Consider the following 56,685-nt stretch of genomic DNA (forward strand, 5'->3'; position numbering starts at 1 on the left):
CGGCGGCCCGGCCGCACCGATCCGCGACGGCGCGGTCATCGGCCAGGACCGCAGCCGTACGGCCGTCGAGCTGGAACGGGTCCTCGACCAGGCGCTGCCCCTGCTGCAGGCGGTGCGGCCCGACCAGCTTGCCGCGACGCTCGGCGCCATCGCCACCGCGCTGGAGGGACGCGGCGAGCAGCTCGGCGCGAACGTCGAGCGGCTCGACGCATACCTCAAGCAGCTCAACCCGGCCATGCCGACCATCGCGGAGGACATCCGGAAACTGGCGGTCGTGCTGGACAGCTACGACGCCGCGCTGCCCGACCTGCTCGCCCTGCTGCGCGACGTGACCGTCACCTCCCGCACCGTCACCGACCAGCGTGAACAGCTGGCGGCGTTCCTCATCGAGACCACCGACACGGCGGACCTCACGCGCGGCTTCCTGGACCGCCACGGCGACCAGCTCATCTCCCTCGGCCAGGTCAGCCGACCGGTGCTGCAACTGCTTGCCACGTACTCCCCGGAGTACGCGTGCATGATGAGCGGCCTGGTCGCCCTGCAACCCCGCGTCGAGGAGGTCTTCGCCGGCGGGCGGATGCACATCACCCTCGAGGTCACCCGCGACGGCGGCAAGTACGAGAAGGGCCGCGACGAGCCGGTCTACGGCGCGCACGACGGCCCGCACTGTCGGGGCGTGCCCGACCCGGGGAAGCCGGCGCCCGAGGTGCCCATCAACGACGGTTACGACTACCGGGGCGAGCGCCCTCGTACGCCGCTGCCGGTCGGCCTGCCGGGGACCTCGCCGGCCGGCGGGTCCCCGGGCATGGGCCGGGCCGGCACCGCTGAGGAGCGTGCCCTGGTCAATCCTCTCGTCGGTGCCGTCACCGGCACCCCGCCGGCGGAGGTTCCCGACATCGCGGTCCTGCTCTGGGGGCCGTTGCTACGCGGAGGGGTGGTGAACGCCCGATGACGAGCAAGACCATGGCGCCCCTGCTGAAGCTGGTGGTCTTCGCCGCGGTGACCCTGCTGCTGACCGCGCTGCTCGCGCAGACCCTCGGTGCCTTCCCGCCCGGCGGCATCACCTACCGGGCCCGGTTCACCGACGTCACCGGGCTGCTCCCCGGGGACGACGTACGCGTCGCGGGGGTGAAGGTCGGCCAGGTCAGCCGGATCAAGGTGGTCGACAGCACCGTCGCGGAGGTGGCCTTCAACGTCACCCGCGACGTCCCGGTGGCTACCAGCGTTCGCGCCAAGATCCGCTACCGCAACCTGGTGGGTCAGCGATACCTGGCGCTCAGCGAGGGGCCGGGGGAGGGGCGGCCGCTGCGGGCCGACGGCCTCATCCCGCTCGGCCAGACCACGCCGGCGTTGGACCTCACCGTCCTGTTCAACGGGTTCCGGCCGTTGTTCACGGCCCTCGATCCCGACGACGTCAACAAGCTCGCCTACGAGATCATCCAGGTGCTGCAGGGCGAGGGCGGCACGGTGAGCAGCCTGCTGCAACGCACCGCGTCGCTGACCAACACCCTCGCCGACCGGGACGCCGTCATCGGACGGGTCGTCACCAACCTCAACGGCGTCCTGGCCACGCTGGCCGAACGGGACCGCAACCTCGACCAGAGCATCAGCCAGCTGCAGCAGTTCGTCTCCGGGCTCTCCGCCGACCGCAAGGCCATCGGCGAGTCGCTGGTCAGCATCGGTGAGCTCACCACCGCCACGTCCGCGCTGATCGACGAGGTACGACCACCGCTCGCCGCGGACATCCGAGCCCTGGACGAACTCAGTGGCAACCTCAACCGCAACGCGGCCGTCATCGACGGCACCCTCGGCCGGCTCCCGGAGCGGTACGCGTCCCTGACCCGCGTCGCCTCCTACGGCTCCTGGTTCAACTTCTACCTCTGCGACTTCGACGGCAACGTGGCGGTGGCCGGCCGGGCGCCGATCGACGTGCCCACGTTCAGCGCCCCGGCCGCCCGATGCGCGGGAGGCAGCCAGTGAGACCGTTCCGGGAACGCAACCCCGTCGTCGTCGGCACGGTCGGGCTGGCGCTGATCGTCGCCGCGCTGCTGGGCGCCTTTCAGCTCGACCGGCTGGCCGACCTGACCGGACGCGCCTACCAGGCGGCCTTCCACGACGCCAGCGGCCTCAGCACCGGCAACGAGGTGCGGGTCGCCGGGGTGCGGGTGGGCAAGGTGACCGCGGTGGAGCTCGCCCGAGACGGTGCGCCCTACGTCCGGGTCCGGTTCCGGCTGGACGACGACAGCGTCCGCCTCGGCAGCGACACCAGCGCCATGATCAGGATCAAGACGGTGCTCGGCCAGAAGTACCTGGCGCTGATACCGGCCGGGCCCGGGCGGCTGCGCGAGGGCGGGCAGATCCCCCTCGCCCGGACCGCAGCACCGTTCGACGTGGTGCAGGCGGTCACCGGACTCGCCGACACCCTCGACAAGATCGACACCGAACAGCTCGCAGCGGCCTTCACCACCCTGTCCGAGACCTTCGCCGACACGCCCGACAGCGTGAGCGCCTCCCTGGTCGGACTCTCCCGGCTCTCCCGCACGGTCGCCGACCGCGACGCCGAACTGCGGACCCTGCTCTCCCGCGCCCGCTCGGTCACCACGGTGCTGGCCAGCCGGGACGAGGAGTTCCGCAAGCTGGTCGCCGACGGCGAGGCGCTGCTGGCCGAGGTGAGCCGGCGTCGGGACGCCATCCACAAGCTGCTCGTCGGCACCGACGAACTCGCCACTCAGCTCTCCGGACTGGTCACCGACAACCGCGCCCGGATCGAGCCCGCGTTGCGCAAGCTGCGCGAGGTGGTAGCCATCCTGCAGCGCAACAAGGAAGACCTGGAGAAGACCATCCAGCGGATGGGCCCCTTCGTGTCGACGTTCGCCAACGTGGTCGGCAACGGCCGCTGGTTCGACTCGTACGTGGCCGGTCTGCTCCAGCCGTACCAACCGACGAGGGGAGGCCGCTGATGCCCGGTCCCATCCAGCGCTGGCGACGACCGGTCGCCGTCGCCACCGCCCTGCTGGTGGCCGTCGCCGCCGGCGTGGTCGTGCTCCGTGACAGCACACCCGACCGGCGGGTGGTCGCCTACTTCTCGCGTGCCGTCGGGGTATACCCGGGATCGGACGTGCGGGTGCTGGGCGTTCGCGTCGGCGAGGTGCTCGCGGTCACCCCGCAGGGCCGCAGTGTCAAGGTCACCATGTCGTACGACCCGGGGATCGACGTCCCCGCCGAGGCGCAGGCGCTCATCGTTCCGCCCAGCGTGGTCAGCGACCGGTACGTGCAGCTCACCCCCGCCTACGCCGGTGGCGCCAGGCTCACCGACGGGGCGGAGATCCCGCTGGAGCGGACCGCCGCGCCGATGGAAATCGACGATGTCTACCAGGCGCTCGACGACTTCAACCGCACCCTCGGCCCGGAGGGGGCCAACCGCGACGGCGCCCTGTCCGACCTCGTCGCGACCGGCCGGGCCAACCTGGAGGGCAACGGGCAGAACCTGCACGACACCCTCGACGGCCTGTCCCGGGCGCTGACCACCCTCTCCGACGGCCGGCAGGACCTCTTCGGCTCCGTCGCGAACCTGCAACGCTTCACCACCGCGCTGGCCCGCAGCGACCGGGAGGTGCGCGCCTTCAACCGGCAACTCGCCGACGTCGCCGAACAGCTGGCCGGCCAACGCGACGAGCTGGCCGCCGCGCTGCGCAACCTCGCCACCGCGCTGGCCGACGTCACCGCGTTCGTCAAGCAGAACCGCGCCGCGTTGACCTCCAACGTCGCCGCGCTGACGGAGATCACCGGCGTGCTGGTCGGCCAGCAAAAGGCGGTCATCGAGATCCTCGACGTCGCCCCGCTCGCCGTGAACAACCTCGCCCTCTCGTACAACCCACGCTCCGGGACCCTGGACACCCGCAACAACGCGATGGGCCCGTACGACCCAGCCAGCTTCGCCTGCTCCCTGCTGGTCGACCAGCTTCCCGCCGCTGAGGTGCCCGCGAAGTGCATGGCCCTCGCGCAGACCCTGCACCAGCGCGGGCTGCCCATGACCGACCAGCTGCGCAAGCTGCTCAAGCTGCCGCCCGGCGCCCCGGCGACCGGCGGGTCCTCACCGGGACCTCCCATCAGCTCCCCCGGTGCGCCGATCCCCGACCAGGCGCCGGGCGGCTCCGGCATCACCAGCGACCCCACCCTCGGCGGCATCCTGCGGGGCACCCCGTGACCGCCCGGGCGCTGCGCGCCCTGGCCGGCGCGGTCCTGGTGGCGCTGCTCCCGGCCGGGTGCGTCGCCGACCTGCCGCTGCCCGGCGGCGCCCCGAGGGGCGCGGGGTACACCGTCACCGCCGAGTTCAGCGACGTGCTCGACCTGGTGCCGCAGGCCGCCGTCAAGGTCGACGACGTGACCGTCGGAAGCGTGGAGAAGATCTCCCTCGCCGGCTGGACCGCGCGGGTCACCCTGCGTATCGGCACCGACGTGCGCCTGCCGTCCAACGCCACTGCCGCGGTCCGGCAGAGCAGCCTGCTGGGCGAGAAGTACGTGACCGTCGCGGCGCCGATCACCGGAGCCTCGACCGGCCGTCTCGCCGACGGCGACGTCATCCCGCTGTCCCGCACCAACCGCGGCGCCGAGGTCGAAGAGGTCCTCGCCGCCCTCGGCCTGCTGCTCAACGGTGGCGGGTTGGCTCAACTGCGGACCATCAACCAGGAACTCGGCACCGCACTCGCCGGACGGGAACCCGCCGTCCGGGACGCGCTGGGCCAGCTCGACGAGTTCATCGGCGGGCTGGACAAGCAGAAGGCCGACCTGGTCCGCGCCCTCGACGCCCTCGATCGGCTGACCGGCCGGCTCAACCGGCAGAAGCAGGTGCTCGGCGACGCGGTGGACTCCCTCGCCCCCGGCCTGACCGTGCTGGCGCGCCAGCGCGCCCAACTGACCAGCGCGCTGACCGCCCTGGACAAACTCGGCGACGTCGGCACCCGGGTCGTCAACCGCAGCCGCGACGACACCGTGGCCAACCTCCGGGCGTTGCAACCGATCCTGGAGGAGCTGGTACGCGCCGGTGACGACCTGCCGAAGTCCCTGGACTTCATGCTGTCGTACCCGTTCCCGCCGAACATCACCGGCGCGATCGTCGGCGACTTCGTCAACCTGTCCGTCACCGCCGACCTCGACTCGGCCTCGATCCTGGCGAACCTGGCCGCCGCGGCCCCCGCGCCGGCAGGCCCGGCGGCGCCGCCGAGAACGGCCACTCCGGCCAGGCCGCCCGCCGCCGGCGGGCCGTCGCCCGCCGTCCCGCTGCCCGGCACCGGTCCGTTGCCTGGCCTGCCGATCCTTGAGTGCCTGCCCGACCCGGACAGGTTCCCCGCCACCTGGACGCCGCCGAAGGACTGTCTGCTGCCGGAGGGCTGCGTCCTGCTCAAGCCCGGCTCGACGGTGCCCGTCGGCGGACTGATCCTGCCCAAGGGCGTCGTGCCACCGGGCACCGCCTTCCCCGCCGGGACCGAACTGCCCCCGGGCACCGTCATGTCGGCGCAGTGCGTGCTGCCGGTGACCGGCGCGGTGACCGGACAGATCGGCGGCCTGCCGGACATCCTCGGAGGGGGACTGAAGCCATGATCGGACGTACCGCGAGACTCCAGGTTCTGGCGTTCGTGCTGGTGAGCGTCCTCGGCGTCGGCTACGTCGCCGTCCGCTACGTCGGTGTCGGCGACCGGCTGCTCGGCGGAAGCTACGTCGTCCACATGGACCTCACCCGAGCCGGTGGGATCTTCCCCAACGCCCCGGTCACCTATCGCGGGGTGCCGGTCGGCCAGGTCACCGCGGTCGCCCTGCACGGCAACGGGGTCCGCGCCGACCTGCGGTTGCAGCGCGACGTCCGGGTGCCCGACGATCTGCGGGCCGTGGTGGCGCAGCGCTCCGCCGTCGGCGAGCAGTACGTGGACCTGCGCCCGGACCGCGACGGCGGGCCGTACCTCGCCGACGGGGCGGTGATTCCGGCGGACCGGACCGGCGTCCCGCTCGCCCCGGAGGTCCTGCTGACCAACCTCGACGCCCTGGTCCGCTCGGTCGACCCGGACGACCTCACCGTCCTGATCACCGAACTCGGCACCGCGTTCGAGGGCAACGAGACGGCGCTGGCCAGCATCCTCGACGCCGGGGATGCGCTGCTGACCGAGGCGGACGCCCGGCTGCCGGAGACGCTCGCGCTGATCGACGACGGACGTACGGTGCTCACCACCCAGGCGGAGTCGGCCGAGGCGCTGCGCCGGTGGGCGGCCGGCCTGGCCCAGCTGGCGGCCACCCTCCGCGAGGCCGACCCGGACCTGCGGCGGCTGCTCGCCGCTGGACCTCCCGCCGGGCGTGAACTGTCCGCGCTGCTGCGGGGACTGGAACCGACGGTCGGCACCCTGCTCGGCAATCTGGTGACCGTCAACGGCATCGCCGCCCGGCGGCTGCCCGGCATCGAGCAGATGCTGGTGGTGTACCCGATCGCCGTCGCCGGCGGTTTCACCGTCACGCCGGGCGACGGCACCGTGCACCTCGGTCTGGTGGTCAATGCCAACGACCCGCCGTCCTGCGTGTACGGGGGTGGCAACGCGAAGTGCGACGCCGGGGAGCGGGCGGCCGGCGCCAGCGTGCGCGGCAACGCCAACGCGCCCCGACCGGGGGGCCGGGAACCGGCGGCCGGCCCGGCGTCGTCCGGCGCCGAGCCGAGGGCCGGAACCACCACCGGTGGGTACGACCCGGCGACCGGCCTGGTGCTCGGCGCCGACGGTCGACCGTTGCAGTTCGGCGGGACCGGTGGTCAGTCCCGGATGGCCGGGGACCAGTCGTGGAAGCAGTTGCTGCTCGCCGGGGTGACCCCGTGACCGGCGCGAAGAAGGAGGTGGCGATGCAGGCACGCAGGAACCACACGCTGAAAGTCATCAAGGGGGCGAAGCCTGGAGTGCCGGGCCGGGTGGCGCAACGCCGGATGGTCCCCCGTCAGCTTTCCCAGCCGGAGGAGCCGATCGAGGACCTGCTGAAGCGGCTCGACCAGGAACCGGTCGAGGACCCGGCGGAGTCGGCTGATCCGGCGGATCCGGTGGCCGGTGACGACCCGGCGGATGCGGACGCTCCTCCGGAGGAGGCCGCCGGGGGCCGCCCCGCGGAGAAGCGGGCAACCCCGGCGCCGACGCGACGGCGGCGCCCGCTGATCGTCCTGCTCGTGGTGGTGCTCGCCGCGGCCCTCGCCGCCGCCGGCATGGCCGGTCACCGGTGGTACGTCGACCGGGCGACGGACCAGGCCCGGCAGGAGGCGATCGCCGCCGCCAAGCAGGCCAGCGTCAACTTCGTCTCGGTCAGCGCGGCCAGCGTGGACCGGGACATCCAGCGGATCACGGCCGGGGCCACCGGTGACTTCAAGGACGAGTTCAGCCGGGGGCAGTCCCAGGTCCGGGCCGCGGTGGTGGAGAACAAGGTCGACTCGCGCGGGTCGGTGCTGCGGGCCGGGCTGGTCTCCGGCGACCGCAGCCGGGCGGTCGTGCTGGTGGCGGTCGACGCCACCGTCAAGAACGTCAAGTCGCCCGAGGGGCGGCCGTCGCACTACCGGATCCAGATGGACCTGGTCCACGACAAGGACTCCGGCCGGTGGCTGGTGTCCCGCCTGCAGTTCGTCGGATGAGAGAGGGAGGACCCGTGCGTACCCTGGTCGACTTCGCGCGACGGCCGCGCGTGCTCCGGCGGCCCGCCGCCCGGATCGGGCTCGTCCCGGCTCTGGTCGTGGCGATCGTGGTCGCGACCGCCGTCGCCGGTCTGGCGTGGTGGGGCGATCACCGCGCCGAGCAGCGGGACACCGCCGTACGTCAGGCGCTGGCCACCGCGCCCGCCGCCGCCAAGGCGATCTTCTCCTACGACTACCGCACCTTCGACGACAGCGTCGCCAACGGCCGCAGCTTCGCCACCGGCTCCTTCGGCAAGGAGTACGAGCAGACCACGGCGGCGTTGAAGCAGACCGCCGCGAAGCAGCAGGCGGTCGTGGCTGCGGAGGTGTCCGCGACGGGCGTGGTGACCGCGACCACCGACCGGGTCGAGCTGCTGGTGTACCTCAACCAGTTCCGGCGCAACGTGAACACCGCCGGGGAGAAGGTCGACCAGAACCGCGTGGTGCTCACGCTGGTCCCGGTCGACGGCGAGTGGAAGGTGGCCAAGGCCACGGCCATCTGAGGTGCTCGTAGGCGGCTCTCCCGGACGGCATCGCCACCCCTTCTGCCCGACGGCGGCGATCCGGACCGACGGGCGCCGGCGGCGTACCGCTGGTCAGGAGCGGTGGCGGGTGACCGCCGTCGCCTGCAGCGTCGGACGGCGCACCACGGCTATCCGGTCGCCGCGGGCGCGGATCGACGTGCGGCCGCCGCGCCGGCGGCGGACGGTGAGGTCGACGGTGGCCCGACCGATCTGTACGCCCTCCAGCGTCAGGTCGGGCAGCCACTCCGGCAGGTGCGGGTCCACGAAGATCGTCCGCAGCGGTGCGGCCGGGCGCAGCGCCAGCAGCGCCTGGACCAGCGCGACCACGGAGCTGGCGGACCACGCCTGGGGCGAGCAGGAGTCGGGATAGACGCCGGGATGCGGATGGGCGTCGTCGCGGGGCAGGCCGCTGAGCACCTCGGGCAGGCGGTGCTCGTCGAAGAGCGCCGTCGCGGCGAACATCCCCTCGGCCAGCCGGTGCAGCTGCGCCCAGCAGCCGTACCGGGCCAGGCCGAGACCGATCGTGCCCGCCTCCACCGGCCACACGCTGCCCCGGTGGTAGCTGAACGGGTTGTACGCCGGATGCGCCGCCGACAGGGTCCGCACCCCCCAGCCGCTGAACATGTCGGGTGCCAGCAGCCGGCGGGCGACCAGGCCGGCGACCCGGGTCGGCACGATGCCGGTGGTCAGCAGGTGGCCGTCGTTGGAGTTGACCGACCGCACCTGCCGACCGTCCGGCCCGAGCGCCATCGCGTAGCAGCCCTGATCGGGCATCCAGTAGGCCCGGTGGAAGCGGCGACGCAACGCGCGGGCCCGGGCCACCAGCTTCGCGCCGAGGGCGGGCCGGCCCGTCGCGGCGAACACCACGGCGGCGTGCCGCAGCGCGGCGTACCAGTACGCCTGGAGTTCGCTGCTCGCGATCGGGTTCGGCACCACCTGCCCGTGCTCGTCGACGACGGCGGTGTCCGAGTCCTTCCACCCCTGGTTCTTCAGGCCGGACCGGGCGCGGCAGTGGTACTCCAGGAAGCCGTCCCGGTCCAGGTCGCCGTACCGGTCGAGCCAGTCCAGGGCGCGGTGCGCCGTCGGCAGCAGTTCCCGCACCGTGTCCAGGTCCCCCGTCCAGGCCAGGTACTGCCCGAGGAAGACCAGGAAGTCCGGCGCCGTGGACCAGTCGCCGTGGTAGTGGGTGAACGGGTCGAGCCCGAGCACCGACACCGGGCCCAGGCGGGCCTCGTGCAGCGGTTTTCCCGGCTCCTCGTCGCGCCGGTCGTCGACGCGCTGCCCGACGTGGCGGGCGTTGAGCCGCAGGCTGTCCGCCAGCATCGTCGGCCCGGCCAGCAACGCCTGCCACGACGCGGTCATCGTGTCCCGGCCGAAGATCTCCTGGTAGATCGGCAGCCCGGCCATCGGCGCCGTCGGCCCGGCCGGCTCGCCGAGCGGCAGCACGGTCAGGTCGTCGACCGCGCACCGCCAGGCCGCCGTGACGTCGAAGTTGCTGCTGCTCAGCCGGGTGAACTCGCGGGCGAGGCGGGCGCCGGCGGCCGTGGCGGCGTCGGTGGGGCCGGTGAACGTCGGCGGCGGAGCGACCAGCCGCTCGCCGTCGAAGACCGGCTCGACGAGGAGATCCACCCGGCTGCTGCCACCCGGCGGCACCGTGACCTCGACGGCGAGCGCGCCGTCGACGTACCGGACGGGGGCGTCGGCGCGTATCCGGAACGCCACCGCCCGGTCCAGGTCGTCGCGCAGGTAGGTCAGGAGCAGCTCCCGCTCCGCCGGGTCCCACGCCCGGTCGACGTCGCCGAACTGCCGGCGGCGTCCCGTCTCGGCCTCGCTGGTGTCCGCGAAGTCGGCGGCGAGGTCGATCCGCACCGGCAGGGTGCGTGGCCGGGCGGCGTAGCTGACCACGGTCAGCCGGGTGCACAGCCCGTCGCCGACGAACCGTTCCGTCAGCAGGTAGACCGCCTGCGCGGGCAGCGCCTCGCCGTCGCCGAGTTCGGCGTACGACAGTTGCGCGTGACCCCGTACGTTCGCGGTGCTGAACGCGACCGGTTCCCGGCCGTCGATGGTGACCCGCTCGGCGCTGAGCACGCGGGTGTTGCGCGCGAAGAAGCCCTGCGGGTCGGTGCCGGTGATCCGGCCGCGCACGTCGGTGACCAGGGTGCTCCACCCGCTCGCCACGTACAGCAGGTCGGGGCGGACGCGCAGGTTCCGGACCCGGCTCATCGGCGGTGCGGCGGCGGGCGGCGCGGGCCGGGTCGGACGCGGTGACCAGGTGACGCCTGCGCAACCGGCATCGCTCCCACCCCCCTGATCCGCGACTCAAGCCCGGCCGCGGCGCAGCCGGTCGGCCGGCCCTGCCTACCCGCTCCCGCCGCCGGTACACCCCGCCGCCTCCCGGCGCCCTCTTTCAGAGAAGGAGTGGCCATTCCAGCTTCCAAGGCCACTCATTCTCCGAAAGTGCACCCGCACGCGCGTCGGCGCTCGGCGGGGCCGGCCCGGGTCGGGTCGAACCCTGCCGGCCGGGTCACCGGCGGCGGCGCCGTCACCGGGCGCCGGCCGATCCCCACAAGTCGATGGCCGCCAGGCGGCGGACGTCGAGCCCGCGAGCCATGCCCGGTGTGCTGCCCCCGCCGCTCCCGCCCACCGTCCCGCCGCGACGCGGACGCCGGTGGCCCGCCCGGCTGCCGCGGCTCCGCCCGGCAGCGGCCCCGCGGGTGAGGTTTCGCCCCGACCGCGGCGGGTAGCCGTCGCCGGACAGATCCGCCACCGACGGGAGACGGCCGTGGGGTACCAGGCGCGGCAAGGAAAGCAGCCGGTCGATCCGGAGCACGCCGAGGACGAGGCCGGCCAGGCCCGCCTCGTCCAGGTGGAGGCGGACACCGAGGTCCCCGCCCCGGACGACACGGACGTACGCCCGGACCTGGTCACCGAGGACGACGGGTCGGGCGTGGCCGGTGGCTCCTCGGGTGGCAGCAGCGGCGGCTCCGGCATGCGGGGGCACCCGGACGCCGCCCGCTGACCCGTCCACCGGTTGACAGCGGTACGCGACCAGCCCGGCGTTCACACCCCTGCACTCGACGGCAGCGAACAGCAGTCCCGGCGGTCCACGTCGCCTGGTTAGCGGACCGTGATGAATCGATGGTTAACGGGTCGGATGCGATGCTTCACACCCTTTGGGGCTCTTCGCTCGTTTAGCGGGCTTACCCGACGGTAGCTATTGGGGCATGAAGAACCTGATGAATGCGCCGCGGTTGGCCGCGGGCGCGCTGACCCTGTCGTTGACCGTCGTCGCCGTCCCCGGCGCCCCCGCTTGGGGCAGCGCGGTAACCCGGCCGCCGGGGAGGTTCGAAGTGGACAGCACCTCCGACGCTCCTGATCCGACGCCCGGGGACGGGCGGTGCCGCACCGCCGACGGCGTCTGCACGCTGCGCGCTGCGGTGATGGAGGCCAACGCACAGTCGGACTCGACCATCGTGGTCCCCGCCGGGCGGTACACCCTGCGCATCCGCCCGCTGGCCGGCCGCGCCTTCACCGACTACACCCTCGCCGACACCGCGCACGGCAACCTGAAGATCTTCAAGCCCACCACCATCGTGGGTGCCGGCCGGGACCGTACGGTCATCGACGGCGGTCGGCTCGACCGGGTCTTCACCGTCCTGCGACCGGCCACCATCTCGGACCTCACCATTACCGGCGGCGTGTCGGCCCCGGTCGCCTCGGTCTACAACTACTACGGCGGGGGCGCCGCGCTGAACGCATCCGACCTCACGATGGAGCGGGTCCGGCTCACCGGCAACAGCGCCCGCTTCGGCGGCGCGGTCCAGAGCATCCCGTTCACCTCCTTCACCCTGCGCGACAGCCTGGTGGACGACAACGAGGCAGGTGAGGCCGGCGGGCTGCGGTTCGACTCGGTCGGCCTGGTCGAGCGGTCGACGATCACCCGCAACCGGGTCAGCAATCCGCACGACCCCACCCGCCCGGGGGAACTGGCCGGGCTGGGCGGTGGCATTGACGTCCGCGGCGTACGTACCGTCACCGTGGTCGACTCCGAGGTGACCGAGAACTACGCCGAGGACGGCGGGGGCGGTATCAACATCTCCCTGGCCTACCTGCCGGGGAGCACCGAGGACCGGTCCGGACCCGGCGCGGTGGAGCTGAAGGATTCCGTGATCAGCGGAAACACGAGCCGAAGTGGTCCAGGCAACTGCCGGGCCGTCCGGGCGCGCATCGTCGACCTCGGCGGCACCACCGACTCCGACGGCAGCTGCGCGACCACCCGGTAGCCCACCGGGCGGCCTCGCGCGGGTTGACCGGATCTGCTGGCGCCGCCCACTGGCGCCCGGTTTCATGCCGAATGCCGGGGTTTACTGACCGTGACGGCTACAGGATCGACTCAAGAGTCGACGTGATCTAGGTACGTCCTGCCGAATCAGGTACCGTCGCCTGTCACACCGTCTTTGCACCAACACTGGCTGCCTGTCACACGGGCGCCGAACCGGAGGGACACAGCGTGACTTTCCACAGCGCAGTCCGTAAGGCTGGCCTGATCGTGGCGATCGCCGCCCTCGCGGTGAGCGCGGGATGCGCCAAGAAGGATGACAGTGAGGTCCAGGCCAGCGGGGTCAAGCTCGTCGAGAAGGGCAAGCTGACCGTCTGCACCCACCTGCCGTACGCGCCGTTCCAGTCCAAGGATCCCAGCGGCAAGGTGATCGGGTTCGACGTCGACGTGATGGACCTGGTCGCCAAGGAACTGGGCGTGGAACAGAAGATCGTCGATACACCGTTCGAGGGGATCAAGTCCGGCCAGGACCTGAACACCGGCAAGTGCGACGCGGCTGCCGCCGGCATGACGATCACCGAGGAACGGCAGAAGGTGATGAACTTCTCCGACCCGTACTTCGACGCGACGCAGGCGATGTTGGTCAAGACCGGCAAGCCGCTCAAGTCGCTGGACGACCTCAAGGGGAAGAAGCTGGGCGTCCAGGCGGCGACCACGGGCCGTGACTACGCCCGGAAGTTCGAGAAGGAGAAGGGCCTGCAACTCGTCGAGTTCGAGGATCTCGCCGCCCTGCAGCAGGCCCTCGCCAACGGCCAGGTGGAGGCCGCCATCAACGACCTGCCGGTCTGGACCGAGTACATCAAGGAGCACCCCGGCGGCTTCGAGGTGGCGGCCGAGTTCGACACCGGCGAGCAGTACGGGTTCTCGGTGAAGAAGGACAGCAACCCGGAACTGCTCAAGAAGATCAACGAGGTGCTGGCCAAGGCCAAGCAGGACGGCAGGTACGACGCCGTCTACGAGAAGTGGATCGGCAAGCGGCCGAACGCCTGATCGAACCCCACGACGGAGGGTGCGCGCCTGTCGCGCGCCCTCCGCGTATTCAACCTGCGCGTAGCAAGGAGCATCGAACAGTGAAGCTGCGACGCCGCCAGCGAGAGCGGCTGTTCCTTTGGCTCCAGTACCTGGCCTTCATCGCCTTCATCGCCGCGGTGATCTTCGCCGCGGACTGGGACAGGCTCAGCGAGGCGTTCTTCCGCGTCGACATCATCAAGTCGATGTTCCCGACGATCATCACCGTCGCGCTGCGCAATACGATCCTCTACACGCTGGGTGCGTTCGCCTTCGGCCTCGTGTTCGGCACCATCCTCGCGCTGATGCGGCTGTCCCGGGTGGCGCCGTACCGCTGGGTCGCAACCGCGTACATCGAGCTGTTCCGGGGTCTGCCCGCGCTGCTGGTGCTCTTCCTCGTCGGGTACGGCATTCCGATCGCCTTCCCGGAGCGCGAGATTCCGGGCGGCGTGTTCGGTTCGATCGCGATCGGTCTCGGGTTGACCGCCGCGGCGTACATGGCCGAGACCATCCGGGCGGGCATCCAGGCCGTGCCGAAGGGGCAGATGGAGGCGGCGCGCACCCTCGGCATGTCGCACTTCACCGCGATGCGCACCATTGTCATCCCGCAGGCGTTCCGGGTCGTGATCCCGCCGCTGACGAACGAACTCATCCTGCTCACCAAGGACTCGTCGCTCGCGTACGTGCTCGGCGTGACCGCGCAGACCATCGAGGTCACCAAGTTCGGTCGGGACACGCTGAACGACCGGGTGAACGCCACCCCGCTGCTGGTGGCCGGGTTCGCCTACCTGGTCATCACGCTGCCCCTCTCCCAGGTGGTACGACGTCTCGAACTCCGCTACGCCAAGGCTCGGTGACGAACATGACGCCCACCCAACCCCGCCCCGCCGTCGAGATCCGCGACCTGCACAAGTCCTTCGGTCCGCTCGAAGTGCTCAAGGGCATCGACTTCGAGGTCGGCCACGGCGAGGTGGTCTGCGTCATCGGGCCGTCCGGATCCGGCAAGTCGACGCTGCTGCGGTGCGTCAACCTGCTGGAGGAGCCGACCGCCGGCAAGATCTGGGTGAACGGGGTCGAGATGACCGACCCGGATGTCGAGATCGACTCCGTACGTCGCGGCATCGGGATGGTCTTCCAGTCGTTCAACCTCTTCCCGCACCTGACCGTGCTGAACAACCTCACCATCGCCCAGCGCCGGGTGCTCCGGCGCGGTCGCGCCGAGGCAGAGCGGATCGCGCGCAACAACCTGGAGCGGGTCGGGCTGACCGACAAGGCCGACGCGTTCCCGGCGCAACTCTCCGGCGGGCAGCAGCAGCGGGTGGCGATCGCCCGGTCGCTGTCGATGGAGCCCAAGCTGATGCTCTTCGACGAGCCGACCTCCGCGCTCGATCCGGAACTGGTCGGTGACGTGCTCACCGTTATGCGCAACCTGGCTGAGGACGGCATGACGATGATGGTGGTCACCCACGAGATGGCGTTCGCCAGGGACGTGGCCGACCGGGTCGTGTTCATGGATGGCGGCGTGGTGGTCGAGCAGGGGCCGCCGCAGGAGGTGCTCGGTGCGCCGCGGCACGAACGGACCCGCTCGTTCCTCTCTCGGGTCCTCGATCCGACCCAGGTCGCGCAGCTTGGTCAGCCCGACCAGTCGCCCGAGCCGCCGGAACCGCCTCGCCTGCCGGCCGACGGCCGCCACAATCTGTGACAGCCGCTCATCGTGACCTGCCGTGCCGGAACCGTACCGGAGGGCGGGCATAGGACGCCGCTGTATTGACCCGTCCCGCGTCAGCTTCTCCTGAACGCCGCTTCGCTGTGTCGATCCCCGTGGTGGCGGATGCGATGTTCCTACCGCGGTGAGCGCGGCTGTGCGGACTGCCGCCGTCGCCGGCGTGGCGGATGCGGTGTGGCCGTGTCCTGTCCTGATGGATGCGGACGTTCGATGCGGGTGGGGTTGCCCCGTACGAGCTCGTCGTGGATGCGCCATCGGGCGGTGGTGGCGGCGCGCCGCGCTGTCTCGTCGCCGTGCTCGATGCGCTGGCGCAGCAACTGGATGGCGATGCGGCGGTTGAGGCTGAACTGCCGCTCGGTGTCGACCACGACGACGAGGCCGGAGGGACGGTGGGTCGCCCGTACCGCCGTGCTGGCCTTGTTGCGGTGCTGACCGCCGGGGCCGCCGGTACGGCAGGCGACGATGTCGACATCCGCTTCCGTAAAGGTCGTGACCGGGCTGTCGACCCGGCACGGTCGGACGGTGACGTACCAGTTCTTTCGGCCGGCGTCCGCGCGGTAGGGGCTGGGGGCCTGCCAGCACAGGGTTCCGCTCCACGAGGCGGCGAACGCCTCGGCGCCGGCGCCGGAGATCTCGACCAGTGCCGACCGGTAGGTGCCGGGCCGGTCCCCGGGTACGGTCTGGACCCGATGGGTCACGAGGTTCTGCCGGGTGGCGTCGGTCGCCAGACGGCCCAGCAGCTGGGCCAGCGCCCAGGCGCACTCCTGCGGGCCACGCCCGGCGGACATGAGCAGGTGGACGTTCATGGCCGGCCCCGCTCACGGCGGTGGTTCCGGCGGTCCGGTCGGGGCGTGGACCCGATGTCGGGCGTCTTGTAGGTGACAAGGGGGACCGTGGTGGCCACGGGGGTGGCCAGGTCGTGGTCGACGAGGTCGCTGATCACCTGCTCGATGCGTTTGTAGGCAGTGGGTGCCTCCTCGAAGAGCAGTTGACGGTCCCCGCACACCACCAGCGACCCCACCGGGGTACGGCGCAGTTCCTCGACGGTGTGCTTGGCCCGGCCCCGGCGCAGGGCGTCCGCCCGGGACATCTTGCGGCCCGCGCCGTGGGCGACGGAGTGGTTGGCATCCGGGCCGGCGTGGGCGGCCACGAGGTAGGAGGGAGTGCCGCGCGTACCGGCGATGAGCACGTCGCGGCCGTCACCCGGGGCCGCGCCCTTGCGGTGCAGGTAGACCCCGTCGCGGACCTCGACCAGGTTGTGGCACTGATCGACGATCGGCTCGGTGGGTTCCGCTCCCAGGGCGTGGGCGACCCGGGCGGCCATCAGCCGCCGGTTGAGCGAACCCCAGCGTACGGCGTCGTCATGCATCGCCAGGTAGGCGGCGGCATCAGGGGTGCGGCCCGCGCCGTGGACCTCGGTGTGCGCCCGCAGGATCCGCTCGCCCAGCCCTCGGGAACCGCTGTGGACGATGAGAACGAGGTCGCCGGCGGCGAGCCCGAGACGGCTCGCGTGGCCCGGCTCGACGACGCTGGCGATCCGCGCCAGCTCGACGAAGTGGTTACCCCGGCCGACCGTTCCGAGGCCCTCGACGTGACCGGCGGGAACGTCGCCCTTCACGACGGCCCAGGCCGGGTCGTCGGCATCCCGCTCGGGGTCCAGCGGGCGGTCGAGGTCGGGGAATCGGGCGGCGAGCTTCTCGGGTACGGCGCGCTTGAGCTTCATGGGAAACACGGCAATGCCGCAACCGATGTCGGAGCCCACCAGGAACGGATACAACACGGTCGACGCCATGGCGGCGCCGATGGGGGCGCCCTTGCCCGGGTGCAGGTCCGGCATGCCGGCGACGTGGATCATGCCGTCGAGGGCGGCCACCTGCTGGCACTGCGCGAGGGCATTCGACTCGATCCAGCTTGTGGGGGAGGCGAACACGGTGACGGTGGCCGGGGTGGACGGCGGCAGGGACTCCCGCCGGGAGTGGTGCTGAGACAAGGACGCTCGCTTCTCGCGGAAGGGTACGGACGGGCGGCATGACGGCGCCGGTCGGCGCCGAGGTGGCCTGGAGCAGGGGGTGCTGTCCGTCAGAACGTCATGGACACCACCATCCCGGAGCCCACCGTGCGCGGCAAGCGACTTTCGACCGCGCGGGGCAGCGGGACAGCGGCCCGAAGACCCTCCGGCACCTCCTCGCCTGACCTGATCAGCGCGCGCTTCCCGCCTGCGCAGGCGTCACTCAGCCGCCGCGGGCGAACAGGGCCAGGCGTACCCGGTTGGGGCTGTTGGTCTTGGTCATCAGGCTGGTGATGTGGGTCTTCACCGTGGTGACGCCGATGTGCAGCCGGTCGGCGATCTCCGTGTTGGACAGCCCCTCGGCGACCAGGTTCAGCACGTCCTGCTCGCGCGCCGTCAGCCCCGGGGCCGGCTGCGGCGGCTCGGGGCGGGCGTGCACCGCGCGCTGGACCAGGCGTTGCAGCACCTCCTGGCTGAACGGGCTGTCGCCCACGGCGGCCCGGCGGACGCCGTCGAGCAGGTCGGCGGGGGGTGCGTCCTTGAGCAGGAACCCGCAGGCACCGGCGGTCAGGGCCGGATAGAGGTGGTCGTCGTCGCCGAAGGTGGTCAGCACGAGCACGCGGGTCGCGGGCCGGTCGGCGAGGATCCGGCTGGTCGCGGTGATCCCGTCGACGCCGGGCATGCGCAGGTCCATCACGACGACGTCGGGCACCAGCCGCGCGGCGAGGCTGATCGCGTCGCGACCGTTGTCGGCCTCGCCGACGACCTCGATGTCGGGCTGGGCGTCGCAGAGCATGCGCAGGCCCGCGCGGATGAGGTGCTGGTCGTCGACCAGCAGGACGCGGATCATGCGAGCTCCGTCTCATGGGGTGCGGCCGAGCCGGCACGGGGGACCGCCGGGCCGGCGGGCGCCAGGGGGGAAACGGTCGACGCGGCGGCCGGGAGCACGGTGCGTACCCGCCAACCCGCGCCGGTCGGGCCGGCCTCCAGCCGGCCGCCGAGGACCTCGACGCGCTCGCGCATGCCGGTGATGCCGTGGCCACCGCCGGGCGGTACCGCCGCCGGCACCCGGCCGCGCCCGTCGTCGCGGACCTCCCAGTGCACGGCCCCGTCGACCACGGACACCGCCAGGCGCGCCCGGGCGGACGTGCCGACGTGTTTGGCCACGTTGGTCAGCGCCTCCTGGGTCAGCCGCAACACCGCCAGGCCCCGGACGGCGTCGAGCGAACCGACCGCCGGGTCGATGTCGGCCTCCACGGTGACACCGGCCTGGCGGGCCCGGTCGACCGCCGCGCCGAGTGCCGCCGGAAGCGCCGCCGGCTCGATCGCGGTCAGGGCCGCGTCCCCGCGTACCCCGTCGGGATCGCGCAGGACCGCGACCAGCCGGCGCAGGTCCGCCAGGGCGGCGGTCCCCGTGCCGTGCACGTCGTCGAAGACCTCGCCCACCCGCGGATCCAGCTCCGTCAGCACGTGCCGGGCCACGCCCACCCGCAGCACCATCGACGCCACGTGATGCGCGACCACGTCGTGCAGCTCGCGGGCGATGGCGCTGCGTTCGTCCGCGCGGGCGGCGCGGCTCTCCGACTCGCGCCGGCGCTGCTCGGCCGCGGCCCGCTCCTCGGCCTGCCGGCCGAGCTCCCTGGTGGTGCGGATGACCAGGCCGAGCAGCAGCGGCACGCCGACCTCCACGGTCAGCCCGAAGACGCCGGAGAGGAACCGCCGGAACGGGTCGCCGATCGAGTCGGTCAGGTCCACCGCGGCCAGCAGCCCGGCGGCCAGCCAGATGAGCCGCGGCCGGTCCGCCCGCATGGCCAGCTCCAACAGGGCCCAGCTGGCACCGACCTGGTTGATCGTGGTGTCGTCGACGAGCTGGATGGCGACCGCCAGCAGCGCGGCCTGCGCCACCAGGTTGACCAGCGCCCGGCGGTGGCACACCAGCCCGACGGCGAACGCGACCAGCGCGAGGATCCACTGGGTGGTCGTCGGTGAGCGTCCGGCGTGGGCGCCGAAGACCAGGTAGCCGACGCCGCTGAGGTCGAGCAGCAGCATCCGCGCGAACGTGTCGCGCGCGTCGAAGAGCCGTCCCACCCACCCCATCGGATCAGCCTAGGCGCTGCGGCTCGCGGGCCGGAACGACCGCCGGCCGGGCCCACCTCGCCCGGAGACCGAGGTAGGCGGCCAGCCCGAGCGGCCCGAGCAGGATCGTCAGCACCAGCACCGGAGCCATGACCAGCGCCGGCACCCCCCGTTCCCGACTGTCCAGCCAGGCCCACCGGCCGACGAACAGGTCGAACCCGACCATGTGCGCCCAGGCCGCCGCCGCGCCGTCCGTGCTGCCGAGCAGGTCGCGCACCCCCGGCAGGGTCGGCGCCGTCACGGCCGGCAGCACGTCGGCGAGCGCCGGGAGCACCAGCAGCGCGTAGCTCACCAGGACCGGCAGCACGATCAGCGGAGAGGAGATGATCCGGGCGGTCCCGGACCAGCGCGGCAGCAGCAGCATCAGCGCCCAGAACGGCGCGGCCAGCGCGAAGGTCAGGGTGAACAGCGTCCCGGTCATCCGGCCAGCGCCAGTTCGCGGCGGCGTCGGCGGACGAGGACCAGTGCGGCGGCGCTCACGGTCGCGGCCGCCAGGGCCGCGGCGGCGGCCAGCGTGAGGGCGTCCGGCCGCAGCAGCGGCTGTCCGCGCAGCGCCTGCCAGGTCAACAACATCGTGAGTACGCCGTAGGCGGTGCCCGCGACGACCACCAGCCGCACCTGGCTGCGCTCGTCCAGCCACGTCCCGAGGAACCGGCTCAGCAGGATCGCCAGGATCGGCAGTGCCTGCAGGGCGTGCAGCCCCACGAAGTGCCCGATCCGCAGATCCCCGCCGGTGGTGCTCCAGCCGACCAGCGGAAGACCGGGCCCGCCGTCCGGTACGCCCACGCTGTGCGCCCCGGCGATCCCCTCGGCGGCCACGTCCTGGCCGGGCACCACCATCGGTATCGCCGCCAGCATGCCGAGCAGGGACAGGCCGAGCCCCCACCCGACCGCGTACCTGGCGACCCGGTCCGCCATCGGCTGCCGCAGGACCACGATGCCGATGACGAGGTGCGCGACGAAGAGCACCATGATCGACGCGCCCATCACCTGCCACAGCGCGGCGTTCAGCGGAGTCGTCTCGTTGTAGTGGCTGGTCGTGCCGCGCAGCACCTGCCCGACGATCACCGCCATCTCGGCCAGCGACATCGCGACGATGACCGTGCCCGCCCGCTCCGCGGTCCGGCTGCGTCGCGGCAGCAGGGAGAGCATCCAGGCGAGGGTGGTGCCGTACAGCACGAACGACACGGCGAACTTGAACGGCTTGAGCCAGATCGGGACGCCGGTGAGGACGCGGGGATCGGCGAGGATGCCGATCGCGGCGACGACGGCGAGCACCGCCATCCCCGCGACGAAGACCATCATGGGGCGGTGCCAGTGTGCCGCCCGGCGCAACGAGGTAGTCATACCTGTAGATGCTCGTGAACCGGTCGTCGGGCCGCGCCCGACCTCGGGCCCCGGTTGCGGCCGGCGGTCGGAGCCCGGTCTCCTCCCTCGGGAGGAGGCGGCGCACGGGCGCTACCCGGCGGTCGGCGCCACGCAGTAGACGTCCCCGGAGTTGACCTCGTGCGGCAGCGACCTGAGCCGCTCCGCCAGCTCCGTCGCCGACAGCCACTCCCCGAAGGCCAGGGCCATGTCGTCGCCGAAGGCGATGTTGAACGCGTCGAAGCCGAGCGCGGTGAGGCGGGCGACGCAGCGCCGCGCCACGGCCCGCTCGATCGTGGTGAACTCGAAGGACAACGCGGGCAGCGGGCGGCTCAGCCCCGCCAGCACCGCCTCCTCGAAGCCCTCCACATCGATCTTGACGAAGTTCGGCGTGCCGTGGCGGCGGATCAGGGAGTCGAGCGTCGTGCCGGCCACCTCGACCGTGGCGTCCCACACCTCGTCCTCCCAGCCGCCGGCGCCGTGCGCCGCCTGCAGGAAGTGCGAGGACGCCGTGGTCACCGTGGGATTGCGGGAGTTGACGTGCAGACGAACGCTGCCCTCGTCCGCTCCGCAGGCCGCCTCGACGACGACGACGTCGTCCTCCCCGGCATAGATGCGCCGGATGGCGCGCACGCACAGCTGTTGCGGCTCCACGGCCACGACGCGTGCCCCGAGGCGACGGAAGCTGCCGGTCCGGTCGCCCACGTGGGCCCCGATGTCGAAGACCACGTCGCCGGGCCGGACGAAGCGGGCGTAGAACTCGTCCATCGCCGCCTCACGCTCCGGATCGCCGTAGTAGGACTCCAGCGACCGGCGCAGCGACGACATGGCCGGATCAGCCTTGAGTGCCTCCACCGCGCGGGTACGAGCCCTCACCGGAAGACCGTAGCCCGGACCGGGCCCGGAAACGCCGGCAATCGACAACAGTCAGGCGATCCCCGGCCGGGCGGCGAGCCTACCGCCGGCCGCGGGTAGGGGCAGGATGGGTGGGTGGACATCGAGCCGGTCGACTGCGCCCCGCAGCAGCGGTTCCGGCAGCCGATCCTGGGGCAGCGCTGGGAGCACCTCACCTTCCTGCACTGGGCGGTCGCGCCGGAGGTGGTCGCGCCCCTGCTGCCCGCCGGCACCCGGCCGGACACGCTCGACGGGCTCAGCTACGTCGGCCTGATCGGGTTCCGGATGGTGGGGCTGGGCCTCGGCACCGGGCCGGGGGTGCCGTACTTCGGCAGCTTCGCAGAGACCAACGTCCGGCTCTACTCGGTCGACCACACCGGCCGGCGGGCCGTGGTGTTCCGTTCGCTCGACGCGTCCCGGCTGGTGCCGGTGCTGGTCGCCCGGGCGACCCTGCGACTGCCGTACCTGTGGTCGGCGATGCGCTTGGACCGCGACGGTGACCGCTACACCTACCGGTGTCGGCGGCGCTGGCCCGGACCGGTCGGAGCGACGAGCCGGATGGTGGTACGGGTGGGGGAGCCGATCGCCGACCCGACCCCGCTGGAGCACTTCGTCACCGCCCGCTGGGGGCTGCACACCCGCGCGTACGGGCGCACGCTGCACCTGCCGAACTGGCATCCCCGTTGGCCGCTGCACCGGGCCGAGCTGCTGCGCCTGGACGACGAACTGGTCGCCGCCGCCGGGTTGCCGCCGCCGGCGGGACCGCCGGCCAGTGTGCTGTATTCGCCCGGCGTCCCGGTCCGGTTCGGCCCGCCGGTCACCCTGCCCGAGACCCGGTGACCGCCGCTCCCGTCGCTCGGCGAGGTGGGACGGGACCGCAGCGCCGCCGTCATCTGGTGGCGGTGGCCGACAGGATGGGCAGGCGGGCCAGGACGTTGGCGGTCGCGACCCGCACCGGATCGGGGTCGGCCCAGCTCCAGTTCGGGTGGGCCCGGTTGGTGAGGAGCACGAAGACGGTCCGGCGGGCGGGGCTCACCAGCAGCGACGTGCCGGTGAAGCCGGTGTGCCCGAAGGTGGTGGGGGCGCTGAGCCGACCCATGAACCACGGCTGGTGCAGCACCACGCCGAGCCCGTGGTCGGCGGTCCGGTTCGGGCGTTCCGGGTCGACGGCGGGCAGCCCGGCGTTGGCGTTGGTCAGCATCCGGCGGACGGTGCTCTCGGCCAGGATCCGCTGTCCGCCGTACGTGCCGCCGTCGAGCAGCAACTGGCCGATGACGGCGACCTCCTGGGCGGTGCTGAAGATGCCGGCGTGCCCGGCGATGCCGCCCAGGTGGTTGGCCACGTCGTCGTGCACCACGCCCCGGAGCAGCCCGCGGGAGGAGCGCGCGTCGGTGGCGACCAGCCGGGTGGCCCGGTCGGTGGCGCTGAGCCAGGTGTTCGGGTTGAAGCCGGTCCAGCGCAGCCCGAGCGGGTCGGTCAGCTCGGTCTTCAGCGCCTGGTCCAGCCGCTGCCCGGTCACCTTCTCCACCAGCTTGCCCACGACCATCAGCCCCACGCTCGAGTAGCGGAACATCCGGCCCGGTATCGCCCCGCCGACCAGAGGGGTGGCCAGGACGGCCTGCCACTTCTCGGCCAGCGTGGCGTAGCCGGTCACCGTGGCACCCACGGGGAGCCCGCTGGTGTGCGCGAGCAGCATCGCCACCGTGACGGCCGACTTGCCGGCGCCGGTGAACTCCGGCAGGTAGCTCACCACCGGCGCGTCGAGGTCGAGTCGGCCCTTGTCGACCTGCCGCAGGGCGAGGATGGATGTGTAGACCTTGGTGATCGAGGCGAGGTCGAAGATGGAGTCGGTGCGCATCCGGACCCGCTCGCCGGCGGGCAGGAGGACCGGCCCGGCACCGAAGCGCAGGGCCTCGCCGACGGCCGTCTCGGCGTACGGCTGCCCGCCGTTGAGCGCGAGCGCGACCGCCCCGGCGTACATCGGGTGGGCGGGGTTCTGGCTGGTCGGCTTCAGGTGGCCGGTGAGCACGGTGGTCAGCCGCCGGCTGACCGGGGAGGTGCGGACGACCGGCTCGGCGACCGCGGCGGCGCCCTGGCCCGGGGCCGACGCGCCCGGCGTCCGCCACGAGCCGGCGTGGCCCGCCGGCGGTGCCGCCCGGCAGCCGGCGAGTGCCGCGGTGGCGGCGGAGAGCCCGAGTCCGAGCAGCGAGCGACGGTTGACCGGCATGGCTGGATCATGCCAGGCCAGCGGGTGCGGAGACACCGTCCGGAACACCGCCGTGGTCGCCGCCACCTGGCGCCTCGTCGAGCACGTCGCCGGCGGGGTCATCGACCGCGCCGCACCGCTAGGCCGGTGGCTCGTCGCCGGCCCGTTCGTGCCAGCGGGCGCGCCAGGCGGCCTCGTGCTTCTCGTAGCTCGTCCGCTCGTTGAGGGCGGCCTGCCGCAGGGCTCGCCGGGCGTCCGCCATCACCACGACCTCGACGGCCACCAACGCCACGCAGATCGCGGTCAGCAGGGCGAAGGCGGCCAACCCCGGCAGGTGCGTCGCGACCGGGATGGCGGCGATGAGCACGAGCACGGTGCCGACCCGGCTCCAGGACAGGGTGTGCAGGGTGCGCAGCTGGAACAGCATGTCCGCGCACAGGTAGCAGATCACCCCGCCGAACAGCAGCGGTACGCCGGGACCGTGCGCCGGCTCGGCGAGGTCGATCGACGGGTTGGCGATCTGCCGCACGATTTCCTCGGCCCCCAGGGCGAACAGGATCACCCCGGCGATCATCACCAGGTGCAGGTAGGCGTACGCGTCGCGGGCCATCGACACCCGGGCCTGCCCCTGCGCGACGTGCTGCGCGATCCGGGCGGCCGGTGCGACCACGTCGTAGTGCGCCCACCACAGGGCGGCGGTGAAGACGATGCCCAGCACGGCCGCGGTGATCGCCGGCCAGGTGACCGGCTGGCCGAGGAGGTTGCCGCCGACGCCGACGGAGATGATCGACTCGCCCAGCGCGATGATCAGAATGAGGTCGTAGCGCTCCGTCCAGTGTTCGGCGGAGGTGACCATCCAGCCCCACGCGCCAGCGACCAGTCCGGCGCTGTACTGCAACAGGACGACGCTGACCCACAGCCCGTCCCGGACCAGCCCGGCCGCGCCCGCGTCCTCGATCCGCGGCGGGATCAGCGCGGCGCCCAGCAGCAGCAGGGTGCTGGCCACCAGCTCCGGGGAGTACTTCAACAGCAGTCGCCGCTCGCCCGGCCGCTCCTTGGCGACGTGCCAGTACAGCAGCAGGTGCACCCCGCGGAACACCACGTAACTGATCGCCACCACCATCGGCCCGGCGGCCGTCTGTTTCGGGTGGTCGAACGCCTGCGGCAGCGACAACGCGAAGCAGAACACCGCCGCCATCCCGGCGACCATCAGCACCGGGACGAAGCCTTCGCCCAACCGGACCCGGGTGGCCACCACGCTGTGCACCACCCAGCACCACCACAGCACGGCCAGCACGAGCATGGCGTGCAGCAGTTGCCGGCCGGTGATGTTGGCGGCGGTGGCCCGGGTGATGATGAAGAAGGAGAAGACGAAGACCAGGTCGAAGAAGACCTCGAACCGGTCCACCCGGGCGCCCGGGGCGATCCCGACGGCCGGCCCCAGTCGCCCGCGCCACCGGTTTCCCACCAACCCACTGTGCCAGCCGAGGATCGGCCGGGGGTCGAATTGGCAGCCGGCCCCTTCGCCCGATCGCTACTCGCACCTGTCCTCGGAGCCCCGACCGTACGGTTCGCAGCAGTCGACGCGGTGCCGGTACACCCGCAGGTCACGCCCGTGCCGGTGGGCCCGCTCCGAGGTGATCTCGTACAGGCAGGCCTGCCAGAGGACGGTCTCCCCGCCGCCGGGGACGACCTGGCCGTCACCCGGCCCGCCGCGCAGCAGCACCTCCATTCGATCGACGCTACGTGGTGTCCGGGGCGGGAGCGGGCGGTACGCCGCTCTGCCCGCCGGCGGCAGCTGGGTGACCGATGCCGTGGGACCGGTCGATGCCGGTGCGGCGGTCCCGATCAGGGTCCGACTTTCACCCAGGTGTGGACCTGACCGTCCTCCTCCCTCATACTTAGGCGGATGGCTAAGTATTCCGGCGATGGTGGCGGCGCGGTCGACGCGTCGCTGGACGACGTGTTCCACGCGTTGTCGGACCCCACCCGCCGGCGCGTCGTCGAACTCCTGGGCCGGGGCCCCGCCACGACGAGCGACCTCGCGCGTCCGTTCGAGATGGCACTGCCGTCGTTCACCCAGCATCTGAGTGTTCTCGAACGCTCGGGCCTGGTGACCTCGGAGAAGAAGGGACGGGTGCGGACCTACCGCCTGGCGCCCCGGTCGCTGGAGCGGGCCGACAGTTGGCTCGCCGCGCAACGTGCGCTCTGGACCCGCCGCCTCGATCAACTCGATTCGCTTCTCTACGACCTGAAGGAGCAGCAGACATGACCGCCTACACCACGAACCCCGAGCTCGACCTCGTCCTGGAGCGCACCGTCGACGTCGCCCCGGAACTGGTCTGGAAGGCCTGGACCACGCCCGAGCTGATCGTGCGGTGGTTCGCCCCGAAGCCCTGGTCGACCTCGTCCTGCGAGATCGACCTCCAGCCCGGTGGCCGGTTCCACACCGTCATGCGCTCGCCTGAGGGTGAGGAGTTCCCCAGCGACGGCTGCACCCTGGTGGTCGAGGAGGGCTCGACGCTGGTGTTCACCTCCGCCCTGGGCCCGGGGTTCCGCCCGCAGGTCGCCGAGGACGGCTTCCCGTTCACCGCGGTGGTCCGCATCGCGCCGGACGGCGCCGGTACGAGGTACACCGCCACGGCGATCCACGCCGACGCCGCGGCCCGCAAGCAGCACGAGGACATGGGCTTCGCCGAGGGCTGGGGCGCGGCGCTCGACCAGTTGGTGGACGTCGTCAAGTCCCTCTGACCCACGACCGGGGCCCACATCGGAGCGGACCGGGCGGGGCGGTCGACGTCGGGCGCTCGCCCAAAGGCGGCGGCGGCCAGGGGTCGGCCGCCGCCGCCGGATCGCGTGAGGTCGACGTCAGCCGCGATGCCACTTCTGGTTCGCGCCGCCGGTGCACTCCCAGAGCTGGAGCACCGCGTCGTTGTTCGGGTTCCAGCCGGCGATGTCCACGCACTTGTTCGCCTGCGGGTTGACCAGGTCACCCGCCGCGCTGAGCACGAACTGCTGGGCCGGGTTGCCGGAGCAGGTCGCGATCTGGATGGCGGCGCCGTTGGCGGTGGAACCCCAGGCGACGTCCATGCACTTGTTGTTCTGGGTGCGCAGGGTGCCGTTGACGAACTCCCAGCGCTGGTTGGTGCCGCCGTGGCAGTCCCAGACGATGAGCCGCTGGCCGTCGGCGAAGTTCCAGTTGGGCACGTCGACGCACTTCTGGTGCCAGTTGCTGACCACCAGGTCGCCGGTGGCTGGCGGGGTGGTCGGCGGCGGTCCGGTCGGGCCGCCGGCGCCGAAGGGCGTCAGGGTGATGGCGGCCGAACGCGGATCGCCGCTGTGCACCAGCGACTCGAAGCCGCCGACGTCGTCGTAGGCGAAGCCGTACGCCTTACCGTCAACCATGTTGGCGTGGATGATCCGCGAGTAGTGGTTCGGGGCGCTGTTCCGGTAGAAGGTGGTGGCGTCGAGCCGCGGCTCGGTGTCGAACTGGCCGAGGGTGCCGCGGTTCAGCGCGGTGCAGAGGGTGCGCTTGATCTCCGGCTCGATGAACGGCGGGGTGTTCGGGGCGTTGAAGACGCCGTCGCAGCCCCACACGTTGCCGGTGGTCGGCCTGGCGACCGTCGCCACCTGGGCGCCGGACGAGTCGGTGAAGACCATGGTGGTGCCGACGGTGCGGCCGAAGAACCGGCGGTTCGGCTCGTTGGTGCGCGGCACGACCGTGAGGGTACGGCTGGTGTACGCGTTCCACGCCGAGCTGATGTACGAGTCGAGGTAGGCGGGGTCCATCAGGCCGGCGTCCATGGCCTTGCCCGGCGCGAGGACGCGCAGCACGGTGCCGTCGGCGCGGGTGACGACCGACCGGGCGAAGGCCGGCTGCGCCTTGACGGCGTTGATGACGTTGTTCCGGCCGTTGTTCAGCAACTCGCCGGTCTTCGTGGTGACGCCGCTGCCGCTGGTGACGGAGACGGCGTGCGGCACGGCGAACTGGTCCACCTGCGAGCTGTTCAACCACAGGCCGGCGTCGTTGTAGGTGAACTCGGACCAGTCGAACAGGACGTCCCGGTTCGGGTCGCCGGCCGCCCAGGGCGCGGGCTGGACGACCCCGTCCGGAGTGAGGCGGAAGTCGAGTTTGCGGCCGAACGAGAAGTACATGCGCCCGGAGATGAAGCGCGGAATCCGGACGGTGACGCTGCCGCCGTTGGGCGGGCCGGCGATCGACACGTCCGGCGCCGGGGTCGGTGGGATGCCGCCGGCGGGCCAGCGGGTGAACGCGCCGGCGGCGTTGACGTAGCCGAGGCCGCCGCCGGGGCGGATGTCGGTGCCCAGGATGTAGAGGTGGACCGCCTCGCTGCGGCCGGTGTTGTTGGCGACGGTGACGGGAAGCAGGTCGGGGCCGACGGCGAGCGCCCGGGTCTGGGTGGCGGTGAGCGTGACGGGTACGGCGAGCACGAGTGCGGCCAGCGCGCCGATGGCGGCGGCGAGTCGTGCCCGGTACGAGCGGCTGTTGGTCACGGGAACTCCTCGATGGTGGGGACGGGCACCATCTCGTCGACCCGGGGTCGCGGCCGGCCGACGAAGGGCGTGGGGATGGGGGTACGTCGCGCGGGACGGGTCTAGGCGCGCGACCACTTCTGGTTGGCGGCGCCGGTGCAGTCCCACAGTTGGAGCTTGCCGCCGTTGGTGGTGACCCGGTCGCGTACGTCGACGCAGCGGTTGGCGCTGAGGTTGACCAGGTCACCCGTTGCGGTGAGGGTGAACCGTTGGGCCGGGTTTCCGTTGCAGCTCACCAGGTTGACCTCGGTGCCGTTTGCGGTGCCGGCCCAGGCCGGGTCCATGCACTTGCCCATGGCGCGCAAGGTGCCGTCGGCGGCGAAGGTCCACGCCTGCGCGGCGGTGGTGTTGCAGTCCCAGATCTGCAGCTTGGCCCCGTCGACCGGGTTCGCGCCGGGGATGTCGATGCACCGGCCGCTCGCCGCGCCACGGAGTCGGGTGGTCCCCGGCGTCGGCTCGCCGCCGCCGGAGGTGTAGCCGGAGACCCGGACGTAGTCCACCAGCATCTGCTGCGGGAACTGGGTCGACCCGTCCGGGTAGCCCGGCCAGTTGCCGCCGACCGCCACGTTCAGGATCATGAAGAACGGGTGGTCGAACACCCAGCGGTTGCCGCCGAGCCGGGCGGGGTCGACGCGGTGGTACTCGACGCCGTCGAGGTACCAGACGATGGAGTTCGGCTCCCAGTCCACCCGGTAGGTGTGGAAGGCGTCGGCGAGCGGCGCGGCGATGGTCCGGCTGCCGGTGATCCCGCCCGCGCCGGAGTAGCCCGGGCCGTGGATGGTGCCGTAGACGGTGTTCGGCTCCCGGCCGATGTTCTCCATGATGTCGATCTCGCCGGCGTTCGGCCAGCCGACGCTGCCCATGTCGTTGCCGAGCATCCAGAACGCCGGCCAGATGCCCTGCCCCCGGGGAATCTTGATGCGGGCCTCGAAGCGGCCGTACGCCTGCGTGAAGGTGGCGGCGGTGAGCAGCCGGGCCGAGGTGTACTCGCACCGGCCGTAGTGGCACTGGTAGTTGGCCGGGTTCTCCCGGCGTGCGGTGATGACCAGGTTGCCCTGACCGTCGTGCACCGCGTTGCTGGTGCTGTTGGTGTAGTACTGCCGTTCGTTGTTGCCCCAGCCGCTGCCGCCGATGTCGAAGCGCCACCTGCTCTGGTCGACCGGGGTGCCGGCCGCGGCGTTGAATTCGTCCTGCCAGGTGATTCCGCCGATCGCCGCCTCGGCGGGGCGGGAGTCGACCGGTACGGCGAGGGCCACCATGGCGGCGACGAGCGCGGCGCCGGCGAGGGCGAGCGCGCGTGGCCGGCGGCGGGCGCGGATGGGAAACATGGGACCTCCTGCGGGACGGGCGCGAACCTGTCGCGGGTTCGACGGGGGGAGAAGCGACCGACGCGGCGGCGGGATCGGTGGGGTGTCGGGGGTGTCCGCCGCGGCGGGGAGAGCGGGTGGTGTCAGCCGCGACGCCATTTCTGGTTGGCGGTGCCCGCGCAGTCCCACAGTTGGAGGCGGGCGCCGTCGGAGTTGTTCCAGTCGGTGATGTCGACGCACTTGTTGGCCTGGGGGTTGACCAGGTCGCCGGCGGCGGAGAGGACGAACTGCTGGGCGGGGTTGCCGCTGCAGTTGGCGATCTGGATGGTGGCGCCGTTGGCGGTGGAGCCCCAGGCCACGTCCATGCACTTGTTGTTCTGGGTCCGCAGCGTCCCGCCGGTGAAGGCCCAGGCCTGGGCGCTGGTGCCGTTGCAGGTCCAGGTCTGCAGGGGTACGCCGTCGGAGAAGTTGGAGTTCGGCACGTCGATGCAGCGGTTGTTCCAGTTGCTGACGATCCGTTGCCCGCCGCCGGTGGTGACGAGCGACAGCCCGTAGACCCCGAGGATCTCGTTCACCGGCTGGAACCAGGTGGTGCCGCCGGAGGAGCAGTTTCCGGAGCCGCCGGAGGTCACCCCCTGGGCCTGGTTACCCGAGACCCACGCGCCGCCCGAGTCGCCGCCCTCGGCGCAGGCGTTGCTGCGGCTCAGCCCCGACACGGCTCCCTGCGGGTAGACGACGGTCTCGTTGCGGCCGAGGATGGTGCCGCAGCGCCAGCCGGTGGTGCGCCCGGAGCGGCAGACCGAGCTGCCGATGGCCGCGTCCTGCGATCCGGCCACGGTCACGTTGCCGCCGGAGTAGCTGTTGACCCACGGCTGCGGTGTCCAGGAACTGTTGGTGCGCACCCAGGCGTAGTCGTCGCCGGGGAACGACGAGCCGGCGAACGTGCCCTGCGAGACGTTGTTGAAGCCGAGGGTCGGGCTGCCGACGCGTCCACAGTGGCCGGCCGTGACGAACCCGCCGACGACCGCGAAGCCGACCGAGCACAGGGTGTTGCCGTTGATGACGTACTGGTCGCCGCCGCGGATGTCGTAGAGCGGGCGCGGGGCGGCCGGGGAGGTGACCACCCGGACGGCGTCGGCGGGAACGCCGCTGGCCCGGACGTACGCGGTGGCCGCGGCGGTGGCGCCGGGTCGGGCCGTCACGACGACGCTGTTGCTGACAACGTCGACGTGCCAGCCGTGGAGGTCCCGGGCGTCGGCCCTGGCGCGCCGCCTGTCCAGCGCCCGTTTGACCGCGTCGAGCGTGCTCTCGCTGCGGCCGGCGACGGTGACGTCGGCGCCCTCGGCGCGGACCACCGGGGCGAGCGCGGGATCGGTGACGGCCACGGTGAGGCGGTTGCCGTCGGTGGGCAGCCACGCGCCGGCGTAGGCGGGGCCGAGCTTCGCGCGCAGCCGCCGCTCGACCGTCGGGGCGGCGGCCTCGGTGCGCAGGCGGTCGCCCACCTGTGCGGCGGTGAGGCCCAGGTCGCGGCGCATCGCGTCGACCAGGCCCGGCGGGAGGTCCGCCGGGGCGGCGCGGTGGGTGGCGGCGGTGGTGGCCGGCGGGCCGGCGACGCCCGCCGCCGGCGCCGCGCCGACGAGCAGGAGAGCGGCGGCGAACGAGCCGAGCAAGCGCGGATGTGGGGACATGGGGTCCTCCCGAGGTACGGCGAGGGCGGCGGGCGGGGCGGGCGAGAGAGCGCTCTCGCGATGAAGTTTGTCGATGGTTAACAAATCTGTCAAGAAGGTTGCCTATTGTGCGCCCCGGACGCGCCCGAGCCCGCCCGGTCAGCCGGCCCGGCGATGGCCGGCCGGCGGCCTCACGCGCCGACGGTGTCGGTGGACAGCAGTCCGTGGCCGTCGAGCGGCCGGTCGCCGCCGCTGCGCTGCTGCTTCACCCGGTAGAGGCGCCGGTCGGCCACGTGCAGCAGAGTCTCCAGCGTGTCCCCGTCGTGCGGGGCGGTGGCCGCGCCGATGCTGACGCCGGTGTGCCGGCGTACCGCCGCCTCGATCCGGGCCGCCACCGTCCGTGCCGTCGCCTCGTCGGCGTCGCTGAGGACGACCACGAACTCGTCGCCGCCGACCCGGGCGACGGCGTCCTCGGGGCGCAGCACCTCCCGCGTCGCCGCCACCGTCCGCTTCAGCAGCTCGTCGCCGGCGGCGTGCCCGAGGCGGTCGTTGACGCTCTTGAAATCGTCGAGATCCAGACAGAGCATGGCCGGGCCGGCGCGACCGCATCTGCGGAACAGGTGTTGGGTGAAGTCCGCCAGGCCGCGCCGGTTCAGGGCGCCGGTCAACGGGTCCAGCGCCGCCAGGGCGCGCAGCTGGGACCGCTGCCGCGCCAGCTTCCGGGTCTGCGTGCCGCAGACCGAGATCAGGACCAGCATGCCCGCCATGTAGAGGAAGACGTGGCCGGGCCGTGGCGGTTGCCCGAGGGCGGCCACGGCGAGGTACGACGCGAGCAGGAGCGCCTCCAGCGCCATCATCAGCCGCAGGTGCGGGGTGTAGGTGGCCACGAACACCGTGGTGGTCACGAACCCCAGGGCGGCCGGTGAGGCGGCCCCGCCGTCGCAGTACGCGCCGAGCGCCGCCATGGCGATGGTGACCAGCAGGATGGTGAACGAGACCCGGTAGCCGGCGGCCTTCGTGGTCACCGTCCGTGCCGCCCAGACGCCGACGGCGCCGGACGCCATCCCGCAGCTGTAGGCGGCGAGCATCAGGGGCCGATGCGGCTCGCCGGGCGTCATCAGGCAGTAGAGGGCGGCGATGCCGTGCGAGACCACGTGCAACGCCGCGGTGAGCAGCATCCTTCGCCGGCGCTCGTTCACTCCGCCCACCGCACCCTGACGACGGCTCCTGAGGAGGCAGCAGCACGAACGGTCGGGGTGGCCATGTCGGTGGTACGTGTCGAGGCCGCTGCGCGGAGGGGCCCTGCCACGCCGCTATTCAATGATGTGTGTTACATCACCGTCAATACCCGAAACGGCGCATCTGTGCTGGCCAGCGCGCAGGTGGCCGAATTCGGCCGGCCGACGCACTGTGCGTGCTCGTCCCGCTGCGCCCCGCGCTGGCCGGTCACGGGGGGATGACAGCGATCCCGCGGCGTGCCACCATACCGACCAGTCGGTATTCCATCCCGAGGGGGCCCGCGATGCCGGGAACGACCGCGACGCGTACCGCGTACCGCACCTGTCCGCTCTGCGAGGCGACCTGCGGGCTGACCCTGACCATCGCCGACGACCGGGTGACGCACGCCCGGGGCGACCGCGAGAACGTCTTCAGCCACGGCTTCGTCTGCCCTAAGGGAGCAGCGTTCCCGCAGCTCCTCGCCGACCCGGACCGCCTGCGCCGACCGCTGCTGCGGGTCGACGGCACGCTGCGCGAGGTGGGCTGGGACGAGGCGTTCGCCGCCGTCGAGGCCGGCCTGACCGCCGCCCGGGCCGGCGGCCGCGACGCGGTCGCCGCCTACCTCGGCAACCCCACCGTGCACACGATGGCCGGCGGGCTCTACGCCGGCCCCCTTTTGCGGGCGCTCGGCACCCGCAACGTCTTCACCGCCAGCACCGTCGACCAGATGCCCAAGCACGTCTCCTCCGGCTACCTGTACGGCGACCCCAACACCATCCCGGTACCCGATCTCGACCGCACCGACCTGCTGGTGCTGCTCGGCGCCAACCCCTGGGAGTCCAACGGCAGCCTCTGCACCGCGCCCGACTTCCCGGGCCGGCTGCGGGCGTTGCAGGCACGCGGCGGCCGGTTCCTGGTCGTCGACCCCCGGCGCACCCGCACCGCGGCGGCCGCCGACGAGCACCTGCCCATCCGGCCCGGCACCGACGCGCTGTTGCTCTTCGCCCTCGTGCACACGCTCTTCGACGAGAACCTGGTCCGGCTCGGCCGGCTGGCGGAACACGTCACCGGCCTGGACGACGTCCGGGACCTGGCCACCGCGTTCGCGCCCGAGCGGGTGGCCGACCGGTGCGCGGTGCCCGCGCCGCGCATCCGGCAGCTCGCCCGGGAACTGGCGGCCGCCCCCACCGCCGCCGTCTACGGACGCGTCGGCACCTGCACGGTCGCGTTCGGCACGCTGACCAGCTGGCTGGTCGACGTGGTCAACGTGCTGACCGGCAACCTGGACCGGCCCGGCGGGGCGATGTTCCCGCTCGCCGCCCACCAGCGAACCCGGGCCGCCGGCCCCGGCAGGGGGTTCCGCACCGGGCGCTGGGCCAGCCGGGTGCGGGGCCTGCCCGAGGTCAAGGGCGAACTGCCGGTCGCCACCCTCGCCGACGAGATCGAGACGCCGGGGGAGGGCCGAATCCGGGCGTTGATCACCGTCGCCGGTAACCCGGTGCTCTCCACCGCCAACAGCGAGCGGCTGGACCGCGCGCTCGCCTCGCTCGACTTCATGGTCAGCGTCGACCCGTACCTGAACGAGACCACCCGGCACGCGGACGTGGTGCTGCCGCCGCCCGACCCCGCCCGCGCCGGCCACTACGACTTCGCCTTCCTCACCCTGGCCGTGCGCAACGTCGCGAGCTACTCGCCGCCCGTCCTGCCGCTGGCGCCCGACAGCCTCGACGAGTGCGACATCCTCGCCCGGCTCACGCTGATCGCCGCCGGGCAGGGCGCCGACGCCGACCCGACGGGGCTGCACGAACAGCTGCTCGGCCAGGTGCTCGCCGACGCCGCCGAGGCACTGGACCGGCCCGCGGAGGAGCTGCGGGCGCTAATCGCCGGGGACCGGCCGGCCGAACGCCTGCTCGACGCGCGGCTGCGGCTCGGCGCGTACGGCGACCGGTTCGGACAGCAACCGGACGGGCTGTCCCTGACCCGGCTGCTGGAGCACCCGCACGGCGTCGACCTCGGGGCGCTGCGACCGCGGCTGCCGGAGGTGCTGCGCACCCCGAGCGGCACCGTCGAGCTCTGCCCGCCGCCGATCGCCGCCGACGTGGCCCGGCTGCGCGACGCCCGCGACGCGCCCCCGGAGGGCTTCGTCCTGGTCGGGCGCCGGCACCTGCGGTCCAACAACAGCTGGATGCACAACGTGCCGGCGCTGGTGAAGGGCCGCGACCGCTGCACCCTGCAGGTGCACCCGGAGGACGCGGCGAAGCTCGGGTTGGCCGCCGGGGAGGACGCCCGCGTCACCTCGCGGGTCGGCTCGCTCGTCGTGGCCGTGGAGGTCACCTCCGACACCATGCCCGGCGTGGTCAGCCTGCCGCACGGGTGGGGCCACGACGTGCCCGGCACCCGGCAGGCGGTGGCCCGCGCCCACGCCGGCGTCAACGCCAACGTGCTCACCGACGAGACGGCCGTCGACCCGCTCTCCGGAAACGTCGTGCTCAACGGCATCCCGGTGCGGGTCCAGCCGGCCTGATCGGCGGCGACTTGCGTACGCTGGCGCACCGGGCCGGCGGGCGGCCCGGAGGGGCGGGGGCACCGGTGGGTCGGACGGGCGACGGGGAGGCGCTGCCGCAGCGGCTGCTGGCGGTCGCCACCAGGCTGTTCGCGGAGAAGGGCTTCGAGAAGACCTCGGTGCAGGAGATCGTCGAGGCCGCCGGGGTCACCAAGGGCGCGATGTACCACTACTTCGCCGCCAAGGACGACCTGCTCCAGGAGATCTACCAGCGGCTGCTGCGCATGCAGCGCGACCGCCTGGAGGCCATCATGGCCCGCGACCAGCCGGTGGCGTTGCGGCTGCGGGCGGCCGCCGCCGACGTGGTGGTGACCGCGATCGCCAACCTGGACGACGCCACGATCTTCCTCCAGTCGATGCACCTGCTCTCGGCCGACCGCCGGCGCGCGGTGCGGGCGGTCCGCCGGGAGTACCACGAACGCTTCCGTGAGCTGGTGGAGGAGGGCCAGCGCGCCGGGACGTTCCGCGCCGACGTCCCGGCCGACCTGGCCGTCGACTACTTCTTCGGCGCGGTGCACCACCTCGGCGCCTGGTTCCGCGCCGGCGGCCGGCTCACCGCCGAGCAGGTCGGCGCGCACTTCGCCGACCTGCTGCTCTCCTCGCTGCGCCCGGACCCGCCCGCCGACCCGCGGCCGTCGCGGTGACGGTGCGATGTCGGGCCGGTCGCACCCGTCGAGCCGCGCCGCTGCTGGCCGCGCCCGTCGTTCGCCGGCCAGCCGCGCGAGCAGAGCCGGCCGCTACGCCGCCTGCTCCCCTCGACGGGGGAGCTTCCAGTCCGGCCGGACGAAGTGGCAGGTGTAACCACCGGGATTGCGCTCCAGGTAGTCCTGGTGTTCGGGCTCGGCCTCCCAGAACGGGCCGGCGGGGGTGACCTCGGTGACCACCTTGCCCGGCCACAGGCCGGAGGCGTCGACGTCGGCGATCGTGTCCTCCGCGACCTGCCGCTGCTGCTCGTCGGTGTAGAAGATGGCCGACCGGTAGCTGACTCCCACGTCGCCGCCCTGACGATTCTTCGTGGTCGGGTCGTGGACCTGGAAGAAGAACTCGAGAAGATCCCGGTAGGACAGCTTCTCGGGGTCGTAGACGATCTCGATCGCCTCGGCATGGGTGCCGTGGTGGTAGTACGTGGCGTTCGGCACGTCCCCGCCGGTGTATCCCACCCTGGTGGCGAGCACGCCAGGGCGTTTCCGGATGAGATCCTGCATCCCCCAGAAGCAGCCGCCGGCCAGGATCGCCTTCTCCGTCGTCTCGCTCATCGCTCTGCCCTCCGGTGCGGGTGCTCGTGCTCGTACCTCGGGACCCGGTGCGTCCTGCTGGCGATCCTGGCCTTCCCGTTCCGGCTGCCACCATGCCGACCGACGAGAACCTGGCGGCCTGGTTCGGGCGACCCGCGCCGCGCGGGGCGCGCTTTTCGCCGGATCAGCAGAACCAGCCGTCCTGGACCCAGCCGCGGCGGTTGATGTGCCCGTAGGCGAAGCCGTAGACGTAGCCGCCGCTGCGCGGGCCCTCGACGAGGAAGGTCTGGCCCCGGTACAGGGTGCCCATCCAGGCGCCGTTGGGCTGGGTGCGGACGAACAGGTCGGCGGCGCAGACCGTCTCGCGCTGCCCGATCGTGCCGGTGTCGGCGTGCGCCGTGGTCGGTGCGGCGACGAGGGCGATGGTTCCCGCGAGCACGGTCGCCACCGCGCGGGCGACGGATCGGCTCACCATGAGTCGTACCCCCCGATGCACTCGATGCGCAGGTAGCCCCAGTCGTTGGGGCCGAAGTCGAAGGTCGCGGCCCAGCCGTTGTAGACCGGGTGCGCCCCGGGCGTGTGGCCGATCTTGTTGCCGTAGGGCAGGACCCGCTTCAGGCCGTAGGGGCCGCTGACCGAGTCGTAATTGTCGTAGAAGCTGGCGCTCTGGCAGGTGACCACGGCGTGCCGGGGCACCACCGGATCGGCCTGCGCCGGCACGGCGCCGAGCGTGGCCACCGCGGTGCCGATGGCCAGGACGGCGACTCCGTGCGGGATTCGTCGGGGCATGCCCACCTCCCGTCGCTGGGAAGACAATTGCCAGCCACGGTATCAAGAGCGTCAATATCTGTCGATGTCTGACCCATCGACGGGCACCGCTCGTCGGTGCGCTCGGGCGGCCACCTCCGCGGCCTTGCGGCGATGGGCAGCGGCGTCGTCGGGACGGCCCAGTGCGGTGGCGAGGTCGGCGAGGTGCCCGGCCACCGGCCCGAGGGTGAGGACCCCGCTGCCCGCGCCGGCCAGCTCGTCGGCGGCGGGCAGCAGCTCCGCGTACGCGGACCGGATGGTGGTGCGGTCGTCGAGGGCGAGCGCGGCGCGGGCGGCGAGGCACAGCCGCGCCTCGCGGAGCAGGTCGTGCGGCGACTCCGGGAGGGCGCCCAGCGCCGCGCCGGCCTCGTCCCGGCGGCCGGCGGCGAGCAGGACCAGCGGCCGGACCCATGGCTCGTGCGGTCCCCAGTCCTCGCGCCGCCCCTCGTCAACGGGCCCGTGCACATCGGCCGGCCGGTCGCCGGGGGCCGGTTCCGGCAGCCGCAGCGCCAGCAACGCGAGCGGGAGCAGCCCGTTCTCCATGCCGGGCATCCCGGCGGCGGGGAGGCTCGCATGGGCGGCCCGGTAGGCGGCCTCGGCCGCGGCGACCTGTCCGCCGACGGCCAGGCGCAGCGCCGCGTACCAGCGGGTGAAGACGCCCACCAGCGGCAGCTCGTACCGGTCGGCGAGGCGGTCGGCGGCCGCGGCGTGGGCGTCGGCGGCGTCGAGATCGGCGAGCGCGCAGCGGGCCTGGAGCAGGACCAGGTGGCCGAGCACCTCGAAGGTGACCAGCTGGTGCTCGCGGGCCAGCTCGACCAGTTCCGCGCCGATGCGCGCCCGCTGCGGGGCCAGGCCGGCGCGGGCGAAGGCGTGCATGAAGCGGGCGTTGAGGGCGAACGCCAGCAGCGCCGGATCGGCCAGGCGTCGGGCGATCGCCTCCGCCTCCACGGCGGCCCGGTGTCCCCGGTCGGTGGTGTCCCCGCGCAGCTCCAGCGCCAGCGTGCTCAACAGGCGGCTGCGATCCGCCGGCCGGTCCCCGCCCAGGGCGGCCAGGGTGCGCTCGGCGGCTTCGACGATGCGGTGGGCCAGGCGGTCGTCGTCGTTGCGCGTCCAGATCGCGGGCACCTCGAAGGCCGCGAGGACGTCCGCGGTCACCCGGGGGTCGTCCAGCCGCTCGGCCGCGGTGAGCGCCGCGCCCCGGTGCCGGCGTGCCCGGTCCAGCTGCCCGGTGACGGCGAGCGCGCGACCCAGCCCCATCAGCGCCCGCAGCCGGCCGTGCGGATCGTCGTCGGCGAGCTCGTGGGCGTCGAGCGCCTGCTGCCACAGCCGGGCGGCCAGGTGCGGCAGGGAGCGGCGTTCGGCCTGCTCGGCGGCGGCGGTGGCGTACCGGGCGGCGCGCGGCGCGGCCCCCCGCGTCCCCGCTCGGGAGAAGTGGTGGGCGAGAACGGTGACGTCGTCGGGGTGCAGCCGTTCGAGGGCGGCACCGGCGGCGGTGTGCCAGCGGCTGCGGCGCGGCGCCGACAGGTCGCCGTACACCGTGTCCCGGACCAGGATGTGCGCGAACCGCAACCGCGCCGCCGGGCCCTGCTCGGTCAGGACGCCGGCGCGCACCGCGTCGTCCAGCGCGTCCAGGACGGCCGCCTCGTCGCCGGTCATCGCGGCCAGGAGGTCCGGGTCGACGTCGCGCCCGAGGACGGCCGCCTGCTGCATCACCGTGCGGGCGGGGCCGGGCAGCTGTGCCAGGCGGTGGCGGATGACGTCGCGGACCCCGGGTGGGACGGTCTCCAGCGCCGCCGGGCCCTCCGCGGCGAGCAGCCGGGCCAGCTCCCGGACGTAGAACGGGTTGCCGCCGCTGCGGCGGTGGATCAGGTCGACGCTCGGCGGGTCGAGGTCCTGACCGGCGACCGCCCGGGCGAGTTCGCCGGTGGCCGGTGCGTCCAGACCGTCGAGGTAGACCCGGACCGGTTCGCTGCGGGCGAGGCGGCCCAGGGCGGCCGTCAGCTCGGGGCCGATCCCGGTGGACCGGAAGATGCCCACGACGAGGACGGGACCGGTGACCGGCTCCGGTTCCGCGAACAGCGCGGCCAGCAGGTCGAGGGTGTCCTCGTCGGCCCGGTGCAGGTCATCGAGGACCAGCAGCACCGGTCCTCGGCCGGCCGCCGCGGTCAGCAGGTCGACGGCGGCCCGGTGCCGGCGGAACCGGGCCACCGCCGGCTCCTCCGTCGGACCGCCCGATGACGGGTCCGCGACGGCCAGCGCTCGGGTGATCTGGGTCCACGGCCAGGCCACCGGGGCGCCCTCGTACTCCGGGCTGCGTCCCCAGGCGGTGGCCCAGCCGGTGCCGGCCAGCCGCCGGGTGAGCGCCTCGGCCAGCGCCGTCTTGCCCGCCCCCGCTCCGCCCGAGACCAGGGCGAGGGCCGGCCGGCGGTGCCGGGCCACCGCTGCGGCTGCGGCCCCCAGCAGCTTCTGCTCCTCGCGCCGGCCCACGAAGGTACGCGGCGCCTCCGCCGGCACCTCGCCGTCGGTGGACGCCTCCGCCGGCACCTCGCCCGGCGACGGCCCGGGTTCGGCCCTGCTCACCGGGGGCGCCGGGTACAGGTGCGGCGCCTGGGCGAGGATGTCGGCCTCCAGTCGACGCAGCCCGGGGCCGGGGTCCAGGCCGAGCTCGGCCACCAGGGTCTCGCGGGCCCGGCGTAGCGCGGCCAGCGCCTCGCCCTGCCGACCGGACCGGTACAGGGCGGTGGCCCACAGCCGCCAGGCGTCCTCGCGCAGCGGCTGCGCGGCGGCGTGCTGTTCCAACTCGACGGCGGCCTCGGCGGCCCGCCCCAACGCCAGCAGCGCCTCGCCCCGACGTTCCACCGCCAGCATCCGCAGCTCGTCGAGGCGGGTGACCTCGGCGCGCGCCCAGCCCTGGTCGGCGAACTCCGCGTACGCCGGGCCACGCCAGCAGGCGAGCGCGTCGGTCAGCCGGGCCAGCGCCGAGCCGGCGTCGCCGTCCCCGATCAGCCGGCCCGCCTCGGTGACCGCCGTCTCGAACCGCCACGCGTCCACCGCCTCGGGGCCGGCGCGCAACGCGTAACCGGGGGGCGCGGTCACCAGCAGCCGGGCCGGCTGGCGGGGCGCACGTTCCGGCTCCAGGGCCCGGCGCAGATCGGCGACGAAGGTACGGACCGCCGCCACCGCCTGCTCCGGTGGCGTCTCCCAGAGGTCACCGACGAGCCGGTCCACCGACACCACCTGGCCCCGCGCGACCAGCAGGCGGGCCAGTACGGCCCGATGACGCGGACCCCGCAGCGGTACGGGCCCGGCCGCGCCGATCGCCTGCACGGGCCCCAGCACGCCGAAGGTCACCGCCGGTGCCCCCGCCCGCCGACTCATGGCACCCACTCTAGGCACCGCCGAGCCGGGAACCGGTCGGCGGCCGGGCACTCATCCGCTGCTGATCCGCTGCTCATCGCCGCCGGTCAGGCTCGATCCCGACGACCGGTCACGGGGCGCCGCCACCGGCCGGTCGACGGACAACCGAACGAACAGGAAGGTTCCCGGTGAACCCCAGGATCAACGGATTCGATCATCAGCGCGTCACCGTCGCCGACGGCGTGGCCCTGCACGCCGCGGTCGGCGGCTCGGGCAGCCCGATCGTGCTGCTGCACGGCTTCCCGCAGACCCACCTCATGTGGCGGCACGTCGCCGCCGACCTCGCCGCCGACCACACCGTCATCTGCCCCGACCTGCGCGGCTACGGCGCCAGCGACAAGCCCGCGGCGACCGACCCGGAGGTGTACGCCAAGCGCACCATGGCCGACGACATCGTCGCGCTCGCCCGCGCCCTGGGCCACGACCGCTTCGCCCTGGCCGGCCACGACCGCGGCGCCCTGGTCGCCGTGCGGGCCGGCCTCGACCACCCGGAGGCGGTCACCCACCTGGCCGCGCTCGACGTCCTGCCGACCTTGGACATGTGGGACGTCCTGCGCGGCACCTCCGCCGCCGTCGGCTTCCACCTGTACCTGATGGCCCAGCCGCCCGGCCTGCCCGAGCAGCTCATCGCCGCCAGCCCCGACGCCTTCTTCGGCCACTTCCTCGACATCTGGACCCGGGACCCCGACGCCATCCCCGCCGAGGTCCGGGCGGCCTACCTGACGGCGTCCCGGGCGGCCGTCCCGTCCATCGTCGCCGACTACCGCGCGTCCGCCGGCATCGACGTGGAGCACGACACCGCCGACCGCGCCGCCGGCCGGCAGCTTCGCATGCCGGTGACCGTCCTGCAGCAGGACTGGGGGGCCGCGCTGGGTTTCGACGCCGCCGGCCGGTGGCGCGCCTGGGCGCCGGACCTGCACCACCGCACCGTCTCCTGCGGGCACTTCATGGCCGAGGAGGCGCCCGCCGAGGTCGTCAAGGCCCTCCGGGCGCTGCTGACCCGATGACCGGCGCGGGCTCCGGGCGCGTGGCCCCGCCCGGAGCCCGCCGGCGTCCCCGGGGCGTTCCGGTCGCGGGCCGCTCCGCGTGCCGGGCCGATTCGTCCCCGGGCCGGCTCCGTCCCGGGCCGCTCCTCCCTGGGCCGCTCCTCCCTGGGCCGCTCGCTCACCTGCGGGTGCTACCCGATGTCCTGGCCTGGGCGGATTCGGACCTCGATGCGACCTGACGGCCGGGGTGGAGGCGGCGTCGGCGGCATGGTCGGCGGCGGCCAGGGTAGGCCGCAGTCCGGCGAGTGGCGAGGGCGAGGTGAGGTGGACGATGGCGGGTACCTGGTTGCTCGGTGCGGGAGCCGAGACCTCCCGGCAACGGCCGACGGCGGTGCTGGTCGCGGTGCGCGAGGACGACGGCGCGGGCGGCAACGGCCCCGGCAGTGAGGTGTCCCTGGAGGAGCTGCGACGGCTCGCCGACACCGACGGCCTCAACGTCGCCGACGCGGTGGTGCAGCACCGCCCGAAGCCGGATCCGGCCACCTTCCTCGGCTCCGGCAAGGTCGACGAGCTGGCCGCCGCCACCGAACGCGCCGGTGCCGAGCTGGTCATCGCCGACGGTGAGCTGAGCCCCGGCCAGGTGCGGAACCTGGAGGAACGGGTCGGGGTACGGGTGGTGGACCGCACCGCGCTGATCCTGGACATCTTCGCCGAGCACGCTCGCACCAGCGAGGGCCGGGTGCAGGTGGAGCTGGCGCAGATCGCGTACCAGTTGCCCCGGCTGCGCGGCGACGGCCGGTCGATGTCCCGGGTCGGTGGCGGCCGGGTCGCCGGCGGCGCCGGCATCGGTGTGCGTGGACCGGGTGAGATGCGGCTGGAGACCCAGCGTCGCACGCTGCGCCAGCGGGCCACCCGGCTGCGGCGCAACGCCGGCGAGCTGGCCCGGCGGCGGGAACGCACCCGGGGCCGGCGGGCCCGCAACCAGATCCCCTCGGTGTCGATCACCGGGTACACCAACGCCGGCAAGTCCGCCCTGCTCAACCGCCTCACCGGTGCGGACGCCCAGGTGCAGGACGTCCTCTTCGCCACCCTCGACCCGACGGTACGGCGGATCAGCACCGGCGAGCTGACCTACACCGTCACCGACACCGTGGGTTTCGTCCGGCACCTGCCGCACCAGCTGGTCGACGCGTTCCGCTCGACGTTGGACGAGGTCACCCGTAGCGACCTGGCGATGCACGTGGTGGACGCGTCCGCGCCGGACGCGTTCGGCCAGATCACCACGGTGCACGGCGTGCTGCACGAGATCGGCGCGGGCCAGGTGCCGGAACTGCTGGTGCTCAACAAGATCGACATCGCGCCGCCGGAGTGGGTCGACGCGCTGTGCCGCGCGTACCCGGACGCGGTGCCGGTGTCCGCGCTGACCGGCGCCGGCATCGACGAACTGCGCCGGACGCTGGCCCGCCGCCTGACCGGGCGCTGACCGCTCGGCGGCAGCCCCGCGTGGGGCGAGCTGTCCCGGAGGTCGGGTGGTCGGGGAACACGCCGTGGCGACCCCGGCGAAAGTGCTTCAATCGGGACGAAGGGCAACGTGCCCGCCGAGCGGAGGAGTGCGGGATGCAGACGACCGCGACCGACAACCATGCCGTCGCCCAGGCCGTCCACGACGTCGGCTCCGCGCTGTGGTTCGGCGGCACCGTCATGGGCGTCGCCGGCGTCAACAAGTCCGGCAGCGACCTGCAGCAGGGCATCGACCGGATCCGGGTCGCCGAGTCCGCCTGGAACCGGTTCAGCCCGGTGCAGTGGCTCGGCATCGGCGCGACCCTGCTCGCCGGGTTGCGGCTGACCCAGGTCGGCGGACGCCGCATCGCGTTGCAGAAGGGATTCGGCACGGTGGGCGCGTTGAAGGCGGGGATCACCGTCGCCGGTGCCGTGGCCACCGCCTACTCGGCCTACTGCGGCAACCGGATCGGTCAGCTGGCCGAGGCGGCGCACCAGCGGGGCGACCGCCTCGAGGTGCACGACGCCACGGTGCCGGCCGCGGGGACGCCGGCGGAGATCGCGACGTGGCAGCGGCGCCAGCGCCTGGCGCAGTTCGCCGTGCCGGCGCTGGCCGGCGCGAACATCGTCTGCGGCTCGTACCTCGTGCAGTCGTACCGGCTGGGCGCCACCGGGAAGGGTGTCCTCCGGCGGCTGTTGCCGGACTGACCCGCCGTCACGAGGCCGGCCCCGCGAGGGACCGGCGGGGGAGAGGAGCGTCGGCATGACCGATGGACCGTTCGACGTGCCGCCGGAGGCCGACGCGGTCGAGCAGCGCCAGCCGCTGCTCGACGAGGGGCAGCCCGACGAGCCGCCGGAACCGCAACCGCGGGACGCCACCGAGGCCGACCTGGCCGAGCAGGGCGCCTCGGTGCCGGGGGAGCATGCGCTGCCGTCGACGTCCCTGCCCGAGGACGCCACCGCCGCGGACGCCCTGGAGCAGCGCCAGGTGGTCGGGCCGGGCGACGAGGACCGCCGGGACTGACCCGGCCGGCACCACAGGCCCGGGGCGCGGCCAACGAGCCTCAGCCCCCGTTGCCTGCGCACCGGGAGGTGCCCGACGACGGTAAGCCGCCCGGCGTGCCCCGGTAAGCGAGATCCGTCATGGCCCGGCAGCGCGTCCGTCTCATCGCTACCGTCGATCTGATGGGACGGATGCGCGGCATCCAGGAGCGACCGGCGGGGTTGACGTACCAGCCTGAGCTGGTCAGCCCCGACGAGGAACGCGCGCTGCTGACCGTGCTCGGGGCGATGGACTATCGCGAGATCCGGATGCACGGCCAGGTCGCCCGGCGCACCGTCCGGCACTTCGGTGTCGACTACGACTACGGGTCGTTCCAGCTCACCGAAACCGAGGCGCTGCCGGTGGAGCTGCACGAGGTCCGCCGGCGCTGCGCCGACCTCGCCGGCGTCGCGGTGGCCAGCTTCGCGCAGGCCCTGGTCACCCGCTATCCGCCCGGTGCGGTGATCGGCTGGCACCGGGACGCCCCCGCGTTCGGCCCGACCGTGGCCGGCGTGTCGCTGGGCGCCGCCTGCCTGTTGCGTTTCCGGCGGGACACCGCGGGACAGCGCCGGGTGTACGAGGTGGAGCTGGCGCCCCGCTCGGCGTATGTGCTGGCCGGCGCCGCCCGGTCGACCTGGCAGCACAGCATTCCACCGGTCCCGGAGCTGCGGTATTCCATCACCTTCCGCCAACTCCGTCGGCCCTGACCCGCGGCGCCCGCCCGCCCCGGCACGCGGACGGGCCGCGACGGTGGCGGGCCGGCGGCCCGCCCGCCGCGACGCCCGTCAGACGACGCAGAACTCGTTGCCCTCGGGATCGCCCAGGACCACGGCGTAGTAGTCCATCGCCGGCTCGTCCATCGTCCGCAGGATCGTGGCCCCCGCCCGGACGACCCGGTCGACCACCGCGTCGACCCGCTCGGTGCGCAACTTCAGGTCGACCGTGCGGCCGCCGCCGACCTTGAGATCGAGGTGGACCCGGTTCTTGGTCACCTTGGGCTCGGTGACTTGGCGGGAAGGAGTAGCACGATCGTTGGGGTCAGCTCACCTCGACGATCTTGCAGCTTCCGGACGTCGTCGGGACATCCAAAATGGTCGACTCTTCGCCGCGCACCGTGTCTCCCGGCGCCACGTTTCGCACGTACGACGTTGTCGTGTCCAGACGGGCGCCAGCCGAGTCCCGATACTCAATCTTGAGGGTGGCGCTGCGGGTCGTGTCCCCGATGTTCTTCACGGAGAACCCAACCTTCGCGACCGAGCCGAACACCTCGCACGAGGTGACCCGAACCTCCATCTTGGAGACGGCGGCCCTGTCCCCCCTGTCCCCGATCATCGCGAGCAAGACCAAGGGCGTGCACAGCAAGACCACGACCACCAGTGCGAGCGAGCCGAAGACGATGGTCAGGATCCCGCCCGTGGAAGACCAGAAACTCTTCCTCTTCGGCGGGACAGGCGCGGGATAGAAGGGCATCGGCCCGGCTGGTGGGTACGGCGGCGGCCCGCCGGTCGTTGGACCGTACTGAGGCGGCCCACTCGGCGGGTATACCGGCGGGCCGCCGGAAGTGGGGGTGTACTGCGGCGGCGGGTATGGGCTCATCGGCTGCACTGGCTGAGTCGGCGGCTGCGACGGATCCAAGGGGCCGTGGGTCATTCGAGCACCGTACTTTGAGTAGCTTAGATGGCGACGGCCGCGTGCAGGGCAATCAGCACTACTGGGCAGGTAGATGTGTCCGTCCTGGTTGACCAAGGACACCTGTGTGGGGGTCGCCCGACCCCTGGGGGTCGCCGGAGGGGGAGTTTCGGCCGGGACAGCAGAGTCCGCGATGGATATCGCTGACCGTCACTATGCCTCCCCCTCCCGGCGCTGATTGTGCTCGACACTCAGGCCCGCGTCACGGTCGGCGTGGAGGAGAACAGCGGGGAGCACCACGACATCTGCTGCGGTGACCCGACCAGCGCCAACGCGAAGCGGCCTCAGGGGTTCCCTGGGGCCGCTTTCGCGTGCCCCCGCGATACCGTCAGTGTCATGACGAACGTCGATGTTCTCGAGGTCGATGCGATGGCGCGGGCGCGGGGTCAGCTCACCGACGCCGGTCGATTGCTGATGACCGGGTTGGCGTGGTTGCTGTACGCCGCCGGGTGGTCGGTCGCGAGGCTGTGCCGTGTGGTCGCGGTCACAGTCGGCGGGCTGCTGTACGCCGTCGGGTGGCTGGCTGGCCGGGCGACGACGGGCGGCCGGTGGGTGGGCGCGGCGGTCGCGGTCGGCTGGAGCGACGGCCGGGCAAATCGGCGCGCCATGGTGCCGATCTGCCGATCGCCGGGGGTCGATGATGCTGCGGTACATGACCGTCGATGAGATACGGATCTTGTACCGTAGGCCGGTCGGTACAGTTCACCGGCTTGCTAGTACGGAGCACTGGCGTCGATGTGACAACAAGCGACCGGCCCTGTACAACGCGTCAGACGTGGAAGAGACGTTCGCGAGGCTCAACGGGCACCGTTAGGCGCTGAAACCGTTGCAGCGTAAGGGTTTCCGGCGGCGGTCCCCGCTGCGTTGTTCCTGAGGAACAACGGCGCGGGGGGCGTTGTGATGGTGGTTACTCCTTCGCGCAAAGTCCCCTCGGGCACCTGCTGGAACCAGATGCGTGGCCCCCGGCCGGTCGGGTCGACGACCGACTCCGGGGTGTCGCCGGCCCCCTCGGGCAGCTCCTCCGCCGGCACGCCCGTCGCCGCCCAGTAGTCCCGCCAGGTGCGGTGGCCGTCCGGCGGTGGCTCCGGCACGTAGCCCAGCGCCTCGGCCCAGAACGCCACCATCCGGCGGGGGTCGGCGCAGTCGATCGTCACCTGCAGTGTCATCTCCACCGCGGGAGCTTCCCAGCCGGGTACGACAGGTGCCGCCGGTCGGTCACCCCGAGGACGTGGCTTTCGTCACTCGGTCACCCGCACCGCGCCCGCGTCCCCGAGCCGCCGTCGCGACACCCGGTCGCCCGCTCGCCGGGGACCCGGGGCGGCGGTAGCCTGGGGCCTTGCTCCGGCTCGGGGGGTCGTTTCCCCTGCTCGCGCGGTGGCAGCAGGGTCGGGCGATCGAGGGGGCATGGGTGCCGGAGCGGGGCGGCCGGGGGTCGGTGGCGAACGGCCGGGGGGCGCGCCGTCCGACCTCAGGCGCCGCGCTGCGACCCGGCGCGCGATCCTCGTCCCGGGCACCGAGGTTCGGCGGACCCGGCGACGGGGTACGGGCACCGCGATGAGGTGTATTCGAACGTGACCAGCCCCACGGAGGAGCTGTTCGGCAGCGGCAGCGCCACCGGGCGGTTGATGGCCCGGCTCGACTGGGCGGCCACCCCGCTCGGCCCCGTCCAGTCCTGGCCGCAGAGCCTGCGCGCCGCCGTGCGGATCGTCCTGTCCTCCCGGTACCCGATGCTGCTGCTCTGGGGCGAGCAGTTCACCCAGCTGTACAACGACGCCTACTCGGCCCTGATCGGTGACAAGCATCCGGGTGCGCTCGGGGACGACGTCCGGACCACCCTGGCCGAGGGCTGGGACGTGCTCGCGCCGCTGATCGACGATGCGATGGCGACGGGCGTGGCCAGCTGGGTGCCCGCCCTCCAGCTGCTCCTCGACCGGTCCGGCTACCGGGAGGAGGCCTACTTCAGCGTCTCCCACGCCCCGGCCCGCGACGACGACGGCCGTACCGTCGGCGTGTTCACGGTGTGCAGCGAGGTCACGGAGCAGGTGGTCGGGGAACGGCGGCTGGGACTGCTGCGGGACCTCTCGGTGCGCGGCGACGGGCGCACGGTGGACGTCGCCAGCACCTGCGCCCGGCTGGTTGAGGCGATCGGCGGGCACCGGTTGGACGTACCGTTCGCCGCGATCTACCTGCGGGAGGGTACGGCGCTGCACCGGGTGGCCTGCACCGGTGACGGTCCGGTGGCGGCGGTGCTGCCCGACGTCGTGGTCGACGGCGACCCGGCCTGGGGACTGTGGGCCGCCGGCGGGGGCGCGATCACCGAGGTCCACGGGGTCGCCCAGCGGATGACGCTGCCGGCCGGGGCGTTCGACGAGCCGGCGGCCACCGCCGTGGCGTTGCCACTGCCCTCCGCGGAGGCCGATCAGCCCCTCGGGGTGCTGGTGGCCGGGGTGAGCCCCAGCCGCGCCCTGGACGAGGCGTACCGGTCGTTCTTCCACCTGCTGGCGCAGCAGGTGGCCGTCGCGGTGCGCAACGCCCGGGCGTACGAGGAGGAACGGCGCCGGGCCGAGGCGCTGGCCGAGCTCGACCGCGTCAAGACCAGCTTCTTCACCAACGTCAGCCACGAGTTCCGCACGCCGCTGACGCTGATGCTCGGCCCGCTGACCGACGCCCTCGCCGACGAGCGCCACCCGCTGCCACCGGAACAGCGGGAACGGGTGGACACCGCCCGGCGCAACGCCACCCGGCTGCTCACCCTCGTCAACAGCCTGCTGACCTTCTCCAGCCTGGAGGCCGGGCGTGCCCGCAGCCGGGCGCGGCAGGTGGACCTGCCGGAGCTGACCGCCGAACTGGCCGGCGTGTTCCGCTCGGCGGTGGAACGCGCCGGGCTGAGCCTGGAGGTGGACTGCCCGCCGCTGCCCCGGCCGGCGGCGCTCGACCCGGCCAACTGGGAGCGCATCGTCACCAACCTGCTGTCCAACGCCCTGAAGCACACGTTCGTGGGGCGGATCAGCGTCGGGCTGCACGCCCACCCCACGGAGCTGCGGCTGACCGTCGCCGACACCGGCATCGGCATCGCCGAGGAGGAGATGCCCCGGCTCTTCGAGCGCTTCCACCGGGTGGACGGGGCCCGCTCCCGTAGCCACGAGGGCACCGGCATCGGGCTGGCCCTGGTCGGCGAACTGGCCCGGCTCGAGGGCGGCGACGTACGGGTGGACAGCCAGCTCGGGCGCGGCAGCACCTTCACCGTCGCGCTGCCCTGGTCGGCGCTGCACCGCGGCACGGACGACACCGGGGCGGTGAGCGACCTCGGTGACACCGCCCGCGCCGTCGCGCAGGAGGCGAGTGGCTGGCTGGTCGACCCCGTCCGGCCCGAGCCGGGCGAGGAGGGGTCGCCCGGGACGCTGCCCGACGACGGGCGGGGCGTGCGGATCCTGGTGGCCGACGACAACGCCGACATGCGCGCGTACCTGGCCCGGTTGCTGACCGCACAGGGCTGGCGGGTGGACACGGTCGGCAACGGTCGGCAGGCCCTCGACGCGATCCGACGGGACCCGCCGGACCTGGTGCTGACCGACGTGATGATGCCCGAGGTCGACGGCTTCGCCCTGGTGCGCACCCTGCGGGGACAGCCGGACACCGAGGCGCTGCCGGTGGTGGTGCTCTCCGCCCGCGCCGGCGCGGACGCCGCCGTCGAGGGCCTCGACCTCGGCGCCGACGACTACGTGGTCAAGCCCTTCACCGCGGCCGACCTCGTCGCCCGGGTACGGGCCACCCTCGAGGGTGCGCGACGGCGCCAGCGGACACCGGACGCCGAGGACGACCGTCCGGAACCGCCCCGGTCGGCCCGTCCCATCAGTGCGGCCCCGAGCCCTGCTCCGCTGGCTACCGGCCCGGTCGAGCCCTCCTCCGCCGGGGCGGCCACGGACTCCACGCCCTCGTTGACCGGTACCGCCGAGGCGGCCCCCGCCGGCGCGGCCTCCGATCCTGCGCCCGCGGTGGCCAGGACGATGGACGGGGCCTTGTCCGACGTGGCCCCGGCCGTCCCCGGCCATCCGGTAGCGGGCCCCCGGCGGGCCGCCGGTCCCGCCGAAATGCCGACCACCGTGCAGGTTCCGAACGGCCACGAGACGGCGTCCGGGGTGGACACCGGATGGAGCTACCCCTCGAAGGCCACCTCCGCCTCGGCGATGCGGCGGGACGTGCGGAGCTCGCTGGAGGCGCTGCATGTGGACCCCGATGTCGTGCAGGACCTCCTGGTGGCCGCGTCCGAGGCGTTCAACAACGCCGTCGAGCACGCGCAGCAGCCGTCCCGACCCGAGGTGCGGGTCCGGCTCCAGGTCGGCGCCGGCACCGCCCGGCTCACCGTCCGCGACTTCGGCACCTGGCGGGACCGGCGGTCGGCGATGGACCGCGGCCGCGGCGCCACCCTGATGAACGCCTTCGGCGACGTGCGGCTGATGTCGACCGCCTCCGGCACGACGGTGACCATCGAACGTCGCCTCACCGACGACCAGGGTTGACCGGCTGCGCACCCGCCGCGGGGCGCAGCCGCCGCCGGTCTGGTCCCGGGCGATCAGGCCCGGCCCGGCTCTAGTCTCGGGGGATCAAGCCCGGCCCGGCGAGCAGGGCGATGTCGCCGTGGTCGACCTCGTGACCCTGCTCGCAGCGGAGCACGGCGCGGACCCGGCAACCGCAGTCGCGGTGGGTGGCCAGCACCGGCGGGCCGGTCTCGTCGGCTGCCCAGGTGTCCCCCCACTGCCGGAGCGCGGTGATCACCGGCAGCAGCTCGCGCCCCTTGGGGGTGAGCTGGTACTCGTACCGGGTGCGCTGCCCCTGCTCGCGGTAGGGCGTCCGTTCCAGCAGGCCGGCGCCGACCAGTTCCCGTAGGCGGGCGGCCATCGCCGGCTCGCCGATGCCCACCCGGCGGACGAAGTCGTCGAAACGGCGCGTGCCGAGAAACGCGTCCCGCATGATCAGCATCGCCGACCTGCTGCCCACGATGTCCATGGCCCGCGCGATCGAGCAGTTCGTCATGGACCACGCCTCCCGATCGTCCCGCAGATCCTGCATGCCCCCAAGCCTACGGGCTGACTTGCGTTGACGCTAGTCAGGTGCTTCACTGGGCGAGCTGACTTCTCTCAGGAAAAGCCAGACCCGCGCAGCGAACCTCACAGACAGGATTTTCATGGACATCTCCGCCACCACCGCACTGGTCACCGGCGCCAACCGAGGCTTCGGCCGCGCCCTGGCCAGCGAGCTGCTCGCCCGCGGCGCCACCGTGTACGCGGCGGCCCGCAACCCAGCCCTGATCGACCTCCCGGGCGCCCGGCCACTGGCGCTGGACATCACCGACCCCGCATCCGTGGCGGCGGCCGCGGCGACCGCCGGCGACGTCACCCTGCTGGTGAACAACGCGGGCACGTCGACCGGTGCCGACCTGCTCACCGGCGACCTGGACCAGATCCGCCTGGAGCTGGAGACGCACTACCTCGGCACCCTCTCCGTGGTGCGGGCCTTCGCCCCCGTCATCGAGCGCAACGGCGGCGGCGCCGTCCTCAACGTGTTGTCCGCGCTGTCCTGGTTCGCGCTGCCCACCGACGGCGCCTACGTGGCGGCCAAGGCCGCCGAGTGGGGCATGACCAACTCGCTGCGCCTCACCCTCGCCCCGGCGAAGATCCGCGTCGCGGGCCTGCACGTGGGCTACATGGACACCGACATGGCCCGAGCGGTCACCACCCCCAAGGCCGACCCGGCCGACGTGGCGGCGTACGCCGTCGACCAACTGGCCGCGGACGCGTACGAGATCGTCGCCGACGACGTCAGCCGAGGCGTACTCGCCGGGCTCTCCGGCGGCGTGGCGGCCCTCTACCCGCAGCTGCCGTAGCCGGACACCGCCCTCCACCCACGGCGGCGGGCTCCGTCCGGCCGACCCATCACCTCTGCAAGGAGTAGCTGTGCCCGAACCGCAGACCGCCACGACGGGTTGGCGGGAGCCCACCCCGCCCAACCCGCCCGCCGCCGCGCCCACCGGGCGGACGACCGTCCGTGGTTCGCACGCGGCGACCCTCGTCGCCATGTGCCTGGGTGCGATGGTCACGTTCCTGCACCTCACCGCGACCGTCTCCGCACTGACCACGATCCAGCGGGACCTGCGGGTCGACCCGACCAGCCTGGTCTGGATCCCCAGCGCCTACACCCTCATGCTGGCCGGCCTCGTGCTCTCCGCCGCCACGCTCGGCAGCCGGTACGGCCGCAAGCGGATGTTCAGTGCCGGTGTCGCCGCCATGATGGCCGGAGCTGCCGTGGTCGCCCTGGCCACCGCCCCCGGCTGGGTCATCGCGGGACAGCTCGTGGCCGGTGCGGGCGGGGCGCTGATCCTGTCGAACAGCCTGGCGATCCTCGGCGTGACGTTCACCGATCCGCACCGCCGTACCGAGGTCATCACCGCCTGGGCGGCGGCGTCCGGCGTCGGGTTGTCGGTGGGCCCGCTCATCGCCGGGGCGCTGCTGGCGCACGTCCACTGGCACGGCGTCTTCCTGTCCACCGTGGTGCTCGGTCTGCTCGCCCTCGCCGTCACCACCCGCTGGGTGGCCGAGTCGCGCCAGCCCACCAGCCGGGTCGACCTGCCCGGCCTGCTGCTGGGCACGCTCGCCGTCGCCGCCGCCGTCTACGCGCTGATCGAGGGCGGTCGCCAGGGCTACACCAGCCCGACGGTGGCGGCCGGGTGGCTCACCGCCGGCGCCGCACTCGTCGCCTTCGTCGTGGTCGAGCTGCGTACCGCCGCGCCGATGCTGGACGTCCGGCTGTTCCGGTCGCCGTCCTTCAGCGCCGTCATGCTCGTCGCCGCCGTGTCGCTGTTCGGCTTCACCGGCGTGTCGATCCTGCTGGTGCTCTTCCACGAACGCGCCCAGGCGCTCAGCCCGCTCGACACCGGCTGGCGGATGCTGGTGCTGTTCGGCCTCTACGCGGTCACCGCCTTCGCCGCCGGTCAGGCGATCCGCCGCACCGGCTTCAAGGCACCGCTCACCCTCGGCCTGCTGCTCGGCGGCCTGGCCAGCCTGGGCCTGTCCACCCACACCCCGGGCACGCCGTTCAGCCAGAGCTGGCCGCTGCTCGCGCTCTTCGGCGCCGCCTGCGGCCTGGTAGCCGCGCCGGCCACCGCGGCGGCGCTGGCCAGCGTCGCGCCTGCGCAGGCGAGCATGGCCGCCGCCGCGGTCAACACCGCCCGCCAGTTCGGCGCCGTGATGGGCGCGTCGCTGCTGGGTACCCTGCTCAGCACCACGCTGATCGCCGACCTGCCGGGCCGGCTCGCCGCCCACGGCGTACCCGAATCGACGCGGACGGCCGTGCAGGCGGCCGTGCGCGCCGGCACCAGCGACACCGCGACGCCGCCCGGGCCGGTGCGGCAGGCTCTCGCCGAGTCCCTGAACGCCGGCGTGCAGGCCGGGCTGCGGGTCAACGGCGTCGTCTTCCTCGCCGCCGCCGTCCTGGCGCTCGCCGTCGTCCGCAACCGGCCGCACCGCCACCAGCCGGCGGCCGACGACCGGCGGTGAGTACCTGGTCATGAGCGCGGGGGTGGTGGCCACCTCGGTGGCCGCCGAGCTGGCCATCACCCACCCGGCCGGGCAGCGGTTCGGGGCCGATCGGATCGGCCGGGCCGCTGCTATCGTCGGCGTCCCGGGCGGCGACCGGCCGGCCCGGCCAGCCACGAAGAGGCGGTCGCCGGTGACCCGAGCACGTGCCCTGCTCCCGCCGGCGCTGTTGGGGGTCGTCCTGGTCGCGCTGGTCGTCTCCGGCATCCGGCCGTACGACCGGCTGACCTGGCTGCTGGAGACGGTGTGGGTGATCGTCGGGATCCCGGTGCTGCTGCTCACCTGGCGCCGCTTCCCACTGACCACACTGCTGTGCTGCCTGCTCGCGGCGCACGCGATCATCCTCATCGTCGGCGGCCACCACACCTACGCGCGTACCCCGGTGGGCAACTGGGTGCGGGACCTGTTCGACCTGTCCCGCAACCCGTACGACCGGCTCGGCCACTTCGCCCAGGGCTTCGTGCCGGCCATCCTGGTCCGCGAGATCCTGGTCCGCCGTTCGCCGTTGCGGGGCAGCCGGTGGCTCGCGCCGCTCGTGGTCTGCGCCTGCCTGGCCTTCAGCGCCCTGTTCGAGATGTTCGAGTGGTGGTCGGCGGTGGTCGCGGGCTCGGCGGCCGACGACTTCCTCGCCACCCAGGGCGACGTCTGGGACACCCAGTGGGACATGTTCCTGGCGCTGGTCGGCGCGATCACCTCGCTCGCCCTGCTGAGCCGCCTGCACGACCGCCAACTCCCGCCGCCGCCCGCCGATCCCCGCCGGTCGCCGGTGGGGCCCGACCAGGCGAGGACGACCGCGTGACGGTCGGTCGCCGGCCGGGCGGCGCACTGCTGGACACCACGGCGCTGGAACGGTCGGCGGTGGTGGCCAACAACGCGATGAACCGCGAACGGCAGCTGGCCGGGGTCAACAGCTACGCCCGGGAGCTGGGCTTCAACCCCGTCGACGTGCTCACCGACCGGCTCGCCGGCGCCGCCGCCAGCGCCGGCTGGCTGGACCTCTGCTGCGGTACGGGCCGGGCGCTGATCCAGGCGGCCGGGCAGCTGCGTCGGGTCGGGTTGACCGAGCGCACCACCCTCGTCGGGGTCGACCTGGTGGACGCCTTCGACCCGGCGCCGACACCGCCGGCGAACCTGCGCCTGGTCTGCGCCTCCGTCGCCACCTGGGCGCCGGACCGGCCGTTCGACCTGATCACCTGCCTGCACGGACTGCACTACGTCGGGGACAAGCTCGCCGTGCTGGCCCGCGCCGCCGACTGGCTGACGCCCGAGGGCCGGTTCGTGGCCGACCTGGACCTGTCCAGCATCCGGCTCGCCGACGGGCGCCCCGCCGGGCGACGCCTCACCGCGCTGCTGGGCAACGCCGGCTTCACCTACGACTCCCGCCGCCGCCGGATCAGCCGCACCGGCCGCCGCGAGGTCCGCCTCCCGTACCGTTTCCTCGGCGCCGACGACCGCGCGGGCCCCAACTACACCGGCCAACCGGCGGTCCACTCCCACTACGCCGAGGAACGCTGACCGTCTCACCGTCCGGCCCCCCCGGCCGGCAACAGCGCCTTCCCGCCCGTCCGCTCGCGGCCATCGGCACCTGAATCGTCGCCGGCTACCTGGGCCGCGAACTCCAGCAGCACTGGCAGGACAACTGATCCACCGGGCGCCGGGGGTGGCTCCGACCGGAGCCGCCCCCGGGCCTGGCCCGCTCGCCGCGTAGGCCGACCGGCTCGCCGGCGGGACCGCCCGTCGCCCCGGCCAGGTCACCGGCCTGCCGCCCGCACCGGCGCAAGCTGCCCCCGGACTGGTGATTTCACCGATGCGGGGGCCACCCGCTCCACCGAACACTGATCCACGTCGATATGCCCCGACTGCAGGGAGTGCCCGACGTGTCATCACCAACCACCACCCGTCCCCGTTCCGCCGCCCGCGCCGCCGGTCTGGCCGTGGCGGCCGCCCTGGCCGCCGTGGGCGGCCTGGCCGCGGCGCCGGCCGCGCAGGCCGCCGACAACCCGTACGAGCGCGGTCCCGCCCCGACCGTCGCTCTCCTGGAGGCCAGCCGCGGTCCCTTCGCCACCGCGTCGCAGAGCGTTTCCTCGCTCAGCGTGACCGGCTTCGGTGGGGGAGTCATCTACTACCCGACCAGCACCAGCGAGGGCACCTTCGGGGCCATCGCCATCTCGCCCGGCTACACCGCCGCCTGGTCCAGCATCAGCTGGCTCGGTCCGCGGCTCGCCTCGCACGGCTTCGTGGTGATCGGCATCGAGACCAACAGCCGCCTCGACCAGCCGGACAGCCGCGGCCGGCAACTGCTCGCCGCCCTCGACTACCTGGTGCAGCGCAGTTCGGTGCGGAGCCGGATCGACGGCACCCGGCTGGCCGTCGCCGGCCACTCGATGGGCGGCGGGGGCAGCCTGGAGGCCGCCGTCTCGCGTCCGTCGCTGCAGGCCGCCGTGCCGCTCGCCCCGTGGAACCTGGACAAGAGCTGGTCCGACGTTCGGGTGCCGACGCTGATCATCGGCGGCGAGAGCGACAGCGTCGCGCCGGTCTCGTCGCACTCGGAGCCGTTCTACAGCAGCATCCCGGCCTCGTCCGAGAAGGCCTACCTGGAGCTCAACGGGGCGAGCCACTTCTTCCCGCAGTCGGTGAACACCCCCACCGCCCGGCAGATGGTGGCCTGGTTGAAGCGGTTCGTCGACAACGACACCCGCTACGAGCAGTTCCTCTGCCCGGGCCCGAGCGGCCTGGCGATCGAGGAGTACCGCAACACCTGCCCGAGCGCCTGACGCTTCCCCGGGGCGGCCGCCGACCGGCGGCCGCCCCGCCGTGTCCGGCCCCGGCCGCCCCGCCCCGCCGGGGCCGAGTCGGCCGGGCCGCTTCCCGCCGGCCGGCAGCCGTCCCGGCACGGCGGAACGGCTCGACGGTGCCCGGCAGACCTCAAAAGACGCACTCGCAGTGCCGACATCCGCCGCTATCCCGGCGGGAGGACGCCTCGCTCGCCTCGGGCGCCGGGCGGGCCTCCGCCCGCCGTGATTCGCGGCGGTCGCAGCCCTGCTGGCCAACCGATCGACGCCGCCCAGCGGACAGCGCGCACCAGTCAACTCTTTCCAACAGGTTTCCGATAAGTGACAATCGATGGATGGTTACTGCATCAACAGTGCAATTAACCGTGCTGCGGGGCCGCGACGACGAGTGCGCCGCGATCCGGCGGCTGCTGACCGACCTGC

General features: G+C 73.2%; 53 protein-coding genes and 1 pseudogene (2 of these 54 running past the window's edge). 31 read left to right on the plus strand and 23 right to left on the minus strand.

Annotation, left to right across the window (positions count from 1 at the left end):
• The 8 genes in view from M2302_RS19610 to M2302_RS19645 are tightly spaced (at most 14 nt apart) and all read left to right on the plus strand, a layout consistent with a single transcriptional unit that may run on beyond the window.
• Positions 1-952, plus strand: the 3' portion of a protein-coding gene (locus tag M2302_RS19610; RefSeq protein WP_210775906.1) for an MCE family protein. The gene continues 332 nt to the left of window position 1, outside the view; the window shows 952 of its 1,284 coding nt (coding positions 333-1,284); the start codon falls outside the window, past its left edge; it ends in the stop codon at positions 950-952.
• Complete coding sequence (locus tag M2302_RS19615) at positions 949-1,980, plus strand: MCE family protein (protein ID WP_280839303.1); 1,032 nt, start codon at positions 949-951, stop codon at positions 1,978-1,980. Before M2302_RS19610 ends, M2302_RS19615 begins: the two co-directional genes overlap by 4 nt.
• A complete protein-coding gene (locus M2302_RS19620; RefSeq protein WP_280839304.1) occupies positions 1,977-2,960 on the plus strand; it encodes an MCE family protein in 984 nt (327 codons plus the stop codon). The genes M2302_RS19615 and M2302_RS19620 overlap by 4 nt, the downstream gene beginning before the upstream one ends.
• The gene (locus tag M2302_RS19625) at positions 2,960-4,207 is read left to right on the plus strand and encodes an MCE family protein (RefSeq protein WP_280839305.1); all 1,248 of its coding nucleotides are present in this window, start codon (positions 2,960-2,962) and stop codon (positions 4,205-4,207) included. Before M2302_RS19620 ends, M2302_RS19625 begins: the two co-directional genes overlap by 1 nt.
• Positions 4,204-5,601 carry an MCE family protein gene (locus M2302_RS19630; protein WP_280839306.1) on the plus strand — a complete coding sequence of 466 codons (1,398 nt, stop codon included), beginning with the start codon at positions 4,204-4,206 and terminating at the stop codon, positions 5,599-5,601. The genes M2302_RS19625 and M2302_RS19630 overlap by 4 nt, the downstream gene beginning before the upstream one ends.
• Positions 5,598-6,854 carry an MlaD family protein gene (locus M2302_RS19635; protein WP_280839307.1) on the plus strand — a complete coding sequence of 419 codons (1,257 nt, stop codon included), beginning with the start codon at positions 5,598-5,600 and terminating at the stop codon, positions 6,852-6,854. Before M2302_RS19630 ends, M2302_RS19635 begins: the two co-directional genes overlap by 4 nt.
• A complete protein-coding gene (locus M2302_RS19640; RefSeq protein ID WP_280839308.1) occupies positions 6,851-7,648 on the plus strand; it encodes a hypothetical protein in 798 nt (265 codons plus the stop codon). The genes M2302_RS19635 and M2302_RS19640 overlap by 4 nt, the downstream gene beginning before the upstream one ends.
• 14 nt (positions 7,649-7,662) lie before the next feature.
• Positions 7,663-8,190: a hypothetical protein gene (locus M2302_RS19645; RefSeq protein ID WP_210775901.1), complete on the plus strand. Its 528-nt coding sequence runs from the start codon at positions 7,663-7,665 to the stop codon at positions 8,188-8,190.
• A gap of 93 nt (positions 8,191-8,283) precedes the next feature.
• Here the strand turns inward: M2302_RS19645 and M2302_RS19650 are convergent, their stop codons facing one another.
• On the minus strand, positions 8,284-10,434 hold the full coding sequence (locus M2302_RS19650) for a glycogen debranching N-terminal domain-containing protein (protein WP_280839309.1): 2,151 nt from the start codon (positions 10,432-10,434) through the stop codon (positions 8,284-8,286).
• A gap of 559 nt (positions 10,435-10,993) precedes the next feature.
• On the opposite strand from M2302_RS19650, the gene M2302_RS19655 reads away from it, so the two are divergent.
• From M2302_RS19655 to M2302_RS19675, 5 genes are all read left to right on the plus strand, one after another.
• Positions 10,994-11,230, plus strand: a complete 237-nt coding sequence (locus M2302_RS19655; protein WP_280839310.1) for a preprotein translocase YidC — start codon at positions 10,994-10,996, stop codon at positions 11,228-11,230.
• Positions 11,231-11,435: 205 nt separating this feature from the next.
• The gene (locus M2302_RS19660) at positions 11,436-12,494 is read left to right on the plus strand and encodes a hypothetical protein (RefSeq protein ID WP_280839311.1); all 1,059 of its coding nucleotides are present in this window, start codon (positions 11,436-11,438) and stop codon (positions 12,492-12,494) included.
• 227 nt (positions 12,495-12,721) lie between these two features.
• Entirely contained in the window at positions 12,722-13,540 is an 819-nt protein-coding gene (locus tag M2302_RS19665) for a basic amino acid ABC transporter substrate-binding protein (protein WP_280839312.1), read from the plus strand.
• Positions 13,541-13,620: 80 nt separating this feature from the next.
• On the plus strand, positions 13,621-14,415 hold the full coding sequence (locus M2302_RS19670; RefSeq protein WP_280839313.1) for an amino acid ABC transporter permease: 795 nt from the start codon (positions 13,621-13,623) through the stop codon (positions 14,413-14,415).
• Positions 14,416-14,420: 5 nt separating this feature from the next.
• On the plus strand, positions 14,421-15,260 hold the full coding sequence (locus M2302_RS19675; RefSeq protein WP_280839378.1) for an amino acid ABC transporter ATP-binding protein: 840 nt from the start codon (positions 14,421-14,423) through the stop codon (positions 15,258-15,260).
• Between the two features lie 140 nt (positions 15,261-15,400).
• On the opposite strand, the gene prfH is transcribed toward M2302_RS19675, so the two are convergent.
• The 7 genes from prfH to M2302_RS19710 all read right to left on the minus strand — a co-directional run bounded on the left by prfH (position 15,401) and on the right by M2302_RS19710 (position 21,621).
• The gene (prfH, locus tag M2302_RS19680; RefSeq protein ID WP_280839314.1) at positions 15,401-16,090 is read right to left on the minus strand and encodes a peptide chain release factor H; all 690 of its coding nucleotides are present in this window, start codon (positions 16,088-16,090) and stop codon (positions 15,401-15,403) included.
• Complete coding sequence (locus M2302_RS19685) at positions 16,087-17,274, minus strand: RNA ligase RtcB family protein (protein WP_280839315.1); 1,188 nt, start codon at positions 17,272-17,274, stop codon at positions 16,087-16,089. The genes prfH and M2302_RS19685 overlap by 4 nt, the downstream gene beginning before the upstream one ends.
• A 241-nt stretch (positions 17,275-17,515) precedes the next feature.
• Entirely contained in the window at positions 17,516-18,142 is a 627-nt protein-coding gene (locus M2302_RS19690) for a response regulator transcription factor (RefSeq protein ID WP_280839316.1), read from the minus strand.
• Entirely contained in the window at positions 18,139-19,389 is a 1,251-nt protein-coding gene (locus M2302_RS19695; RefSeq protein ID WP_280839317.1) for a histidine kinase, read from the minus strand. Before M2302_RS19695 ends, M2302_RS19690 begins: the two co-directional genes overlap by 4 nt.
• Positions 19,390-19,393: 4 nt before the next feature.
• Positions 19,394-19,849, minus strand: a complete 456-nt coding sequence (locus tag M2302_RS19700) for an ABA4-like family protein (protein WP_280839318.1) — start codon at positions 19,847-19,849, stop codon at positions 19,394-19,396.
• Positions 19,846-20,775, minus strand: a complete 930-nt coding sequence (locus tag M2302_RS19705; RefSeq protein WP_280839319.1) for a hypothetical protein — start codon at positions 20,773-20,775, stop codon at positions 19,846-19,848. Before M2302_RS19705 ends, M2302_RS19700 begins: the two co-directional genes overlap by 4 nt.
• Positions 20,776-20,886: 111 nt before the next feature.
• Entirely contained in the window at positions 20,887-21,621 is a 735-nt protein-coding gene (locus M2302_RS19710) for an FkbM family methyltransferase (protein ID WP_280839379.1), read from the minus strand.
• Between the two features lie 162 nt (positions 21,622-21,783).
• Between M2302_RS19710 and M2302_RS19715 the strand changes: the two genes are divergently transcribed.
• A complete protein-coding gene (locus tag M2302_RS19715; protein WP_280839320.1) occupies positions 21,784-22,527 on the plus strand; it encodes a DUF2071 domain-containing protein in 744 nt (247 codons plus the stop codon).
• A gap of 49 nt (positions 22,528-22,576) precedes the next feature.
• Here the strand turns inward: M2302_RS19715 and M2302_RS19720 are convergent, their stop codons facing one another.
• From M2302_RS19720 to M2302_RS19730, 3 genes are all read right to left on the minus strand, one after another.
• Complete coding sequence (locus M2302_RS19720) at positions 22,577-23,914, minus strand: serine hydrolase domain-containing protein (protein WP_280839321.1); 1,338 nt, start codon at positions 23,912-23,914, stop codon at positions 22,577-22,579.
• 118 nt (positions 23,915-24,032) lie between these two features.
• Positions 24,033-25,364, minus strand: a complete 1,332-nt coding sequence (locus tag M2302_RS19725) for a low temperature requirement protein A (RefSeq protein WP_280839322.1) — start codon at positions 25,362-25,364, stop codon at positions 24,033-24,035.
• A gap of 63 nt (positions 25,365-25,427) precedes the next feature.
• Positions 25,428-25,625: a hypothetical protein gene (locus M2302_RS19730; RefSeq protein ID WP_280839323.1), complete on the minus strand. Its 198-nt coding sequence runs from the start codon at positions 25,623-25,625 to the stop codon at positions 25,428-25,430.
• Between the two features lie 177 nt (positions 25,626-25,802).
• Here M2302_RS19730 and M2302_RS19735 point away from each other — a divergent pair, with 177 nt between their 5' ends.
• Both M2302_RS19735 and M2302_RS19740 read left to right on the plus strand, forming a co-directional pair.
• Entirely contained in the window at positions 25,803-26,165 is a 363-nt protein-coding gene (locus M2302_RS19735; protein WP_280839324.1) for a metalloregulator ArsR/SmtB family transcription factor, read from the plus strand.
• A complete protein-coding gene (locus M2302_RS19740) occupies positions 26,162-26,644 on the plus strand; it encodes an SRPBCC family protein (RefSeq protein ID WP_280839325.1) in 483 nt (160 codons plus the stop codon). Before M2302_RS19735 ends, M2302_RS19740 begins: the two co-directional genes overlap by 4 nt.
• 117 nt (positions 26,645-26,761) lie before the next feature.
• On the opposite strand, the gene M2302_RS19745 is transcribed toward M2302_RS19740, so the two are convergent.
• From M2302_RS19745 to M2302_RS19760, 4 genes are all read right to left on the minus strand, one after another.
• Positions 26,762-28,408, minus strand: coding sequence for a beta-1,3-glucanase family protein (locus M2302_RS19745; protein WP_280839326.1), 1,647 nt, complete (start codon positions 28,406-28,408; stop codon positions 26,762-26,764).
• Between the two features lie 101 nt (positions 28,409-28,509).
• Entirely contained in the window at positions 28,510-29,775 is a 1,266-nt protein-coding gene (locus tag M2302_RS19750; RefSeq protein WP_280839327.1) for a glycoside hydrolase family 16 protein, read from the minus strand.
• A gap of 122 nt (positions 29,776-29,897) precedes the next feature.
• Positions 29,898-31,442, minus strand: a complete 1,545-nt coding sequence (locus M2302_RS19755; protein WP_280839328.1) for a ricin-type beta-trefoil lectin domain protein — start codon at positions 31,440-31,442, stop codon at positions 29,898-29,900.
• A gap of 170 nt (positions 31,443-31,612) precedes the next feature.
• On the minus strand, positions 31,613-32,620 hold the full coding sequence (locus M2302_RS19760) for a GGDEF domain-containing protein (protein ID WP_280839329.1): 1,008 nt from the start codon (positions 32,618-32,620) through the stop codon (positions 31,613-31,615).
• A gap of 323 nt (positions 32,621-32,943) precedes the next feature.
• Here M2302_RS19760 and M2302_RS19765 point away from each other — a divergent pair, with 323 nt between their 5' ends.
• A complete protein-coding gene (locus tag M2302_RS19765) occupies positions 32,944-35,163 on the plus strand; it encodes a molybdopterin oxidoreductase family protein (RefSeq protein WP_280839330.1) in 2,220 nt (739 codons plus the stop codon).
• Positions 35,164-35,228: 65 nt separating this feature from the next.
• Positions 35,229-35,846, plus strand: coding sequence for a TetR/AcrR family transcriptional regulator (locus tag M2302_RS19770; protein ID WP_280839331.1), 618 nt, complete (start codon positions 35,229-35,231; stop codon positions 35,844-35,846).
• Between the two features lie 93 nt (positions 35,847-35,939).
• Here the strand turns inward: M2302_RS19770 and msrA are convergent, their stop codons facing one another.
• From msrA to M2302_RS19790, 4 genes are all read right to left on the minus strand, one after another.
• On the minus strand, positions 35,940-36,458 hold the full coding sequence (msrA, locus tag M2302_RS19775) for a peptide-methionine (S)-S-oxide reductase MsrA (protein WP_280839332.1): 519 nt from the start codon (positions 36,456-36,458) through the stop codon (positions 35,940-35,942).
• Positions 36,459-36,621: 163 nt separating this feature from the next.
• Entirely contained in the window at positions 36,622-36,912 is a 291-nt protein-coding gene (locus M2302_RS19780; RefSeq protein WP_280839333.1) for a hypothetical protein, read from the minus strand.
• Entirely contained in the window at positions 36,906-37,226 is a 321-nt protein-coding gene (locus tag M2302_RS19785; protein ID WP_280839334.1) for a hypothetical protein, read from the minus strand. The genes M2302_RS19780 and M2302_RS19785 overlap by 7 nt, the downstream gene beginning before the upstream one ends.
• 51 nt (positions 37,227-37,277) lie before the next feature.
• Positions 37,278-40,622 carry a BTAD domain-containing putative transcriptional regulator gene (locus tag M2302_RS19790; protein WP_280839335.1) on the minus strand — a complete coding sequence of 1,115 codons (3,345 nt, stop codon included), beginning with the start codon at positions 40,620-40,622 and terminating at the stop codon, positions 37,278-37,280.
• Between the two features lie 167 nt (positions 40,623-40,789).
• Between M2302_RS19790 and M2302_RS19795 the strand changes: the two genes are divergently transcribed.
• From M2302_RS19795 to M2302_RS19815, 5 genes are all read left to right on the plus strand, one after another.
• Entirely contained in the window at positions 40,790-41,668 is an 879-nt protein-coding gene (locus tag M2302_RS19795; protein ID WP_280839336.1) for an alpha/beta hydrolase, read from the plus strand.
• Positions 41,669-41,978: 310 nt separating this feature from the next.
• Positions 41,979-43,130, plus strand: coding sequence for a GTPase HflX (hflX, locus tag M2302_RS19800; RefSeq protein WP_280839337.1), 1,152 nt, complete (start codon positions 41,979-41,981; stop codon positions 43,128-43,130).
• A gap of 134 nt (positions 43,131-43,264) precedes the next feature.
• Complete coding sequence (locus M2302_RS19805) at positions 43,265-43,855, plus strand: hypothetical protein (RefSeq protein ID WP_210775872.1); 591 nt, start codon at positions 43,265-43,267, stop codon at positions 43,853-43,855.
• A 55-nt stretch (positions 43,856-43,910) separates the two neighbouring features.
• Positions 43,911-44,171 carry a hypothetical protein gene (locus M2302_RS19810; RefSeq protein WP_280839338.1) on the plus strand — a complete coding sequence of 87 codons (261 nt, stop codon included), beginning with the start codon at positions 43,911-43,913 and terminating at the stop codon, positions 44,169-44,171.
• Positions 44,172-44,332: 161 nt separating this feature from the next.
• Positions 44,333-44,896, plus strand: a complete 564-nt coding sequence (locus M2302_RS19815; RefSeq protein WP_280839339.1) for an alpha-ketoglutarate-dependent dioxygenase AlkB — start codon at positions 44,333-44,335, stop codon at positions 44,894-44,896.
• Between the two features lie 78 nt (positions 44,897-44,974).
• Here the strand turns inward: M2302_RS19815 and M2302_RS19820 are convergent.
• Together M2302_RS19820 and M2302_RS19825 are read right to left on the minus strand one after the other, a co-directional pair.
• Positions 44,975-45,190: pseudogene (locus M2302_RS19820) on the minus strand (VOC family protein); the annotation flags it as partial.
• Positions 45,191-45,227: 37 nt separating this feature from the next.
• Complete coding sequence (locus M2302_RS19825) at positions 45,228-45,659, minus strand: FxLYD domain-containing protein (RefSeq protein ID WP_280839341.1); 432 nt, start codon at positions 45,657-45,659, stop codon at positions 45,228-45,230.
• Positions 45,660-46,214: 555 nt separating this feature from the next.
• Between M2302_RS19825 and M2302_RS19830 the strand changes: the two genes are divergently transcribed.
• On the plus strand, positions 46,215-46,544 hold the full coding sequence (locus tag M2302_RS19830; RefSeq protein WP_280839342.1) for a hypothetical protein: 330 nt from the start codon (positions 46,215-46,217) through the stop codon (positions 46,542-46,544).
• A 131-nt stretch (positions 46,545-46,675) separates the two neighbouring features.
• Here M2302_RS19830 and M2302_RS19835 read toward each other — a convergent pair whose 3' ends face one another.
• Positions 46,676-47,044 (minus strand): VOC family protein, encoded by a 369-nt coding sequence (locus tag M2302_RS19835; protein WP_280839380.1) that lies wholly within the window; start codon positions 47,042-47,044, stop codon positions 46,676-46,678.
• A gap of 405 nt (positions 47,045-47,449) precedes the next feature.
• Here M2302_RS19835 and M2302_RS19840 point away from each other — a divergent pair, with 405 nt between their 5' ends.
• On the plus strand, positions 47,450-50,398 hold the full coding sequence (locus tag M2302_RS19840; RefSeq protein ID WP_280839343.1) for an ATP-binding protein: 2,949 nt from the start codon (positions 47,450-47,452) through the stop codon (positions 50,396-50,398).
• Between the two features lie 70 nt (positions 50,399-50,468).
• Here M2302_RS19840 and M2302_RS19845 read toward each other — a convergent pair whose 3' ends face one another.
• Entirely contained in the window at positions 50,469-50,948 is a 480-nt protein-coding gene (locus tag M2302_RS19845) for a helix-turn-helix domain-containing protein (protein ID WP_280839344.1), read from the minus strand.
• A 115-nt stretch (positions 50,949-51,063) separates the two neighbouring features.
• On the opposite strand from M2302_RS19845, the gene M2302_RS19850 reads away from it, so the two are divergent.
• The 6 genes from M2302_RS19850 to M2302_RS19875 form a co-directional block, all read left to right on the plus strand.
• Positions 51,064-51,762 (plus strand): SDR family oxidoreductase, encoded by a 699-nt coding sequence (locus M2302_RS19850; protein ID WP_280839345.1) that lies wholly within the window; start codon positions 51,064-51,066, stop codon positions 51,760-51,762.
• Positions 51,763-51,832: 70 nt separating this feature from the next.
• On the plus strand, positions 51,833-53,431 hold the full coding sequence (locus tag M2302_RS19855) for an MFS transporter (RefSeq protein ID WP_280839346.1): 1,599 nt from the start codon (positions 51,833-51,835) through the stop codon (positions 53,429-53,431).
• Positions 53,432-53,441: 10 nt separating this feature from the next.
• A complete protein-coding gene (locus tag M2302_RS19860; RefSeq protein WP_280839347.1) occupies positions 53,442-54,269 on the plus strand; it encodes a DUF2238 domain-containing protein in 828 nt (275 codons plus the stop codon).
• Positions 54,266-54,985, plus strand: coding sequence for a class I SAM-dependent methyltransferase (locus M2302_RS19865; RefSeq protein WP_280839348.1), 720 nt, complete (start codon positions 54,266-54,268; stop codon positions 54,983-54,985). Before M2302_RS19860 ends, M2302_RS19865 begins: the two co-directional genes overlap by 4 nt.
• A 362-nt stretch (positions 54,986-55,347) precedes the next feature.
• Positions 55,348-56,244 (plus strand): alpha/beta hydrolase, encoded by an 897-nt coding sequence (locus tag M2302_RS19870; RefSeq protein WP_280839349.1) that lies wholly within the window; start codon positions 55,348-55,350, stop codon positions 56,242-56,244.
• Positions 56,245-56,597: 353 nt separating this feature from the next.
• Positions 56,598-56,685: the 5' end (the start) of a LuxR family transcriptional regulator gene (locus tag M2302_RS19875; RefSeq protein WP_280839350.1), read on the plus strand. 2,666 nt of this gene lie beyond the right edge of the window; 88 of the gene's 2,754 nt are visible here — the first part of the coding sequence; its start codon is at positions 56,598-56,600; its stop codon lies beyond the right edge, outside the window.

Source organism: Micromonospora sp. A200 (assembly GCF_029893845.1).
GTDB classification, from domain to species: domain Bacteria; phylum Actinomycetota; class Actinomycetes; order Mycobacteriales; family Micromonosporaceae; genus Micromonospora; species Micromonospora purpureochromogenes.

Excerpts from the sequence above, each read along its gene's own strand:
- M2302_RS19615 (WP_280839303.1), top strand. The coding sequence starts at position 949 with ATGACGAGCAAGACCATGGCGCCCCTGCTGAAGCTGGTGGTCTTCGCC.
- M2302_RS19625 (WP_280839305.1), top strand. The coding sequence starts at position 2,960 with ATGCCCGGTCCCATCCAGCGCTGGCGACGACCGGTCGCCGTCGCCACC.
- M2302_RS19635 (WP_280839307.1), top strand. The coding sequence starts at position 5,598 with ATGATCGGACGTACCGCGAGACTCCAGGTTCTGGCGTTCGTGCTGGTG.
- M2302_RS19650 (WP_280839309.1), bottom strand. The coding sequence starts at position 10,434 with ATGAGCCGGGTCCGGAACCTGCGCGTCCGCCCCGACCTGCTGTACGTG.
- M2302_RS19660 (WP_280839311.1), top strand. The coding sequence starts at position 11,436 with ATGAAGAACCTGATGAATGCGCCGCGGTTGGCCGCGGGCGCGCTGACC.
- M2302_RS19675 (WP_280839378.1), top strand. The coding sequence starts at position 14,421 with ATGACGCCCACCCAACCCCGCCCCGCCGTCGAGATCCGCGACCTGCAC.
- prfH (WP_280839314.1), bottom strand. The coding sequence starts at position 16,090 with ATGAACGTCCACCTGCTCATGTCCGCCGGGCGTGGCCCGCAGGAGTGC.
- M2302_RS19690 (WP_280839316.1), bottom strand. The coding sequence starts at position 18,142 with ATGATCCGCGTCCTGCTGGTCGACGACCAGCACCTCATCCGCGCGGGC.
- M2302_RS19695 (WP_280839317.1), bottom strand. The coding sequence starts at position 19,389 with ATGGGGTGGGTGGGACGGCTCTTCGACGCGCGCGACACGTTCGCGCGG.
- M2302_RS19700 (WP_280839318.1), bottom strand. The coding sequence starts at position 19,849 with ATGACCGGGACGCTGTTCACCCTGACCTTCGCGCTGGCCGCGCCGTTC.
- M2302_RS19705 (WP_280839319.1), bottom strand. The coding sequence starts at position 20,775 with ATGACTACCTCGTTGCGCCGGGCGGCACACTGGCACCGCCCCATGATG.
- M2302_RS19710 (WP_280839379.1), bottom strand. The coding sequence starts at position 21,621 with ATGTCGTCGCTGCGCCGGTCGCTGGAGTCCTACTACGGCGATCCGGAG.
- M2302_RS19720 (WP_280839321.1), bottom strand. The coding sequence starts at position 23,914 with ATGCCGGTCAACCGTCGCTCGCTGCTCGGACTCGGGCTCTCCGCCGCC.
- M2302_RS19730 (WP_280839323.1), bottom strand. The coding sequence starts at position 25,625 with ATGGAGGTGCTGCTGCGCGGCGGGCCGGGTGACGGCCAGGTCGTCCCC.
- M2302_RS19735 (WP_280839324.1), top strand. The coding sequence starts at position 25,803 with ATGGCTAAGTATTCCGGCGATGGTGGCGGCGCGGTCGACGCGTCGCTG.
- M2302_RS19740 (WP_280839325.1), top strand. The coding sequence starts at position 26,162 with ATGACCGCCTACACCACGAACCCCGAGCTCGACCTCGTCCTGGAGCGC.
- M2302_RS19750 (WP_280839327.1), bottom strand. The coding sequence starts at position 29,775 with ATGTTTCCCATCCGCGCCCGCCGCCGGCCACGCGCGCTCGCCCTCGCC.
- M2302_RS19755 (WP_280839328.1), bottom strand. The coding sequence starts at position 31,442 with ATGTCCCCACATCCGCGCTTGCTCGGCTCGTTCGCCGCCGCTCTCCTG.
- M2302_RS19765 (WP_280839330.1), top strand. The coding sequence starts at position 32,944 with ATGCCGGGAACGACCGCGACGCGTACCGCGTACCGCACCTGTCCGCTC.
- msrA (WP_280839332.1), bottom strand. The coding sequence starts at position 36,458 with ATGAGCGAGACGACGGAGAAGGCGATCCTGGCCGGCGGCTGCTTCTGG.
- M2302_RS19780 (WP_280839333.1), bottom strand. The coding sequence starts at position 36,912 with ATGGTGAGCCGATCCGTCGCCCGCGCGGTGGCGACCGTGCTCGCGGGA.
- M2302_RS19785 (WP_280839334.1), bottom strand. The coding sequence starts at position 37,226 with ATGCCCCGACGAATCCCGCACGGAGTCGCCGTCCTGGCCATCGGCACC.
- M2302_RS19790 (WP_280839335.1), bottom strand. The coding sequence starts at position 40,622 with ATGAGTCGGCGGGCGGGGGCACCGGCGGTGACCTTCGGCGTGCTGGGG.
- hflX (WP_280839337.1), top strand. The coding sequence starts at position 41,979 with ATGGCGGGTACCTGGTTGCTCGGTGCGGGAGCCGAGACCTCCCGGCAA.
- M2302_RS19805 (WP_210775872.1), top strand. The coding sequence starts at position 43,265 with ATGCAGACGACCGCGACCGACAACCATGCCGTCGCCCAGGCCGTCCAC.
- M2302_RS19810 (WP_280839338.1), top strand. The coding sequence starts at position 43,911 with ATGACCGATGGACCGTTCGACGTGCCGCCGGAGGCCGACGCGGTCGAG.
- M2302_RS19815 (WP_280839339.1), top strand. The coding sequence starts at position 44,333 with ATGGGACGGATGCGCGGCATCCAGGAGCGACCGGCGGGGTTGACGTAC.
- M2302_RS19825 (WP_280839341.1), bottom strand. The coding sequence starts at position 45,659 with ATGCCCTTCTATCCCGCGCCTGTCCCGCCGAAGAGGAAGAGTTTCTGG.
- M2302_RS19830 (WP_280839342.1), top strand. The coding sequence starts at position 46,215 with ATGACGAACGTCGATGTTCTCGAGGTCGATGCGATGGCGCGGGCGCGG.
- M2302_RS19835 (WP_280839380.1), bottom strand. The coding sequence starts at position 47,044 with ATGACACTGCAGGTGACGATCGACTGCGCCGACCCCCGCCGGATGGTG.
- M2302_RS19845 (WP_280839344.1), bottom strand. The coding sequence starts at position 50,948 with ATGCAGGATCTGCGGGACGATCGGGAGGCGTGGTCCATGACGAACTGC.
- M2302_RS19850 (WP_280839345.1), top strand. The coding sequence starts at position 51,064 with ATGGACATCTCCGCCACCACCGCACTGGTCACCGGCGCCAACCGAGGC.
- M2302_RS19860 (WP_280839347.1), top strand. The coding sequence starts at position 53,442 with ATGAGCGCGGGGGTGGTGGCCACCTCGGTGGCCGCCGAGCTGGCCATC.